Below are 56912 nucleotides of genomic sequence, written 5' to 3'. Positions count from 1 at the left end.
GATCACCAACGAGGTGGCCGAGGTCAACCGCGTGGTGCTGGACGTGACCAGCAAGCCGCCGGGCACCATCGAGTGGGAGTGAGCGCACCTCACGCGGCCGGAGGCGCCTCGTCCGCCGGTCGTGTGCTGGGCGGGCTCGCCGACGGGTAGGGCGGCGTCGGGGCGTACCCCGGCCATGGCCCGCCGGGCGCGGGCCCGGCGGTGGGCGGCGGGCCGGTCTGCGGCGCGGTGCCCGCCGCGTGCGGCCAGGCCGGCGCGCCGCTGGGCTCCTCGGGCATCAGGAACCACATGATCGGGTACGCGAACAGCGCGAGCCCGCCGGTGAGCAGGCCGGTGACCGCGAAGATCACCCGGACCAGGGTGGGGTCGACGGCGAAGTAGCGGCCGAGACCGCTGGCGACCCCGGCCACCATGCGGTCGGTGGTGGGTCGCCGGAGCTGCTTGTACGGAGCGCGGGGAGCGGTGGTGGGCGTCATGTCTCCACAGTCCGCGCCGCTGTCCCTCCCGGCCTCGGTGACCGCCCGGATCCTTACCCTGACCAGCCCCTGATCGGGGTCAGACAGTCAGGAATCTGACTCTTTTCCGTTCCGGTAACCCTGCCCGGGGAGAATTTGCTCCCGTGACCACCTTGCTGGAGCCGCTCCGCAGGATCGCGGCATACGCAGTTTGTGCTGACTCAAACGGCCGGTTCTTGCTGGTCCGCGCATCGGAGCGCTCCGGCACACCCGGCGTGTGGTCGCTGCCCGGCGGGGCGGTCGACCACGGCGAGGACCCGAACCACACGGTGGTCCGGGAGACCGCCACCGAGACGGGTCTCTCGGTCGCCGTCTCGGGTCTGGCCGACGTGCTCGCCGACATGCGGGCGCTGCCGGAGCGCGGCATCACCATCCACACCGACCGGCTCATCTACCGGGTGGCGGTGCGCGGTGGCACGCTGGCCGACCGGGTGGGCGAGCGCCCCACCGACCTGGCTCGCTGGTACACCCTCGACGAGGCGCGCGAGCTGCCGCTGCGCTCGTTCACCGCGCGTGCCCTCGGGCTGCCCGCCTCCTCGGCCGACGTGGTGCCCGACGAGGTGCCCGAGTTCCCCTCCTTCTACGCGGTGCCCGGCCCGGACGGGCTGCACCGGGCGCAGCGTTTCGCCGCGTACGCGGTGTGCACCGACCCGGCCGGCCGGGTGCTGCTCACCCGGGTCTCCGCTGGCTACCCGGGCGCCGGCTGCTGGCACCTGCCCGGCGGCGGCACGGACTACGGCGAGCAGCCCGGCGCGGCGCTGATCCGGGAGCTGGTCGAGGAGACCGGGCAGACCGGCCGCCTGGTCGAGCTGCTCGGGGTGGCCAGCCACCGCGACGCCGCCTCGCTCGGCCCGGAGGGCTACCCGATCGACTGGCACGGCGTACGCGCCTTCTACCGCGTGGTGGTCGACAAGCCCGACCCGTTGACCGTGGCCGACGTGGGTGGCTCCACCTGCGAGGCCCGCTGGTTCGCCCGCGAGGAGCTGGGCGCCCTCCCCACCCACCACCTCACCGAGGTAACCGCCGAAGCAGTCCAAGCCGCCCAACTCACCTAACCCCTCCCACCCCCACCCCTCCCTCCCCTCCCCAACCCCATCCCCAACCCCCCAACCCCCCAACCCCCCTCCCCGCGTTGATCATGAAGTTATTGTCAGGACGCGCCGAGATGGACGGCGATAACTTCATGATCGACGGGGACAACCGGGGGCGGGGAGCGGGATGGAAATGCGGCGGGTGGGGGTTTATGGGGTTTTGTGGGAATCGGGTCGGGTTTTGGTTGTTCGGGACAGGAACTTGGGGGTTTGGCGGCTGCCGGGGGGTGCGGTGGCGCACGCCGAGCATCCGGAGCACGCCGTGGTCCGCGAGGTCTCCCGGCAGGCCGGGCTGACCGTGGCGGTGGACCGGCTGCGGGCGGTGGTTGCCGACGTGACCACCTACCCGGAGGACGACGTCGCGCTGCACACCGACCGGTTGGCGTTCGACTTGAGTGTGCGTGGCGGTGCCCTGCGCGACGCCGTGGACGGCCCGACCGACCAGGCCCGCTGGCTCGCCCCGGCCGAGGTGGCCCGCCTGCCGCTGGCACCGTTCAGCGCCGAGCTGCTCGGCCTGCCGGTCACCCCGCTCCCGACCGGAGCGCACCGGCCCGGTGAGCCGTTCCCGCCGGTGCACCCGGGCCGCCGGTTGCGCTTCGGCGCGTACGGGCTGGTCACCGACCCGGCCGGGCGGATCCTGCTCACCCAGATCGCCGACGGTTATCCGGGGGCCGGCATGTGGCACCTGCCCGGTGGCGGCACCGATCACGGCGAGCAGCCGACCACCGGGCTGCTCCGTGAGCTGGTCGAGGAGGGCGGCCAGTTGGGCCGGGTGGTGGAGCTGCTCGGCGTGGACAATCTGCACAACCCCGCCGCGCTCGGCCCGGAGGGGCGCCCGCTGGACTGGCACGGCGTACGGGTGATCTATCGGGTGCTGGTGGACGTACCTACTGACGCGGTGGTCACCGAATCCGCCGGCGGCTCGACGGCGCGGGCCGGCTGGTTCACCCCGTCGCAGGCCGCCGACCTGCTGTTGACCGGGATCGCTGCCTCGGCAATCGGACAGCTGGGCCGATAGCCCTCCGCTCGGTGAGCCGAGATGGTGACCCTCCGGTACAGTCAAAGGCGGGAATGATGGAGGAAACGGGCGATGAAGCCCGGCATGGGAATAAGAGAGCGGTTCGCGCGGTTTAGGCCAGATATAAGTACCGCCGGCAGCTATCGCCAAGTCCTGTTCCCTTATGCGATGGTGTACTCCGCAAAACGGCTGCCGGGCCAAGCAAGGTCCGGCACGAGACAGCCGGACACCCGCCCACGGCGGTCAGCTGATCCGGTGATGGAGGAAACGTGCCGAGAGCCCCATGGCGCCGGCGTCGTACGACTGACAGTCCGCGCCCCGCTGGGCGTCGCTGGGCGGGCCGGTTGCGCCGCAGCAGCACGTTCGCCCGCCAGGTGCTGCTGGTCCGGGTGGGTCGCCGCGACGGCGACCTGCACACCGCCGACGTGGCCCTGCCCGAGCACCGGTACGCCGAGCGGCAGCGCCGCCGCTACGGCCTGGACCGGCTGGACCGGCTCGGCCGGCAGTCGCTCAACCTGGGTCGGGCGGAGATCGAGGCGGTCATGCCGGTCAGCCCGGCGCTGCCGCCGATGGCACACGCCGACGAGGTTTCGCCCGGGTCGATCCCGCTGCTCCCCGGCGAGCGCACGGTCGCCCGCCGGATGAAGTTCGGCCTGGTCAACGCGTGCACCCTGGCCAGCCTCATGCTCGGCATGCTGGCCATCTTCCAGGCCATGCAGGGCGAGGTGCGCATCGCCGCGCTCTGCCTGATCGCCTGCGTCGCCTTCGACGGCCTGGACGGCGCGCTGGCCCGCCGGCTCGGCGTGGCCAGCCCGTTCGGCGCGCAGATGGACTCGCTGGCCGACATGTGCTCGTTCGGCCTCGCCGCGCCGGTCGTGGTCTACGCCTCGCTCGCCGGCTCGGTCTCGACGGCTGCGGCGGCGGTCGCCTGCGCACTGGTCGCGGCGTGTGCCGCGATCCGGCTGGCCCGCTTCAACGTCTCGCCCAAGGACGGCCGCTTCTTCTGCGGGGTGCCGACCACCATGGCGGCCGCGGTGCTCGCCGTGACCGTCGCGATCGGCCTTCCGGTGCCCGGCCCCGTGCTGGTCGCCGGGGTGGCACTGCTCGCCTTCGCGATGGTCTCCAGCTTCCCGTACGCCAAGCTCGCCCGGCTGGTGAAGCTGCCGCCGTGGCTCTGGCTGGCCCCGATCATCGGCGCGCTGGTCGACATCCGGCTCACGTTCGCCCTGATTGTGGTGGGCTACCTGGTCAGTGGGCCGGTGCTCTGGCTGCGCCAGCGTCGTACCGCCTGATCCACGCAAGCGAAACGGGGCGCCGCGATCAGCGGCGCCCCGTTCTCTGTTGCGCGGGGTCAGTGCCAGCGGGCGATGACCGTGGAGCCGCCGACGACCTTGTCGCCCGGCCCGACCAGCGGCTCGGCAGCCTCGGCCGGCAGGTAGACGTCGGTCCGTGAGCCGAACCGGATCAGCCCGAAGCGCTCGCCCTTCGCCAGCAGCGCGCCGATCGGCGCGCGCTGCACGATCCGCCGGGCGATCAGCCCGGTCCGCTGCGCGACCACCACCGGGCCGCGGGAGGTGTCCAGCACGGTGTACGCGGCCACGTTGTGCTCGGCGTCCGGCTTCATGGCGTTGACGAAGCCGCCATCGGCGACGAAGTAGTCCACCACCTTGCCGGCGACCGGGGCTCGGTTGACGTGCACGTCCAGCACCGATAGGAAGACCGCGATCCGCAGCCACTCGCCGTCGCCGAAACGCTCGTCGTGCAGGCGCTGCACCGACAGGACCTGCCCGTCCGCGCTGGCGACCACGGCGTTCGGGTCCTCCGGCACGTCCCGCTCCGGGTCCCGGAAGAACGCGGCGACCGGTCCGGCGGCCAGCGCCGGCAGCAGCCAGAGCTTCGACGAGGGACGCGCCACCCGGGCCAGCGCGGCCAGGCCCAGCGTGATGCCCGCTGCGGCCACCCCGTTGGAGTCGATGTGCATGCCGCGGGTCAGCGGCACGCTCGACGGCCGGTACGCGGGCGCCAGCCGGTCGGCCGCGGCCGGGCTGGCCGGAGTGAACCGCAGCCGGTAGACCCGTACCGGCGGCGAGTTGCGCAGCACCAGGTCGGCGCCGACGCCGTACAGGGCGTCCTGCCGGGCCAACTCGGCGGCGGCACCGGTGGTCCGGCCGGGCGTGGCGGTGGTGGCCACGCTCAGCACCGCGCCGTCGGCCAGGTACTTGGCCATGTCCTCGATGCCGCTGCGGGTCTCCTCGGCGGTGCCGGTGAACGCCTCGCCAGCGATGACCACCCCGGCGGCCTCAGCCTCGGCCAGCGAGTCGACCACGCGCACCCGGTCGGCGACCCACCGACCCTGAGCGGTGACGTGCTCGCGGAGCGCGGTGGCGCTGGACGACTCGGCGGCCACCACGGTGAGCCGGTCGCCGGGGAGCAGCGCCTCGATCGCCGCGGCCAGCACCGCGGACTGCGGGCTCGCGCCGACCAGCAGGGCAGCCTTGGGATCGTTGATCCGGGCCAGCTCGGTGACGAGCGTACGGGCGGCTCGCTCGCCGATGCGGACCGGACCGGACCGACCGGTGGAACGCACGGCGGGGGACTGGGTCATGTCGGACGGGCTCCTGACGGGGTAGAGACGGGAATCGCGGCGGGACCGCCATGGCGGGACGGGCCGGCCGGCGGAGGCGAAATCTCCACCGGCCAGCATATGCGCCTACCCGCGCATGCCGCACCGCCCCAGCGGTCGAGAAGGCCGCGCCGGCAGGCGCAGGGTCAGGACTCCCGCCGCTGCCCCTCCCGCTCGTCCGCCGGGTGGTCGTCGACGCGCTCGACCGGATAGTCGACCAGGGTCGGCTCGTCGGCCTCCACGGCGGCCGGTCGGGCGAGGCTCCCGGTGGTCGGCCCGTCATTCTCGTCGGCGGGCTGACCGGAGATCGGCGCGGTCTCCGGCTCCGACGGCGAGTGGGCCAGCCAGGCCGGGTGGATCACGTCTGCGGTCGGAGCCTCCGGTACCCGTACCTCCGTGGTCGCCTCCGATGCCGGTCCCGGCCCGGGAGCGTCCCAGGTGGAGTGTTCGGCGTCCCAGGCCGCCAGACCCGCGCCGGACGTCGATGCGGCCCCGGAGACCGGTGCGATCGCCCCGGAAAGCGGTGCGGCGGCGCCGGAGACGGGTGCGGTCGCCCCGGAGACCGGCGCGATGGGCTCGGTGGCGACGGCCTGGTCGGTCGGCTCGGGCCGGGCCGGCCGGCCGGAGCGCAGCGCGCCGACCAGCCCGAAGACCCCGATCAGGATGAGCGCGCCGGCCAGGAACCAGCCGACCGGCGGCAGCGCGAGCCCGAGCAGTTGGGCGAGCAGCCACCAGGCCGACAGCGCCAGGAACACCAGCCCGAAGGCGAACGACACCAGGTCCGTACGGTGGGCCTTCACCGGGTCACCTCCAGGTTGCCGGCATTGACATGGATGTACAGGCGCAGCTTCCCGCCCCCGGGCCCGTCCGCGCCGAGGTCGGTGGTCTCCCGCAGGCTGCCGTCAAACCCGCCGGATCGGTTGCCGAAGACGATGGCGTCGCCCGCGTTGACGTCGGCCACCGTGGTGACGTCCACGTTCGGCGGAACGACCACGGTCCCCTTGCCGAAGTTGATCGCTACGGTCACCTGGCTCTCCCGATTGGAGAAGTCGATCGAGCGGAGGTCGAGCACGGCGTCGCCGAAGCTGTTCTCGTACCGGTTGGCGAGGTCGCGGTAGTCGGTGGGCGCCCAGGTGACCGCGCCGTCAACGCCCCGGATCCGGTCGTACGACTCGGCGATCGTGGCCGTTCCCAGCGCGGCGGCGGTCACCAGGCCGAGCGCGATCAGCCAGCGGGCCCGGCCGAACCAGGTGCCGACCAGCAGACCCAGCGCGATCGTGGCCAACGCGGCCGCGAAGTACGCCGACGCGCCGACATCGAAGACGTTCAGCAGGTCGAGCAGGGCGACCACGCCGAGGACCAGGAAGATCAGCGAGAAGGTCACCGCGCCGAGCGGTGAACGCTCCCGGGGTCGCTTCGGCGGCTTCGGTGGCTTTGGCGGCTTCGGCGGGGGGTACGCGGCCGGAGCCGGTGAGGCGTACGGGCCGTGTGGCGCGAACGGGGGGCGGTATCCGGCCGGTGGCGGCGGCGTGACCGGGTAGTCGGACGGGACACCGGCAGCAGGAGCACCGGTCACCGGTGCCGACGGCCAGTCGGCGCTGGGCATGGCGGTGCTGGGCAGGTCAGTGCTCGGCCAGCCCGGGGCGGCGGGGGCGGGCGCCGGCCAGCCGGCCTGCGGGCCAGCCATCCCGGCCGGTTGCCCGGACACCGGACCGACCCCGGAGACCGGATCCGCTCCGGACACCGGCTGTGCGCTGGCGAACTGCTGCGGAGCGGCGGCCGACTGTGCGCCGACGACCGGGGCGGGCGCGGTCGGCGACCCACCCGTGGTGGCGTACGCCGGATCGCCGCCGGCCAGCGGCGCGGTCGGCAGCGGGCCGGAGGGCGGCACGGTGCCGTACGTCGGCGCCGGCCAGGCGACTGGCGGGACCGGCCCGGGTGGCGTACCGATCGGCCCGGACGGCACCGGCCCGCCCGGCGTACCGGGCTGTGGCCCTCGGCTGTCCCGGTTGAGCAGCAGCGCGCCGCCGATCAGGATCGCCGCGCCGAGCAGCACCGCGCGGAAGGCGTCGGTGACGATGTAGCCGAAGCTGGCCGCCACCAGGATGCCCAGGATGATCACGGTCACCGGCGACATGCTGGACCGGCCACGCCCGAGCATGGACTCCACCGGGGACGCGGTGTCGCCCTCGTTCGGGATGATCAGCCAGGCGGCGACGTACACCAGGATGCCGATGCCGCCGAAGAACCCGAGCACCGCGAGCAGCACCCGCCAGAGCACCGGGTCGGTGTTGGTGGCTCGTCCGATCGCCGCGCAGACCCCGGCCAGGTACCGCCCGTCGCGCGGCCGGACCAGCCCGTACCGCGAGGTGAAGCCGGCGCCGCCCAGCGGCGGTGGCGGCGCGGCCGGACCGGGACCACCCGGCCCGGGTGGCGTACGCCCGGCCCCGCTCGCCCCGTAGCCGGTGCCGGCCGCGAAGCCGGCACCAGGCCCGTAGCCCGCGCCGCCCGGTCCGTAGCCCGTGCTGCCGGGCCCGTAGCCCGCGCCGGCCGGGTCGCCCGGTGCGTGCTCGGTGGCCGGGCCGGTGCCGAACCCGGTGGCGGCGCCGGTGGGCGGGCCGAACGTGCTGGGCTCGGTCCAGCCGGCGGGTGTCGCGGCTGGTGCGGGCGGCGATGCACCACCCGGCTGTGCCGACCCGGGACGGGGCGGCGGGGCAGCTTCCTCGGTCATGCCTCGATCCTGCTGCCAGGTCCGCCCGAACGACCTCAGGACCCGACCCTGACCCCACCCTGAGATCCTGGCAGCCGGAATGTCGGGGGCGTCCCCGTGGTCGCGGGACACCGCAGCGTGTGACGATCGGATCCACCGAACCCGACCAGCCCGAAACCGTGACCAGGGGAGCCTCCGATCAGCATCGTGACCCCGCCTCCGCGCCTGTACCGCGCCCCCGAGCACCGGATGGCCGCGGGCGTCGCCGCCGGCATCGCCGACCACCTCGGCATCTCGGTGCTGCGCGTGCGGGTGGCGTTCATGGTGCTGCTCGGGCTGAGCGGGCTCGGCCTGCTGCTCTATGCGGCCTTCTGGGCGGTGGTGCCGCTGCGGCCCGGTGACACCGCGGTGCCGCCCCGCCGGGACGTGGCCCAGCTCCTGCCGTTCGTGGGGATCGGGCTCGGGGTCCTGCTGATCCAGGTGATGGTCTTCGACTCGGTCGGCGCGGCGGGCACCGCCGGCTGGCTGGTGGCCATCATCGCGGTCGGTGCCGGTGTCATCTGGCACCAGTCCGCGCCCGAGCGGCGGCGGCGGTGGGGCGACACGCCGGTGCCCTGGCTCGGCGCGGTCGTCGAGGAGAGCGACCGGCGAGCCTTCGTGCTCCGGTTCATCGGCGGCGGCGTGCTGGTCGCGGTCGGCATCATCGGCGTCGCGGCGGTCTACTCGCCGGCGCAGAACTTCGACGCGGTGATCAACGGCGTGATCTTCGCGCTGGTGGGGCTGGCCGGGGTCGGCGTGGTCGCCGCGCCGGTGCTCTGGCGGACGTACAACCAGCTCCGTTCGGAGCGCGAGGGGCGCATCCGCGAGCAGGAGCGGGCCGAGCTGGCCGCGATGGTGCACGACCAGGTGCTGCACACGTTGGCCCTGATCCAGCGCAACGCCAGCGATGTCAAGACGGTCCAGCGGCTCGCCCGGGGGCAGGAGCGTTCGCTGCGCAACTGGCTCTACAAGCCCACCGCGTCGCCCAACGAGCGCTTCGCCGCGGCCCTGGAGCAGGCCGCAGCCGAGGTCGAGGACACCTTCGCGATCACGGTGGAGGCGGTGGTGGTCGGTGACCGGGAGACCGATGAGCGGGTCGGCGCGCTGGTCGCCGCTGCGCGGGAGGCGCTGGTGAACGCGGCCCGGCACGCCGGGGTGCAGACCGTGTCGCTCTACGCCGAGGTGGAGCCGGATCAGATCAGCGTCTTCGTCCGAGACCGGGGAAAGGGCTTCGACCCGGATACCGTGGAGGACCACCGGCACGGCGTACGCGGCTCGATCATCGGGCGGATGAAGCGGCACGACGGACGGGCCGAGATCCGGTCCGGACCGGGGGACGGGACCGAGGTCCGGTTGATCCTGCCGATCTCCCGGGATTCGTCCGCAGCGGAGAGGAACAGATGACCATGGCCGAGCAGTCGATGGAGCACCTCGACCCGGCGGACGCCCGCCCCGAGCGGCTGCGGGTGTTCCTGGTGGACGACCATGCCATGTTCCGCGCCGGGGTACGCGCCGAGCTGGGCGCCCACGTCGAGGTGGTGGGCGAGGCGAGCACGGTGGCCGAGGCGGTCACCCGGATCGCGGCCACCGGGCCGGACGTGGTGCTGCTCGACGTGCACATGCCCGACGGCGGCGGTCGTGCGGTGCTGGAGGCGATGCGGCGCAGCCACCCACAGGTCAAGTTCCTGGCACTGAGCGTCTCCGACGCGGCGGAGGACGTGATCGGGCTGATCCGTGCCGGTGCCCGGGGGTACGTCACCAAGACCATCTCCCCGGACGAGTTGGCCGCGGCGATCCGCCGGGTCGCCGACGGTGACGCGGTTTTCAGTCCTCGGCTGGCCGGGTTCGTGCTGGACGCCTTCGCGGCCCGGCCGGACGCACCGGTGGCCGACCCGGAGCTGGACCAGCTCACCAACCGGGAGCGGGAGGTGCTGCGGCTGCTCGCCCGGGGGTACGCGTACAAGGAGATCGCGAAGGAGCTGTTCATCTCCATCAAGACGGTGGAGACGCACGTGTCGAACGTGCTGCGCAAGCTTCAGATGTCCAACCGGTACGAGCTCTCCCGATGGGCGGCGGACCGCCGACTCGTGTGACCTATTCCTCCTCCCCGACAATTGGGTCACATGCGACGGATGCCGCCGCTCGGGGCTGACAAATGATCAACCGTCGTCACATAATGCCTCGGTCCCGTCTCCGCGTGCGGGTGCTGCGCATCCCGTGGAGGCAGTGACTCACGCGTGCCCGCGTTTGCGGGTCACCCCTGGGGAGAGGTGCACGAATCTTGATGTTCGGACAACGAGGACGACGCTGGGCGCAGATCGCGCTGGCGACCGTCGCCGGTGGCACGCTGGCGCTCGGCATCGCCGGCCCGGCCGCCGCGGCCCCGGCCACCGGTGTGGCCAAGGCGGTCGACGGCACCAAGGTGATCCTGAAGCTCGATGGCAAGGCCCGCGAAACGTCCGCGCTCGCGCTGCAGATCGACGGCAAGCTGGTGCCGGCGTTCTGCATCGACTACCACACCAGCGTGAAGCTGGACGGGAAGTACGAGGAGGGCACCTGGGACAAGTCCCAGGTGAAGAACCTCGGCAAGGTGCAGTGGGTGCTCACCCACGGCTACCCGAACGCCGACTCCACCGCGCTGCTCGCGGCTGCCGGCGCCACCGCTCCGGCGAAGATCGAGAAGAAGCGGCTGGACACGCTGCTCTACTTCGGCACGCAGACCGCCGTCTGGCACTTCAGCGACGGGATCAAGCTGGGCGACTGGGAGAAGGGCCTGCTCGCGCAGCAGCAGTACGACGTGATCAAGAAGGTCCGTGACTACCTGGTCAAGAACGCCACCGACCAGCCGGAGCCGCGGGCCGAGCTGTCCGTCGACCCGGCCAGCGCCACCGCGACGGTCGGCGGCAAGGCCGGCCCGTTCACGGTCAAGGGTCCGGCCGGTGACATCACCGTCGCGGCCACCGGCGGCGCGGCCGTCGACGCCGAGGGCAAGCCGGTCACCAAGACCACCAACGGTGGGCAGTTCTGGCTGACCGCCGAGGTTGCCGGCACGGTCAACGTGACGCTGACCGCGCAGGACTCGGTCTCCTTCGGCCGGGTGTTCCTGTTCACCGGCACCAAGAAGGCGCAGAAGCTGATCCTCGGCGGCAGCACCGGTGCCACCGTCACCGCCAAGGCCGAGGCCGGGTTCACCGCCGCCCCGACGCCGTCCGCGACCCCCTCGACGCCGGCCCCGACCCCGAGCGCGACTCCGTCGACTCCGTCGGCCACCCCGTCGGACTCGTCGCCGGCCAGCCCGGCCCCGTCCACCTCGCCGGCGAGCAACGGCGGCGGCCTGCCGCTGACCGGTTCGCCGATCGCGACGGCGGCGACCGCTGGCGTACTGCTGCTCGCCGCGGGTGCGGTGACGGTCCTGATGGTCCGTCGCCGGAAGGTGCGCTTCACCGCCTGATCCGCTTCGGTTTCACCATCGGCCCCGGCCCCGCCCCACGCGGTGCCGGGGCCGATGCCGTCTGGCCCCCAGGCCGGCGTGTCAGACCGTCGGGCCACCCATGGCTTTAGCCAACGACTCGCTGTTCCGCCATGCGCAAACGGGGCATTTCGGCTCGCGCGATGTCGTCGAAATCGCGCGCGTCACCCGGGTGATGATCAGAGAGCCGACCTCGATGCCCTCATCCACCCAGCCGGTGATGGTGGCCGCGCAGCCGAGGTCGACATCGTCCGGATGGGCAAAGACGGCGAGCCCTCGACGGACGTCGGGAAGCACGGGAGCGGACTGGGGAAAGCTCACAGAACCCGACCCAACGCGGACCGCCGTGGTCCGGCTGGGCCACGTCTTCCCTGCTCAGAGCCACCCCACCCGACCGCTTTATGATCATTTTTCAAGTATCGGCAACGTGGCGGGCAACTAACGTCTTGATAACGGCACCTTCACGGAAGCGGCCAGTGAGTGTCACAGTGGCAACACCTCACCCTCGGTGTGTGGCACTCCGTACGGCCCACGACCACGCCCTCCGCTATTTCGCGGCGGTCCGTGGCTGTGTCGCCTGCGTAGGGTTGCGCCTCGCCGGGTGGGGAGCCCGGCGGATCGGAACATCAGGGGTGTCTCCAACTTCCCTGTGGTCCCGGCGACCCGCGCCCCGGGGTGGTCGGGCGGTGTCACCCCCAGACGTGCGTGAAACCCACGACGGAACCAGGTCTTAGAAAGAGGAGGCCCCTCGGAATGAGAGTCTCGAAGCGGGCGACGAGCGCAATCGCGCTCAGCGCGGCTGCCGTGCTTGTCGCGAGCGGTTGCTCGAGCGGTGACGGTGACGGCGACGCCGCCACCAGCACGGACGGCTCGATCGTCATCCACGGCGTCCAGCCGGAGAACCCGCTGGTCCCGTCGAACACCACGGAGACCGGCGGCGGCAAGGTCATCGACTGGCTGTGGACCGGCCTGGTCGAGTACCCCAACGACGGTGGGGCCCCGCGCAACGCGCTGGCGGAGTCCATCGACACCAAGGACTCCAAGGTCTTCACGATCAAGATCAAGAAGGGTACCAAGTTCCACGACGGTACCGAGGTGAAGGCGAAGAACTTCGTCGACGCCTGGAACTGGGCCGCCTACTCGCCGAACGGCGCGCAGAACGGCACCTTCTTCTCGGACATCGCTGGCTTCGACCAGACCTACACCTCGGACCCGGACGGCGAGGGCCCGCAGAAGGCCCCGGCGCCGACGGCCGAGAAGATGTCCGGTCTGAAGGTCGTCGACGACCAGACCTTCGAGGTCACCCTCGCCGCGCCGACCGCGGTCTTCCCGACCAAGCTCGGCTACAGCGCCTTCATGCCGCTGCCGGACGTGTTCTTCACCCAGAAGCCCGAAGAGTTCGGCAAGAAGCCGGTCGGCAACGGCCCGGTGAAGTTCGTGTCGTGGGAGGACAACGTCCTCATCAAGCTGACGCGCTTCGACGACTACAGCCTGCGCGACAAGATGAAGCTCAAGGACGTCGACGTCAAGCTGTACCAGGACGAGTCGGCTGCCTACGCCGATCTGCTGGGCAACAACCTCGACTTCATGGAGGTTGTCCCCACCTCGGCGCTCGCCGGTGACAAGTGGAAGACCGACCTCGGCGAGCGGGGCCTGTCGACCGTGACGCCGTCGACCGCGCTGATCGCGTTCCCGACCTACGACAAGCGCTTCCAGAACCCGAAGCTGCGTCGTGCCGTGTCGCTGTCGATCAACCGGCAGGAGATCTCGGACAAGATCTTCTTCGGTACCCGCAAGCCGGCCGACAGTTGGGCGAACCCGCTGACCCCGGGCGCCAAGCCGGGCAACTGCACCGCCTGCAAGTTCGACGCCGCTGCGGCCAAGCAGCTGCTGGCCGAGGCCGGTGGCTTCACCGGTGAGATGGTCTTCTACTACAACGCCGACTCCAGCCACAAGGACTGGATGGACGCCGTTGCGCAGCAGGTCAAGACCAACCTCGGCATCGAGGCTCGCGCCGAGGGCGTGCCGACCTTCGCGGTCTTCCGCCAGAACATCAACGCCCACAAGATGACCGGCCCGTACCGTGCCGCCTGGCAGCAGGACTACCCGGACGTGGAGAACTGGGTCAACCCGCTCTACGTGACTGGTGGCTCCTCGAACGACGGTCTGTACAGCAACAAGGAGGTCGACGCCCTGGCGAAGCAGGCCAGCGCCGCTCCGAGCCTGGAGGCCTCGCACGAGGCGTTCTCCAAGGCGGTTGAGCTTGTCGACCAGGACGTCCCGAGCATCCCGATCTACTTCTACGGCCAGCAGTCCGGCCACTCGGAGAAGATCAAGAAGCTCGAGCTGAACAACGTCGGCGAACTCGACATCACCTCGGTCGAGCTCTGATCCGAACGGTCTGACCCCGGGTCGGGCTCGCCACATCCGGTGAGCCCGACCCGGGGCCGTTCCGCGAGTGGGTGTTACAACACTTCACTCGCCACGTTGTCACCACCGTGTCGGCCGTCCGACGCGCCCCCTGTCTGGAGGACCACCCCATGGGCCGTTATCTGTTGAGACGGCTGCTCCAACTCGTGCCGGTCTTCATCGGCACGACGTTCCTGATCTACGCCCTCGTCTGGGCCGTCCCGGGCGATCCGTTCGCCGGCAAGTGCGGTGAGCGCCGCTGCCCGGACCAGTACATCGCGTTCATGACCGAGAAGTACCACCTGGACCAGAACGTCTTCGTGCAGTACGCCAACTACATGAAGAACCTTCTCCAGGGCGACTTCGGTCAGACGTTCTCGCAGCGCGAGATCAGCGACATCATCATGACGTCGTACCCGAACACCCTGAAGCTGGCTCTGGTGGCGCTCACCATCGAGGCCGTGATCGGCCTCGGCGCCGGCGTGCTGACCGGTCTGCGCCGCAACGGCTTCCTGGACAACCTGGTCCTGGTCTCCACCCTCTTCCTCATCGCGTTGCCGGTCTTCGTCGTCGGCTTCGTGCTCCAGTGGCTGCTGGGCGTGCAGTGGGGCATCATCACGCCGACCGTCTCGTCCGAGATGCGGATCTCCGAGCTGATCGTGCCGGGCTTCGTGCTCGGTAGCGCGTCAGTGGCGTACATCGCCCGGGTGGCGCGAACGAGCATCGCGGAGAACCGCCGCGCCGACTACGTGCGTACCGCCATCGCCAAGGGCCTGCCGATGCGCCGGGTGGTGGGCGTGCACCTGCTGCGCAACTCGCTCATCCCGGTGGTCACCCTGCTCGGCACCGACCTCGGTGCCCTGATGGGCGGCGCGATCGTCACCGAGGGCATCTTCGGCATCAACGGAATCGGCCGCCAGGTCTTCCGCGCGATCGTCACCAAGGAAAGCGCTACCGTGGTAGGGATCGTCGTCGTCCTGGTGCTGGTCTATCTCGTGATGAACCTGGTGGTTGACCTGCTCTACGCCGCCCTGGACCCAAGGATCCGCTATGAGTGACCCGAGTACCGCATCGATCGTCAGCACCCCTCCCGCCCAGGCCGACGTCGTCGCCCCCACCGGGGCGGGGCTGCCGCAGAGCAACGAGAAGCCGCGTGGCCTGCTCGGTGACGCGTGGCGGGACCTGCGGCGCAAGCCGCTGTTCTGGATCTCGGCCACGCTGATCGTGATCTTCCTCCTGATGGCGGCCTTCCCGCAGCTGTTCGCCCCGGGCGACGCGGTCAACGGCACGCTGTCCCGGAGCCTCAACAAGCCGTCCGCCGAGGGCTGGTTCGGTTACGACGTGCAGGGCCGGGACGTCTACGCCCGGGTCATCTACGGTGCGCGCGCCTCCATCGTGGTCGCCGTGCTCTCCGTGATCGGCACCCTGCTGGTCGGCGGCGCCATGGGCATCATCTCCGGCTACCGCGGTGGCTGGGTGGACGGTCTGCTCAGCCGGATCGCCGATGTCTTCTTCGGCCTGCCCTTCGTGCTCGGCGCGATCGTCATCCTGACCACGTTCAACGGCTCGGGCTCCGGCAACAGCAAGGCCCAGATCATGGGCCTGGTGATCGCCTCCCTGATCGTGCTGAGCTGGCCGGTCGTGATGCGGCTGATGCGCTCCTCGGTGCTCGCCACCAAGGAGGCCGACTACATCGTCGCGGCCCGCGCGCTGGGTGCCGGCACCGGCCGGATCATCCTCAAGCACCTGCTGCCGAACTGCCTGGCCCCACTGCTGGTCTACGGCACGATCATGGTCGGTTCGTTCATCGGTGCCGAGGCCACCCTGTCGTTCCTGGGCGTCGGCCTGAAGTCGCCGGTGGTGTCCTGGGGCATCATGATCAGCGACGGGCAGCAGTTCATCCGGGTCGCGCCGGGGCTGGTGTTCTTCCCCGCCGCGTTCCTCGTCACCGCTGTGCTGAGCTTCGTGATGCTCGGTGAGGCGGTCCGCGAGGCCCTCGATCCGAAACTCCGCTAGGGGAGATCCAGTTGTCCGACATTCTCGTGTCCGAGCAGTCCGCGCCGGGAACCGGCGGGTCCGGACGTCCCTCTGGCCGGCTGCTCGAGGTCGACGACCTGCGGGTGGAGTTCCGTACCCGGGACGGCGTCGCCAAGGTCATCAACGGGGTCACGTACCACGTCGACGCGGGGGAGACCCTCGCCGTGCTCGGCGAGTCCGGCTCCGGTAAGAGCGTCACGGCGCAGACCATCATGGGCATCCTCGACACCCCGCCCGGGTTCGTCACCGGCGGGAAGGTCCGCTTCCACGGCAAGGACATGCTCCGCATGTCCGACGAGGAGCGGCGCCGCATTCGCGGTGAGGGCATCGCGATGATCTTCCAGGACGCGCTCTCCGCGCTGAACCCGGTCTTCACCGTCGGGTTCCAGATCGCCGAGCAGTTCCGGGTCCGGCGGGGCATGGGTCGCGCGGACGCCAAGAAGCGCGCGATCGAGATGCTCGACCAGGTCAAGATCCCGAACGCCAAGAGCCGGTTCAACAACTATCCGCACCAGTTCTCCGGCGGTATGCGGCAGCGCGCGATGATCGCGATGTCGCTGGCGCTCGACCCGGAGGTGCTGATCGCGGACGAGCCGACCACCGCGCTCGACGTGACCGTGCAGGCCCAGATCATGGACCTGCTCGCCGAGCTCCAGCGTGAGCGGCAGATGGGCATGATCCTGATCACCCACGACCTCGGCGTGGTCGCCGACGTCGCGGACCGGATCGCGGTCATGTACGCGGGCCGAATCGTCGAGGAAGCCGACGTGTACGACCTGTACGCCAAGCCGGCGCACCCGTACACGATGGGCCTGATCGACTCCATCCCGCGGATGGACGAGAAGGGGCAGCAGCTCCGGACGATCAAGGGCCTTCCGCCGAACCTGATGAACATCCCGCCGGGCTGCCCGTTCAACCCGCGCTGCCCCATGGCTCAGCCGGTGTGCCGGGAGAAGGTCCCGCCGCTGCTGCAGGTGGGTCACGCTCGGGCCAGCGCCTGCCACTTCGCCGAGGAGCTGGTGAACCGTGTCTGAGAACATCATCGAGGTCCATGACCTGGTCAAGCACTACCCCGTCACGCAGGGTGTGGTGTTCAAGAAGACCGTCGGTCAGGTCAAGGCGGTCGACGGGGTCTCGTTCGGTCTGCGTGCCGGTGAGACGCTCGGCGTGGTCGGTGAGTCCGGCTGCGGCAAGTCGACCCTCGCCCGGGTACTGATGAACCTGGAGAAGCCGACCGCCGGCAGCGTGGTCTACAAGGGCCAGGACATCTCCAAGCTCTCCGGTGGTGCGCTGCGGCGGCTCCGCCGGCAGATCCAGCTGGTGATGCAGGACCCGTACACCTCGCTGAACCCGCGGATGACGGTCGGTGACCTGATCGGTGAGCCGTTCGAGATCCACCCGGAGGTGGCGCCGAAGGGCAGCCGTCGGGGCAAGGTCAAGGAGCTGCTCGACCTGGTCGGGCTCAACCCGGAGCACATCAACCGGTACCCGCACCAGTTCTCTGGCGGTCAGCGCCAGCGCATCGGCATCGCCCGCGCGCTCGCCCTGCGGCCCGAGGTGATCGTCTGTGACGAGCCGGTGTCGGCGCTGGACGTGTCCATCCAGGCCCAGGTGATGAACCTGCTGGAGCAGCTGCAGTCCGAGTTCGGGCTCTCGTACATCTTCATCGCGCACGACCTGTCGGTGGTCCGCCACCTCTCGGACCGGGTCGCGGTGATGTACCTCGGCAAGGTCGTCGAGATCGGCACCGAGGACGAGATCTACGAGCGGCCGACCCACCCGTACACCCAGGCGCTGCTCTCCGCGGTGCCGGTGCCGGACCCGACGCAGCGGAACAACAAGACGATCATCCGGCTCACGGGTGACGTGCCGTCGCCGATCAGCCCGCCCTCGGGCTGCCGGTTCCGGACCCGCTGCTGGAAGGCGCAGGACGTCTGCGCCGAGCAGGTCCCGCTGCTGGAGATCCGGCAGACCTCGGACCACCCGAGCGCCTGCCACTTCGCGGAGCGGCGCGAGATCGTCGCCACTCACGAGGCGTGAGTCACCGGAACCGCCTGCCGACGTCACCACGACGACGGCAGGCGGTTTCGTTTGTCCGTGGCCCTGATCGGGCCGCTCCCGCGCTGGCGGGCCGGCGGGGGTGTCGGGCCGGTCCGGCGCCCGGTGGGCCGCCGGAGCGGCTCACAGCGGGCCGCGGCCCGCGCGGAGCAGCAGCAGCGCCAGTTGGGTGCCGTCGGCGCCGAGTGCGATCCGGAAGCGCTCCAGGATCTCCCGTTCCCGGGAGAGCACCAGGCGGGTGCCGCCGGAGGCCATCCGGGTCGCGCCGACCTCCTGGGACAGCGTGGCCCGCTCGTGCCACAGCGCGATCAACGCGTGGTCGATCTCGTCGATCCGTTCCCTGATCTGCACGATCCGCGCGGCGGCGGCCGGCTCCGCGGTGCCGGTCCGTGCCTCGGCCGGCCCGCCGCCCTCGGCGACCCCGGCGTCCTCGGCCGGCGGCGTCGTCGCCGCCACCGGCTCGCTCCCGTTCACCGGGGGCTGCTCCGCCCCCGGTCGGGCCGGGCCGCCGTTCTGCTCCGCCACGTCTGTCATCATCGGGTACCCCTCGCACTGTGGTGCCCGGTGCCCGGATCCCGGGACGAAAAAGCCCCGGACTCCAGGAGCCCGGGGCTTTTCGCAGGTCTGATCGATCAGGCGCGACCTACGGCTGCCGGACTCCCGGTGCCGTAGTAAAAGTAGTAGCGCTGAGCGAACACGCCGTCGAGTATGCCCATGCCGCCCGCCCGTGCGCAAGCGGTTCGATCGGACGGCACGGTGCGGCGACGGGGGAGACGGCGCGAGCCACGACACCGCGCGGTCGGGAAGTGTCTGCCCGGCGGCATAGACTTGCTGGGCGATGCATCCTCTCTTCGACATCCCCGCGTCCCCGCCTGCGCCGGAGTCCGCGCCGGCTCGCCCGGACCGGCCCCGGCCGTCCGCCGTCCGCCTCGATCCGCAGCAGCTGCTCGCCGGGCTGAACGGGCCGCAGCGCGACGCGGTCACTCATGCCGGCTCGCCGCTGTTGATCGTGGCGGGCGCCGGTTCCGGCAAGACCCGGGTGCTCACCCACCGGATCGCCTACCTGCTCGCCGCGCGGGACGTGCACCCCGGGGAGATCATCGCGATCACCTTCACCAACAAGGCCGCTGGCGAGATGAAGGAGCGGGTGGCCGCGCTGGTCGGCCCGCGGGCCCGGCTGATGTGGGTGTCGACGTTCCACTCCGCGTGTGTCCGGATCCTGCGCGCCGAGCACGAGCACGCCGGCCTCAAGTCCACGTTCTCGATCTACGACGCGGACGACTCCCGCCGGCTGATGCAGTTGGTCGCCCGCGAGCTGGACCTGGACCCGAAGCGCTACCCGGCGCGTGGGCTGGCCGCCCAGGTCTCCAACCTGAAGAACGAGCTGGTCGACCCGGAGCAGTTCGCGGCGGGGGCCAAGGGGCCCAACGAGCGGGCGCTGGCCGAGGCGTACACGCTCTACCAGCGGCGGCTGCGCGAGGCGCACGCACTGGACTTCGACGACCTGATCATGACCACCGTGCACCTGCTCCAGTCCCACCCGCACGTCGCGGAGAGCTACCGCCGCCGGTTCCGGCACGTCCTGGTCGACGAGTACCAGGACACCAACCACGCGCAGTACACGCTGATCAAGGAGTTGGTCTCCGGCACCGAGGGGCTGGACCCGGCCGAGCTGTGCGTGGTCGGCGACGCCGACCAGTCGATCTACGCGTTCCGGGGCGCGACGATCCGCAACATCCTGGAGTTCGAGCGGGACTTCAGCAACGCGCGGACGATCCTGCTGGAGCAGAACTACCGCTCGACCCAGACCATCCTCAACGCGGCCAACGCGGTGATCGACCGGAACACCTCCCGCAAGCCGAAGCGGCTGTGGAGCGAGGCCGGCGCCGGCGAGCGGATCGTCGGCTACGTGGCCGACACCGAGCACGCCGAGGCGGACTGGGCAGCCCGGGAGATCGACCGGCTGGTCGACGCCGACGAGACCCGTCCCGGTGACGTCGCCGTCTTCTACCGCACCAACGCCCAGTCCCGGGTCTTCGAGGAGGTGTTCATCCGGGTCGGCCTGCCCTACAAGGTGGTCGGCGGGGTGCGCTTCTACGAACGCAAGGAGGTCCGCGACGCGCTCGCGTACCTGCGGTCGGTGGTCAACGACGACGACACGGTGAGCCTGCGGCGGGTGCTGAACACCCCGCGCCGGGGGATCGGCGACCGTGCGGAGGCGTGCGTCGAGGCGCTCTCCAGCCGCGACCGGATCTCGTTCGGCGCCGCGCTGCGCCGGGCCCGGGAGGCGCCGGGCATCTCCAGCCGGGCGGCCAACGGCATTACCGACTTCGTGGCGCTGCTCGACGACGCCCGCACGCTGGCCGAGACCGGCACCCCGGAGGAGGTGCTGGAGGCGCTGCTGACCCGCTCGGGTTACCTCACCGAGTTGGAGGAGAGCCTCGACCCGCAGGACGCCGGCCGGGTGGACAACCTCCAGGAGCTGGTCAGCGTCGCCCGGGAGTACACCGAGCGGATCGAGGCGTTGGGCGAGGAGGGGGAGCGGGCCACTCTGGCGGGCTTCCTGGAGCAGGTCGCGCTGGTCGCCGACGCCGACCAGATCCCCTCCGACGACCCCGACCATCAGGGCGTGGTCACCCTGATGACGCTGCACACCGCCAAGGGCTTGGAGTTCCCGGTGGTCTTCCTGACCGGGCTGGAGGACGGCGTCTTCCCGCACCTGCGCTCGTTGGGCGACACCCGCGAGCTGGAGGAGGAGCGTCGGCTGGCGTACGTGGGCATCACCCGGGCACGGCAGCGGCTCTACCTCTCCCGGGCGGTGACCCGCTCGGCCTGGGGGCAGCCGGCCTACAACCCGCCGTCCCGGTTCCTGGAGGAGCTTCCACCGGAGCTGGTGCACTGGGAGCGCACCGAGGGTTCGTACACCTCGTGGGCTGGCGGGGGCGGCGGCGTCGGTGGTCGCGCGGACCGCGTGCCCGGCGGGCGGGGCACCTTCAGCGGGGGCACGCCCAAGGCCGCGCAGTTGGCGAAGCGGCTCGGCGTGGACGCCAGCCGCCTGACCACGGCCAGTGAGCTGCCGCAGGGGCCGAAGGTGGCGGCCGGCGACCGGGTCAACCACCAACGCTACGGGCTGGGACGGGTCGTCGCCGTCGAGGGGCACGGCCCCGGCGCCCGCGCGCAGATCGACTTCGGCGACCAGACGATGTGGCTGGTGCTGCGGCACGCCCCGATCGACAAGCTCTGACCTCGTCGCGCCGAGCCGGAGTCGCCCTCCCACGATTCGCGCTACATCCGGGAAAGAGTGGCCTCCGGAGGTGCTGAGGCCACTCTTTCCCGGATGCCGCGACCGAGCACGCCCGACGTCGAGAGATCACTGATATAGGGTCCGGCGGGAGGTGCGAGGATGAGTTTCCGGCTGGCGGCGTACGCCGTGTGCATCGAGGATGAGCGGGTACTGCTCGCCCGTTACGTACCACCGGCGGGCGACACTCACTGGACCCTCCCAGGCGGCAAGGTCGAGCACGCGGAGGATCCGTTCGATGCGGTGATCCGGGAGGTCGCCGAGGAGACCGGCTGCGACGCGGTGGTCGAACGTCTCCTGGGTGTGGACTCGAGAGTGATCCCCGTTGCCGAGGCGTGGTTGGGGATCGAGCACCAGAACGTCGGCATCTTCTACCGAGTTCGTATCACCGGTGGCGCTCTCCGGCCCGAGCCGAACGGCGAGACCGCCGAGTCGGTCTGGACTCCGATACTCGACGTAGCTCGCCTGCGCCGATCATCGCTGGTAGACATCGGCCTCGCACTGGCGCAGACCCTTCCGGTGACCGGCCACGTCGCCTCCGTCCCGGTCGCCGGTCTCATTCAGCACTGAGTCAGCAGCCCAGGTCGACGCCGCGTGCCCGCATGAACGGCGCCGGGTCGATCTGGTTCCACATGCCCTGGTGCACCTCGAAGTGCAGGTGCGGGCCGGTGGCGTCGCCGGTGGCGCCCTCGTAGCCGATCACCTGGTTGGCCTTGACCTTCTGACCGACGGTGACCGCGATCCGGCTCTGGTGGGCGTAGTGGGTCAGGTAACCGTTGCCGTGGTCGACGAAGACGGAGTTGCCATACCCGTCGGCGGCGTCGCCGGCCTGGACCACCGTGCCGGCGGCAGCGGCGTGGATCGGCGTGCCGGAGGGCAGCGCCAGGTCGATGCCGGCGTGCAGGGTGCCCCAGCGCTGCCCGTAGCAGGAGGTGACCGCAGCGCCCGGCATCGGGTCGACCCAGGCGGGCGTGGGCTTGGTGGTCTTCTTCGGCTTCGGCTTCGCGGTGGCCGTCTTCGTCGGTGTCGGGCTGGCGCTGGCCGTCGACGGGCTCGGTGTCGGGCTGGCCGACGGGGAGACCGGCGCGCTCGACTCACGGGCGGAGCGGTCCGCGCGGCTGGCGGCCTCGGCCCGGGACTGCGCGTCGGCGGAGACGGCGGTGGGCGCCGGACGGTCCGAGCCGGTGGTGGCGACGGCGACGCCGCCCAGGCCGAGGACGACCAGGGCGGCCGCGCCGAGCACGATGAGACGGCTCCGCCGGCCGGCGCGCTGCGGCTGCTCGGTGGCGGTGTCGGGGGTGTTCTCGTTCTGGACGGGGCTGTCTTCCTGCACGGCGGACCTTCACAGTCGAGGGGCACTTGACCTCGAAATACTGGTGTCGGGCCGAGTTGCCCCGGGTACGGGGACCGAGGCGCCGGCCGACGGGCCGAGTGTCACCTGCCCGGATATGGTCCGCTCTGCGTTGTTCCGTCCGTAAAAGTGATCATGCGGGTCGGTGTCACCGGTCACAGTCGGTGCTGTGACCCAGCAGACATCCAGCCGACCCGGGCAACGAAAAACCGCCCGGATCGACAGATCCGGGCGGTCAACGGTCAGTACGCAGCGTCAGGACGCGGCTACCTCGCTGTAGATTGCCTCGACTTGCAGCTTGATGTCCACTCCGCGCTCCTGGAGGAACGGCACCGGGTCGACCGGCTGGCCCTTGACATGGATCTCAAGGTGCAGGTGAGTGCCGTAGGAGTGGCCGGTGTAGCCCACCAGTCCGAGCTGGTCGCCTGCCTTGACCTGCTGGCCTTCCTTGACGCTCAGCGCGGAGGAGTGGCCGTAGATGGCCTCGCTGCCGTCGGCGTGCTGGACGATCACCGCCTGGCCGTACCCGCCATACCAGCCGGCCTTGGTGACCAGCCCGTCGTGGACCGACAGGTACGGCGTGCCCTCGGGGGCGACCAGGTCGACGCCGGTGTGCATCTTGCCCCAGCGCACACCGTAGGGGGAGTTGAAGTCGTAGCCCTGCAGGGGCAGCAGCCAGACGTCGGGCTCGGCGGCGTCCTTGCTCCGGCTGTCCCGGGAGGCGCGGTCGGCGTTGTCGGCACGGGCCGCGGCGTCCTGGCTGGTGGCCGAGGCCTGCTTCAGGTCGTCGAGGACCGACGAGCTGACGTCCTTGGCGTCCGGCATGGCGCCCGCGCCGAGCGCGACGATGCCGGCTCCGACGAACGCGGTGGTGACGACCGCGGCGTAACGGCTACGCGGGGGGGTGGGAACGCGGCGACGACCGCGATATCGATCGGGCTCAGACGACAGGCGCTGGCGCACGCACACCCTCCGTTGTCGGGGTTCCGAGGCGGCCTGTGGACGTTCGTGACGCTCAAGTGAACGTCCGCTGGCCGCGTCGTCACCCGTCCATGGACCTGATGACAACCGTGGACACGTTAGCCAACCACCAGGCGACCCACAAGCCGAAGCGCCGAATTGGCGTGTCGGTCTGTCCGTTTGCGTCCAAGATTGTCACGCATCGTGACGTCGAACGGCGCCCTCGTTACTGCCCGTTCGTCGCCGAGCGTGACCGGTCCGGCGGAGTCGTCCGGCTTGACGGCGGGGACCGTCGAATGCCATCGGTGTACCCGTCCGCACTCCCGGTGATCCCGCCCCGCGACGCCGGTTCGCCGAGCGGGTTTCCGGCCCAGATTTCCCGGGGCCGGTCAGCCGGGTTACCGTTCGTTCAGGTGAAGGCCGTGGAGCCGGTGAAAGGTGTGCGCTGATGAGCTCTCGTATTCGGGTCGTCGTCGCCAAGCCAGGCTTGGACGGCCACGATCGTGGCGCCAAGGTGGTCGCGCGTGCCCTGCGGGACGCTGGGATGGAGGTCGTTTACACCGGCCTGCACCAGACTCCCGAGCAGATCGTGGAGACCGCGATCCAGGAGGACGCCGACGCGGTCGGCCTCTCCGTACTCTCCGGCGCGCACATGACGCTCTTCCGTCGGGTGCTGGAGCTGCTCGGTGAGCGGGATGCCCGGGACATCGTCGTGTTCGGCGGCGGCATCATCCCGAACGGCGACATCCCCGAGCTGGAGAAGCTGGGCGTCGCCAAGATCTTCACGCCGGGCGCCACCACTGCGTCGATCGTCGAGTGGGTCCGGCAGAACGTCGCGCAGCCGGTCGCCTGAGGCGACGCCGGAACGGGTGGTCGGGCGGGTCCGGACACGGGGGAGGGGCCGGACGCACCCCTCACACGTCCGGCCCCTCTATGCACGATGCCCCGCCGCCACCCCTCGACCGACAGGGCATCGGCCGTCTCCCGTCATCGCGCTGAATCAGCGCTCCGACACCTGACTCAACGACGCCCCGACGGGCGGGTTACGCACCCCCGGCAACATCGCCCGGACGGTGGACGCCGCCCGTAACGTGGCCGGAACCGGCCTTGTCTGCTGCCCGGTTGTGCATTACCGCACACCGCGCACCCGCTCGGTTGCCGGCGGTGCCCACCTCGCTAGGCTGCGGCCAATGGCCTGTTTCAAGTGATGACAGGCGTCAAACTGTTTTCTGAACGCTGGTGGCGGCGCGACGGCGCGCCGCGGAGACGGGACGGGACGCGCAATCGTGGACCTGTACGAGTACCAGGGGCGGGACCTGTTCGAGCGGCACGGCTTGCCCGTGTTGGCTGGCGGCGTCGCCACTACCCCGGAAGAGGCCCGCGCGATCGCCGAACGCCTCGGCGGTCGGGTGGTCGTCAAGGCGCAGGTGAAGGTCGGCGGCCGAGGTAAGGCCGGTGGCGTCAAGCTTGCCGAGGGCCCGGATGAGGCGGTGGCCAGGGCCACCGACATCCTCGGCATGGACATCAAGGGTCACACCGTCCACAAGGTCATGATCACGGTGACCGCGGACGTGGCCGAGGAGTACTACTTCTCGTACCTGCTCGACCGGGCGAACCGCACCTTCCTCTGCATCGCCAGCGTGGCCGGCGGCATGGACATCGAGCAGGTCGCCGCCGACACCCCGGACAAGGTGGTCAAGGCCCCGATCGACGCCGTCAAGGGTGTGGACGAGGCGAAGGCCCGCGAGATCGTCACCGCCGCCGGCTTCCCGGCCGAGGTCGCCGACCAGGTGGTCGAGGTGGCTGTCGGCCTGTGGCAGGCGTTCGTCGCCGAGGACGCCACCCTGGTCGAGGTGAACCCGCTGGCCAAGAACGGCGACGGGCGGATGCTGCTGCTCGACGCCAAGATCACCTTGGACGAGAACGCCGCGTTCCGGCACCCGGACCACGAGGCCCTGGTCGACCAGGCCTCGGTGGACCCGCTGGAGCAGGCCGCCAAGGAGAAGGACCTCAACTACGTCAAGCTCGACGGCGAGGTCGGCATCATCGGCAACGGCGCGGGTCTGGTCATGTCGACCCTCGACGTGGTCGCGTACGCGGGTGAGCGGCACGGCAACGTCAAGCCGGCCAACTTCCTCGACATCGGCGGCGGCGCGAGCGCCGCCGTGATGGCCAACGGGCTGGAGATCGTGCTCTCCGACCCGGCCGTGAAGAGCGTCTTCGTCAACGTCTTCGGCGGCATCACCGCCTGCGACGAGGTCGCCAACGGCATCATCCAGGCGCTGGCCCTGCTGGAGCAGCGTGGCGAGCAGGTCACCAAGCCGCTCGTCGTCCGTCTCGACGGCAACAACGCCGAGGCCGGCCGGGCGATCCTGGACAGCGCGAACAACCCGCTCGTGCAGCGGGTGGACACCATGGACGGTGCGGCCGAGCGGGCCGCCGAGCTGGCAGCTGCGGGGGTCTGATCATGGCTATCTGGCTGACCAAGGACTCGAAGGTCATCGTCCAGGGGATGACCGGTTCCGAGGGTTCCAAGCACACCCGGCGGATGCTCGCCGCCGGCACCAACGTCGTCGGTGGCGTCAACCCGCGCAAGGCGGGCCAGAAGGTCGACTTCGACGGCACCGAGCTGCCGGTCTTCGCGTCCGTGGCGGACGCCATGGCCGAGACCGGTGCCGACGTCACGGTCATCTTCGTGCCGCCGCAGTTCACCAAGGCCGCCGTGGTCGAGGCGATCGACGCCGCGATCCCGCTGGCCGTGGTGATCACCGAGGGCGTGCCGGTGCATGACACCGCCGCGTTCTGGGCGTACAACGTGGCGCAGGGCGAGCAGACCCGGATCATCGGGCCGAACTGCCCGGGCATCGCCTCGCCCGGCGCCTCCAACGCCGGCATCATTCCGGCCGACATCACCGGCTCCGGCCGGATCGGCCTGGTCAGCAAGAGCGGCACGCTGACCTACCAGATGATGTACGAGCTGCGCGACATCGGCTTCTCCACCTGCGTCGGCATCGGTGGTGACCCGATCATCGGCACCACCCACATCGACGCTCTGAAGGCGTTCGAGGCCGACCCGGACACCGACGCCATCGTCATGATCGGTGAGATCGGCGGTGACGCCGAGGAGCGTGCCGCCGAGTTCATCAAGGCCAACGTCACCAAGCCGGTGGTCGGCTACATCGCCGGCTTCACCGCGCCTCCCGGCAAGACCATGGGCCACGCCGGTGCGATCATCTCCGGCTCGGCCGGCACCGCCGAGGGGAAGCAGGCGGCGCTGGAGGCGGTCGGGGTCAAGGTCGGCAAGACGCCGACCGAGACCGCCCGCTTGATGCGCGAGATCATGTCCGGCAGCTGAGCGGACCAGGCAGCACCGAAGGGGGTCGACCGGTTCCGGTCGGCCCCCTCGGCGTACGACCGGGAGGCCGCGCTCCGTATGCTGCCGGAATGCTGACGGTGGAGCGGCTCCGGGCCGACCACGCGGACGCCCTGCTGGCCTTCGAGCAGGAGAACCGCGCGTACTTCGCGCGCTCCGTGCCGGATCGCGGCGACGCGTACTTCGCCGGGTTCGCCGACCGGCACCGGGCGTTGCTGGCCGAGCAGGAGACCGGTGTGTGCCACTTCCACGTCGTCCTTGCCGAGCCGGGCGACCTGGTCGGCCGGGTCAACCTGGTGGACGTCGCGGACGGGACGGCCGAACTCGGCTACCGGGTCGGTGAGCGGGCCGCCGGGCAGGGCGTGGCGACCGCCGCGGTCGAGCAGGTGTGCCACCTGGCCGCCACCGGGTACGGGCTCGTCGCCCTCACCGCGATGGCCACCCTCGACAATCCGGCGTCCCGGACGGTGCTGGCGCGCACCGGATTCACCGTGGTGGGTGAGGTCCGCGTCGGCGGCCGCGCCGGCCTGCGGTACCAGCGTCGGCTGGTCGGCTGACCACCCGGCACGGGCTCAGTCGTTGTTCCAGAACGGGTAGTTGCCGCTGAGGCGCAGGATCGCGCCGCCGATGATGTTGATCACGCCGAACGCGATGGCGAGGTAGCCGAGGAGGGGCGACTGGCCGTACCGCCGGGCGTCGCGGATGGACAGGTAGCCGAAGATGATGCCGAGGATGCCGCAGCAGATCAGGCCGAGCACGATGCCCAGCACGCCCCAGAGCGTGGTCCGGTCCCGTCCCCTGGCCGGTGGCGGCGGGGGCGGCGGGTATGCGGTCGTCACGGCTTCCTCCGGGCGCTCGTGGGCGGCGGGCCGACCCGGAACGCGACCGGCGGGCCCGGCCCGGGTGGCGGCGACGGTCAGCCCCTCTGGGCCGAGGCTAGACCCGGCCGGACGGCCCGGACCGCGCTTCGGTCAACTCGCCGCCGCTCGGGGCGGGTTAACGGACTGCCACTGCCCGCACGACGTGCCAGAGTAGAGCCGATGTCCCCCGTCACCCCTGACCATCCCAGCCGGACCGCCGCTGTGCGCGCCGACGACCGGACGGCCGACCGTGCCGCGCCGGGCCGGCGGGTGCCCGCCCCCCGCGCCGACGGGTCGCCGCGCGGACGGGCACCGCTGCTCGTCGCCGCCGGGGTGGCCGCCGGCTGGGCCGCGCTCACCTCGTACCTGCCGGTCGCCATCGTGCTCGGCCTGGTCCAACTCGGCGCGGATTCCGCCACGCTAACCGGCACCCTGCGCACCACGCTGGCCGGCTGGCTGCTGGGGCACGGCGTGCCGCTGCAGACCGAGTCCGGCCCGTTCGGGCTCGCCCCGCTGGCGCTGACCGTGCTCGCGTTCTGGCGGCTGACCCGGGCGGGCGTGCACGTCAGCCGCGCGATCGGTGCCCGCGGCACCCGCTCACCGCGCCGGGCGCTGCTCGCCGCGGGCGCGGTCGGCATGGCGTACGCGCTGTTCGGCGCGCTCGCAGCGGTGCTGGTCAGCTCCGGCGGGCCGGACGTGTCCCTGGTGCGGGCGGCAGCCACGTTCGCGGTGGTCGGCACGCTCGCCGCGCTGGTCGGCGCGACCCGGATCACCGCCGTGACCCGGCTGCTCGTCACCCGGATGCCGGGTCCGCTGCGCGACGGCGTACGCACCGGTCTGGTGGCCGGGATCCTCCTGCTCGGCGCGGGCGCCGGCGCGGCCGGCCTGGCGGTGGCCACCGGCGGCGGGGACGCGGCGGACATGATCGGGGCGTACCGCACCGGGGTGGCCGGGCAGGCCGGGATCACCCTGGTCAGCCTCGCCTACGCGCCGAACGCGGCGGTCTGGTCGACCAGTTACCTGCTCGGGCCGGGCTTCGCGGTCGGCGTCGACACCGCGGTCCGCACCAGTGAGGTGTCGGTCGGCGCGCTGCCGGCCGTACCGCTGCTCGCCGGCCTGCCACGCGGCCCGGTGGACGGCTTCGGCGCCCTGCTGCTCGCGGTGCCGGTGCTGGCCGGGATGGTTGCCGGCTGGCTGCTCGCCCGCCGGGTGGCCCGGCTGGCCGGGCCGGAGCGGGCGCCGCAGCGCTGGGCTGAGCTGCTGGCGCCGGCGGCGCTGGCCGGGCCGGTGGCCGGCGTGCTGCTCGGTGTGGCCGCCGCGGTCTCCGGCGGGCCGCTCGGTGCCGGCCGGCTGGCGCAGGTCGGGCCGGTGGGCTGGCAGGTCGGCGCGGTGGCGGCCGGTGTCATCGCGGTCGGCGCGCTGCTCGGCGCCGCCGCGACCCGGGCCCTCACCCGGGCCCCCGCGCAGAAACCCCGCACCAACGCCGCGACCCCGCCCTCGACCGGGCCCTGACCCCGCCGGGCCGCCCGGCGCGGGCGGTGGCCATGGCGGAGACGGCGCGGGGCGCCCCGGACGAATCCGGAGCGCCCCGTCAGGACCGGACCGCTCAGGGCTCGGTCGGCAGGTTGACGTTCGCCACGATGCTCAAGATGATCAGCAGGATGCCCAACCCGGCACCGACCGCACCGCAGATCAGGCCGGCCTTGGCCTGCCCGCCGTTGCTGGCCTGGCCCTGGGCGACCTTCTGCTGGGCCAGGTAACCGGTCACCACGCCCGCGATGCCGACCGGGATGCCCAGGTAGAGGCAGCAGATCAGCGGGATCGACGCGATGCCGAGGATCATCGACACCAGGCCGAGGGTGTTGTTCTGCCCCTGCTGCTGCGGGTAGCCGGCGTTCGGGTACGTCGGTGCACCGTAGGGCGGCGGCTGCTGCTGGCCGTACGGGTCCTGGTACGGCGGCTGCTGGCCGTACGGCTGCCCCGAGGTGGGCTGCTGGCCGTAGGGCTGCCCGGGGGTGGGCTGCTGGCCGTAGGGCTGCTGGCCGTACGGGTTCTGCGGTGCGCCGTACGGGTCCTGCGGCTGCTGGCCGTACGGCTGGCCGGAGGTGGGCTGCTGACCGTACGGGGCGGCCGGCGGCGGAGCGTACGGGTCGTGCGGCGGTTGGGGGGCGGTCGGGTCCTGATTGGGCTGCTGGCCGTACGGGTCCTGACCGGGGTTACCGGGCTGCATTCGAGAAGCTCCTTGGGCTGGGTTTGTCAGTAGCTGCTGTTGTTCCTACTCACGAGTTGCCGCTGCCGCCACTCATGAGCGCGCCCAGACCGCCCAACGCACAGCACACCAGGAAGATGGCATACCACGTGATGCCGGCGATCAGGGCCCACTTCGACCACTTCCGTGACTCCGTGGCAGCGGCCTGCGCTCCGGCGTAGTCGCCCTGCTGGAGAAGCGGGTTGACCTTGGACGCGTTGATGATCGCCGGAATTGCCAGCGGCCAGAAGAGGAAGATGGCGACGATCGACATTGTCATGTTGTTGTTGATTGGCGGCTGCTGCTGGGGGTGGTAACCGGGCTGCATGGGGGTGCTCCTCATTCAAACGACGCGGCTGGCGTGCCGGATCACTGACGGGGTGCGGCCGGCACGGTGTTCAGCCCGAGCGACCGGCAGCGTACCGAATCGATGCCCGTGGGACTGTCAACGATCAGCGCCGCCCAGCCGATGGGCGTCCTGACCTGCCCGATAGGGTTGCCTGGTGACCGAGCCCGCGTCCGTCGCCCGCATCGTCGTCCTCGTTTCCGGCTCCGGGAGCAACCTGCAGGCGCTGCTGGACGCCGCCGTCGACCCCGCGTACGGCGCGCAGGTGGTCGCGGTCGGCGCGGACCGCGACGCAATCGCGGGCCTGGACCGGGCCGCAGCCGCCGGGGTTCCGACGTTCGTCGAGCGGGTCCGTGACCACGAGACCCGGGAGGACTGGGACCGGGCGCTCACCGCGCACGTCGCGAAGCACCAACCCGACCTGGTCATCTCCGCCGGGTTTCTCAAGCTGGTCGGCCCGCACTTCCTCGCCGCCTTCGGCGACCGCTACCTGAACACCCACAACACCCTGCTGCCGGCGTTCCCCGGCATCCACGGCCCGCGCGACGCCCTCGCCTACGGCGTGAAGCTCACCGGGGCCACGCTGTTCTTCGTCGACGCCGGTATGGACACCGGGCCGATCGTGGCGCAGGTCGCGGTGCCAGTGCTGGACTCCGACGACGTGGAGACGCTCACCGAGCGCATCAAGGAAGCCGAGCGGCGCCAGCTCGTCGAGCAGGTCGGCCGCCTGGTCCGCGAAGGCTGGACCATCACCGGAAGGAAGGTCACGGTTCCGTGAGTTCCACTCAGGACGGGCGCCGCCCGATCAGGCGGGCGCTGGTCAGCGTCTACGACAAGACCGGGCTGGTCGAGCTGGCCCAGGCCCTGCACGCGGCCGGCGTGGAGATCGTGTCCACCGGCAGCACGGCGGCCACCATCGCCGCCGCCGGGGTGCCGGTGACGCCGGTGGAGACGGTGACCGGCTTCCCCGAGGTGCTCGACGGCCGGGTGAAGACCCTGCACCCGAAGGTGCACGCGGGTCTCCTCGCCGATCTGCGCAAGGACACGCACGTCGCGCAGCTCGACGAGCTGGGAGTGGCCGCGTTCGACCTGCTGGTCTCCAACCTCTACCCGTTCCAGGCGACCGTGGCCTCCGGCGCCGGTGTCGACGAGTGCGTCGAGCAGATCGACATCGGCGGCCCGGCCATGGTGCGGGCCGCCGCCAAGAACCACGCCTCGGTCGCCGTGCTCACCGACCCGGCCGGGTACCCGGCGTTGCGCGCCGCGCTCGGTGAGGGCGGGTTCACCCTGGCCCAGCGCCGCGCACTGGCCGCCCGGGCGTTCGCCGACATCGCCGAGTACGACGTGGCGGTGGCCCAGTGGTGCGCTCAGGAGCTGGCCCCGGCCGACGACTGGTGGCCGGCGTTCGCCGGGCTGGCGCTGCGCAAGTCCGCGGTGCTGCGCTACGGGGAGAACCCGCACCAGCCGGCCGCGCTCTACACCGACCCGGACGCCCCGGCGGGGCTGGCCCAGGCCGAGCAGTTGCACGGCAAGGAGATGTCCTACAACAACTACGTCGACGCGGACGCCGCCTGGCGGGCGGCGAACGACTTCGCCGACCAGCCGGCCGTGGCGATCATCAAGCACGCCAACCCGTGCGGTATCGCGGTGGGCGCGGACGTGGCCGAGGCGCACCGCAAGGCGCACGCCTGCGACCCGGTGTCGGCGTACGGCGGGGTGATCGCGGTCAACCGGCCGGTCTCGGTCGAGCTGGCCCGGCAGGTGGCCGACATCTTCACCGAGGTGGTGGTCGCCCCGGGCTTCGACGAGGGTGCGGTCGAGGTGTTGCAGGGCAAGAAGAACATCCGGCTGCTGCGCGCGCCGGCCTGGAGCCCGGCGAAGGTCGAGTGGCGGCCGGTGACGGGTGGCGTGCTGTCCCAGGTCGCCGACCGGGTGGATGCCCCCGGCGACGATCCGGCGAGCTGGCGGCTGGCGACCGGCGAGGCGGCGGACGAGGAGTTGCTGCGCGACCTCGCGTTCGCCTGGCGGGCGGTCCGCGCGGTGAAGAGCAACGCGATCCTGCTCGCCAAGGGCGGCGCCACCGTCGGGGTTGGCATGGGGCAGGTCAACCGGGTCGACTCGGCGCTCCTGGCGGTCAGCCGCGCAGGTGCCGACCGGGCCCGGGAATCGGTCGCCGCGTCGGACGCGTTCTTCCCGTTCGCCGACGGCCCGAAGATCCTCATCGAGGCCGGTGTCCGCGCCATCGTGCAGCCCGGCGGCTCGATCCGCGACGAAGAGGTCATCGCCGCCGCCAAGGAAGCCAACGTCACGATGTACCTGACCGGCACCCGCCACTTCTTCCACTAACCCCGGCCTAACCCCGGCCTACCCCCGCGTCGATCATGGAATTGTGGTGCCTCGCGAAAGCCGCGGTAGGCCACAACACGGCCACCACGACTCCATGATCGACGGCGCGGGGAACGGGGTCAGGTGGTGGGGATCGGTGGGCGGAGTTCGGCGAAGTGGCAGGCGGAGGGGTGCGCGTCGGCGGCGCGGGGCACCAACTGCGGGTCCTCGGTGGCGCAGATGTCCTGCGCCTTCCAGCAGCGCGTCCGGAAGTGGCAGCCCGACGGCGGGTCGGCCGGGCTGGGCACGTCACCGACGAGTCGGATCATGTTGCGCTGCTCGCGGGCCTCCGGGTCCGGCACCGGCACCGCGGAGAGCAGCGCCTGGGTGTACGGGTGGGTCGCCCGCTCGTAGATCTCGTCCTCGGTGCCGATCTCGACGATCCTGCCGAGGTACATCACGGCGACCCGGTCGGAGATGTGCCGCACCACGGACAGGTCGTGGGCGATGAAGATGTACGAGAGCCCGAACTCGTCCTGAAGTTGCTCCAGCAGGTTGATCACCTGCGCCTGGATGGAGACGTCCAGCGCCGAGACGGGCTCGTCGCAGACGATGATCTCCGGCCGCAGGGCGAGCGCGCGGGCGATGCCGATGCGCTGGCGCTGACCGCCGGAGAACTGGTGCGGGTACCGGTTGATGTGCTCCGGGTTGAGCCCGACCACGTCCAGCAGCTCCTGGACCCGCCGCTCCCGACTGCCCTTCGGCGCCGCGTCGCGGTGGATCTCGAACGGTTCGCCGATGATGTCGCCGACCGTCATCCGCGGGTTCAGCGAGGTGTACGGGTCCTGCATGACCATCTGCATGTTTCGGCGCAGCCGGCGCAGCTCTGACCCGGAGGACTTGAAGAGGTCCTTGCCCTCCAGGGTGGCCCGGCCGGAGGTGGGCGTCTCCAGCCGCATCAGCAGCCGGGCGAGGGTGGACTTGCCGCAGCCGGACTCGCCGACGATGCCGAGCGTCTCACCCCGGCGCAGCTCGAAGCTCACGCCGTCGACCGCCTTGACCGCGCCGACCTGCCGCTGGAACAGCACACCCTGACTGATCGGGAAGTGCTTCACCAGGTTGTCGACGGAGAGGATGGTCTCGCCCCGGACCTTGGTGGAGCTAGCGGGCGCTGTCATCAAGGACCTCCTGCGCGAAGTGGCAAGCGCTGGTCCGGCCGTCGCCGAGGACCAGATCGTGCGGCACCGCGTCCACGCAGACCTGCTGGACGTACGGGCACCGGGGGTGGAACGGGCATCCGGAGGGGATCCGCATGAGGTTCGGCGGCAGCCCCTTGATCGTCGACAGTTCCTGACCGCGGACGTCCATGCGCGGGATCGACTCCAGCAAACCCTTGGTGTACGGGTGGGCCGGCGCCCGGTACAGCGAGCGGACGTCGGCGTGCTCGACGATCCGGCCGGCGTACATGACCGCGATCCGGTCCGCGACGCCGGCGACCACGCCCAGGTCGTGGGTGATCAGGACCATCGCCATGTTGAGGTCCCGGCGCAGGTCAGCCAGCAGGTCCATGATCTGGGCCTGCACGGTGACGTCGAGCGCCGTGGTGGGCTCGTCGGCGATCAGCACCTTCGGGTCCAGCGCCAGCGCCATGGCGATCATGACGCGTTGCCGCATGCCCCCGGAGAACTGGTGCGGGTAGTCGCCGATCCGCTTCGCGGCGCCCGGGATCTTGACCAGGTCCATCAGCTCGATGGCCCGGCGGCGGGCGTCGCCCCGGGACATGCCGGCGCGTTGGCGCAGCGTCTCGCCGATCTGCCAACCGACCGGGAAGACCGGGTTCAGCGCGGAGAGCGCGTCCTGGAAGATCATCGCGATCTCCTTGCCGCGGACCTGCCGGCGCTGCTCCTCGGAGCGGGTGAGCAGATCCTGACCCCGGTAGAGGATCTGGCCGGAGCGGATGAACGCGGGCGGGGTGTCCAGGATGCCCATGATCGCCTGGGCGGTGACCGACTTGCCGGAGCCCGATTCGCCGAGCACGGCCAACGTCTCCCCGGCGTCCAGGTGGTACGACACACCGTTGATCACCCGGGCCACGCCCTCGTTGGTCCGGAACTCGACGTGCAGGTCCCGCAGCTCCAACAGGTGGCCACCCTCGGGGGTGGCGGAGGCGGGGGTGGGTTGGACGGTGGAGTGGGTCATGAGGTTCTCACCGCAGCTTCGGGTCGAAGGCGTCACGGATCGCGTCGCCGAGCATGATGAACGCCAGCACGGTCAGCGCGAGGAAGGCCGACGGGACGATCAGCGGCGTGGCCGCCTCGCGCATGTGGATGCGGCCGGTGTCGATGTCCTGGCCCCACGAGATGGTCGGCGCCTTCAGGCCGATGCCCAGGAAGGAGAGCGTCGCCTCGGCGGCGATGAACGAGCCGAGTGCGATGGTCAGCACGACGATGGCCGGGGCCAGCGAGTTCGGCAGGATGTGCCGCCACATGATCCGGCCGTTGCCGGCGCCGAGCATCCGGGCGGCCGCCACGTAGTCCTGCTCCTTGGCGGTGATCACCGAGGAGCGCACCACCCGGGCCGCCGTGGTCCAGCCGAGGATGGCCAGCACGAAGATCACCGCGGCGATCCGGGCGGTCTCGCTGTCGCTGGCGACTCGCTTGAGCAGCACGATCGCGGCCAGCAGCAGCGGGATGCCGAGCACCACGTCGATCACCCGGGAGAGCACCGCGTCGACCCAGCGGCCGAAGTACCCGGCCAGCATGCCGACCACCAGCGCGATCACCCCGGTGCCGAGCGCGGCGAGCGCGCCGACCAGCAGTGAGGCCCGGGTGCCGTAGACCGCCCGGGAGTACGTGTCGCAGCCCTGGAAGTCGTACCCGAAGATGGCTCCGCCGGACGGTCCGGCGTGCTGCCGGGAGAGCAGGCAGTCCCTCGGGTCGTTGGCGGTGAACACGCCGGGGGCCAGGGCCATCAGCGTGAGGACGACGACCAGCGTCAGCGAGATCCAGAAGATCGGGTTGCGGCGTAGGTCGCGCCAGGCGTCCCCGGCCAGGCTGCGCGGTTTGTTCGGCGCGCCGATCTGGCCCGGTGTGCCGGGCTCGCCCGAGGGCCCACGGCGAGCGGCCTGGTTCTCGGTGGCCGCCACAGTTTCGAAGTCACTCATAGCGGATCCTCGGGTCGAGTACGGCGTACAGGACGTCCACCACCAGGTTCGAGACCAGGTAGACCACGACCAGCACGCTGACGATGCCCACCACCAGGGGGCCGTCCTCGGTGCGGATGCCGCGGAAGAGGTTGAAGCCCACGCCGGGGATGTTGAAGACGCCCTCGGTGATGATCGCGCCGCTCATCAGGTTGCCCAGTTCCACACCGAGGAAGGTGATCACCGGGATGAGCGAGTTGCGCAGCACGTGCACGGTGACGATGCGGCGCTTGACCAGGCCCTTGGACCGGGCGGTCCGTACGTAGTCGGCGCGCAGGTTCTCCGCCACCGAGGTACGGGTCAGCCGCAGCGCGGTGGCCAGCGACAGTGAGCCGAGCACGATGCCGGGCAGCAGCAGCGCGTAGAAGGTCGGCTCCGAGCCGGCGGTGGGCGGGAAGAGCTGCCACTTGACGCCCAGGAAGTACTGCGCCAGTGGCGCCAGCACGATGGTGGGGATGCCCAGCACCAGCAGGGTCAGCACGAGCGTCGAGTTGTCGAAGATGCTGGCCCGGCGGATGCCGGCGACGACGCCGGCGGTGACCCCGACGATGATCGCCACGGCGAGCGCGATGAGCGCGAGTTTCAGGGTGACCGGCCAGGCTGCCTGCAGGATGTCGCCGATCTGGCGGCCGGTCAGTGACTGGCCGAGGTCCCCCTGGAGCAGGCTCTTGACGTAGTCGAAGTAGCGGTAGAAGAAGCCGCCGACACCGGTGGCGTCCAGGTGGTACTTCTCGGTGAGGTAGGCCCGCTGAGCCTCCGTCACCGGTCGTTCGCCCGCGAGGGCCTGGATCGGGTCGCCCTGGCCGGCGAACATCAGCGCGTAGACGATCAGGGTGGTCCCGAAGAACGCCAGGACCATCTGCAGTAGGCGCCGCACGATGTAGCGGAACATGCTTAGCAGTCTCTCCGGAAATGTGCGGAAGGGTCGCAGGACGGCATCTCTGGTCGTACCCGAAATATCTGATACGTCTGCCGTCCGGCCCGGGGGAGGCCGGCGCCACCGGTGCCGGGGTCCGCGACTGCGTCCCGGCGGGGGTAACGCGGTCCGGGCCACCCGGGCGTCTTCGCCCGGGTGGCCCGCACCATGGTCAGCTCAGCTGGCCGCTTCGATCTTGACGAGGTTGACCCGCTGGAACAGGTCCATCTCGACGTTCTTGACCTTGGACGAGTGGCCGTACACGTTCTCGCCGAAGCGGAGCGGGATCACCGGCATGTCCTTGGCCAGGATGTCCTCCGCCTGCTGGTACTTGGCGATCGCCTCGTCCTGCGTCTTGGCGGCGGAACCCTCCTTGACCAGCTTGTCGAACTCCGGGTTGCTGTAGCCGTAGTAGTTCGACGAGCCGTTGGTGCTGTACAGCGGGCCGAGGTAGTCCTCCATGCTCGGGTAGTCCATGACCCAACCCAAGCGGAACATACCCACCGGCTGCTTCTTCTCGACCTTGGTCAGCAGGTCGGCGAACTTCGGCTCGGCCGAGCCGACGACCTCGACGCCCAGGTTGGCCTTCAGCTGGTTGGCCGTGGCGTCGACCCAGTCCTTGTGACCGCCGTCGCCGTTGTAGGAGATGACGATCTTCGACGGGCCGCCGGCGGCCTGGTAGAGCTTCTTGGCCTCGGTCGGGTTGAACTCCGCCGCCGAGCCCGCGGTGTTCTCCCGGTAGCCCGGCAGCACCGGCGAGACGAACGAGCGGGCCGGCTCCTGTGAACCCTTGAAGACCGACTTGGTGATCTCGTCCCGGTCGATGGCCATCGAGATGGCCTTACGCACGTCCGGGTTGCTGAAGTCCTTGTCGAACGTCGGGAACGCCAGGAACTGGAACGACGACATCGGGCTGACCTGGTACCGGTCGCCCAGGTCGGTCGGGGCGTTGCTCAGGCTCTCGGTCGGGATCGTGGGCAGCACGTCCAGGTTGTCGCCCAGGACGTCCGCGTAGGCCGCGGAGAGCTGCTGGTAGACCCGGAACTCGACGCCCTTGACCTTGGGCTTCTCACCCGGGTACGCGTCGTACCGCTCGACGTCGATCTTGGAGTCGTGCTGCCAGGTGCCCTTCATCTTGAACGGGCCCTGACCGATCGGCGCCTGCTCGTACGAGTCCTTGAGCACGCCCGGAGCGGAGAAAGCGGCGTCCGGCAGCGGGTAGAACGCGTTGTAGCCGAGCATCGTCTTGAAGTCGATGTACGGCTCGGACAGCGTCACGGTGAAGGTGAGGTCGTCGACCTTCTTCAGCCCGGACATCGTCTGTGCCTTCGGCTTCTCGCCCTGGAGGTCCGCGTAGCCGGCGATCTTCTCGAAGAAGTAGCTGCCGCCCTGGCCGTTGGGCGCGTACGCGCCGTAGTTCCAGGCGTTGACGTAGTCCTCGGCCGTGACCTTCTCACCGTTGTGGAAGGTGAAGCCGTCCTTGAGCTTGATCGTCCAGACCTTGTTGTCCGACGACGTCACCGACTCGGCCGCGACCTCGTACGGCTTGTTCTGCGCGTCGTAGTCCACGAGCGGGCTGAACAGGCCGGCGAGCACCTGCGAGCCCGAGGTCTCGGTGGTGTTCGTCGGAACCAGGTGCTGCGGCTCGCCGATCTGGATGCTGACGGCCGCGTTGGGGTCGCTGCTGCTGGATCCGCCATCTCCGCCGCTGCCGCAGGCCGCGAGGCCCAGCGTCACCGCGAGCGGGAGGGCGGCCCAGGCAGCGAGTCTACGAACTCGCATTGAGCCTCCTCATCTCCTCACGCTGCGCAGTCAGGCCCGACGCTGGGTTACGCTGCGCAACAAGCCGTAACGGTAGGTCGGCCGTCGGCCTTCGACAACGACCCGGTTGCGAGTGGATAACGGTCCGGGGGTCCCTCCCTTGCCGGCTGGCGACGGAGCTGCTAATAAAAATCCGATTCAAGGGCTCTGACGAGCGAACTCTTCGGTCGGTTCGGGCACTCCTCGCGGTGCCACGACCGGACTCGCCGGCTCTCGACCGAACGCGCGGTCCCTGCCCCGCTCGGCCGACCTGCCCGATTCGGCGGTGACCTGATCCACAAATCGTCACTGAGAGTGACGATCAACACGTCACATATCGTTACCGTGAAGAGAGTCGAGCTGGGCGCTCGGCAGCCGCCCGACCGAGGTCGTCCGAACGGCGGGCGGCGGCCGTGAGACGATCGGATCGTGACGGCGACGCTTCTGGACGGCAAGGCAACCGCGGCGGAGATCAAGGACGAGCTGCGGATACGGGTGAAGGCGCTCGCGGAACGCGGCATCACCCCCGGGCTGGGCACCGTCCTGGTCGGGGCGGACCCGGGCAGCCAGGCGTACGTCAACGGCAAGCACCGGGACTGCGCCGAGGTGGGCATCGCCTCGATCCGCCGGGAGCTGCCAGCGGACGCCACCCAGCAGCAGGTCGACGACGTGTTGGCCGAGCTGAACGCCGACCCGGCGTGCCACGGCTACATCGTCCAACTGCCGCTGCCCGCCCACCTGGACACGCAGCGGGTGCTGGAACTGATCGACCCGGACAAGGACGCCGACGGCCTGCACCCGGTCAACCTGGGCCGGCTCGTCCTCGGCTACGACGGCCCGCTGCCCTGCACCCCGCGCGGCATCGTGGAGCTGCTCCGCCGGCACGACGTGGCGCTGCGCGGCGCCACCGTCGCGGTGGTCGGCCGGGGCAACACCGTCGGCCGCCCGCTCGGCCTGCTGCTCACCCGGCGCAGCGAGAACGCCACCGTGACCCTGTGCCACACCGGCACGCTCGACCTCGCCTCGCACACCCGGGCCGCCGACATCGTCATCGTCGCGGCTGGCGTACCGGGCCTGCTCACCGCCGACATGATCAGCCCTGGCGCGGTGGTCGTCGACGTCGGCATCACCCGGGTGATCGGCTCGGACGGTAAGGGCCGCTACACCGGCGACGTGGACCCGGAGGTGGCCGAGACGGCCGGCGCGTTGGTCCCGATGCCCGGCGGCGTCGGCCCGATGACCCGGGCCATGTTGCTCAGCAACGTCGTCGAGCGGGCCGAGCGCGGCTGACCGCCCCGCATGCCGCCCGGGCCTCGGGCGGTCGCGCGGCAGGTCGGCCTGGTGAATCGGGCGGCCGTGACGTTCACCCCATCCCGGCGATGGCCGCCGCCCCTGGCCCGATCGGTGCCACGATGACTGATACGGTCCGGAAAACCGACTGGTATCAGGGAGTGGGACGACCATGGGTAAGAAGGTCACTGTCGTCGGGGCTGGCTTCTACGGCTCCACCACCGCACAGCGCCTGGCCGAGTACGACGTCTTCGACACCGTCGTGATCACCGACATCGTGGAGGGCAAGCCCGCGGGTCTCGCGCTCGACCTCAACCAGTCACGGGCCATCGAGGGCTTCGAGACCAAGGTGGTGGGCGCGACCACCGGCCCGAACGGCGAGGGCTACGAGGCCATCGAGGGCTCCGACGTCGTCGTGATCACCGCTGGCCTGCCGCGCAAGCCGGGCATGAGCCGGATGGACCTGCTGGAGACCAACGCCAAGATCGTGCGGCAGGTGTCCGAGAACGTGGCCAAGTACGCCCCGAACGCCGTCGTCATCGTGGTCTCCAACCCGCTGGACGAGATGACCGCGCTGGCCCAGCTGGCCACCCAGTTCCCGAAGAACCGGGTGCTCGGCCAGGCCGGGATGCTGGACAGCGCCCGGTTCACCAACTTCGTCGCCGAGGCGCTGAACGCGCCGGTCGCGTCGGTGAAGACGCTCACCCTGGGCTCGCACGGCGACACCATGGTGCCGGTGCCCTCGAAGAGCACGGTCAACGGCAAGCCGCTGCGTGACGCGATGCCGGCGGCGCAGATCGAGGAGCTGGTCGTCAAGACCCGCAACGGTGGCGCCGAGGTGGTCGCGCTGCTCAAGACCGGTTCGGCGTACTACGCCCCGTCCGCCGCCGCGGCCCGGATGGCCAAGGCCGTCGCCGAGGACTCCGGCGACGTCATGCCGGTCTGCGCGTGGGTCGACGGCGAGTACGGCATCGCCGGTGTCTACCTGGGCGTCGAGGCCGAGATCGGCCGCGAGGGCGTCCGCCGGGTTGTCGAGACCGACCTGGACGCCGACGAGCGCGCCAGCCTCCTGGCTGCCGCCGAGGCCGTCCGCGCCAAGCAGGGCGACGTCGCCAGCATGTGACCCACCGACCACACCCGAAGGGCCCGCCGGCACCCGCCGACGGGCCCTTCCCCGTACCCCCGGGACCTCCACCCTTGTTGATCAAGAAGTTTGCGTCACCGGGAACGCGATTCCTGACGCAAACCTCTTGATCAACACGGCGAAGGGTGGGGGTGGGGTGGGGTTAGGCGGGGGTGAAGGGAGTGCCTAGGTGGGGGGTGGCCAGGAGGGTGGGGGAGAGGGTGCGCAGGAGGGTGGTGCGGGAGACGCGGGCGGCGTCCGGGTCCTCCTCGTGGGCGTACGCCAGGTCGGGGTCGACCAGTTGCACGGCGTGCACCAGCAGGTCGCCGGTGACCAGCAGGCGTTCCCCGGACGTCTCCAGCAGCACCGACTGGTGGCCGGGGGTGTGCCCGGGGGTGGGTAGCAGGCGTACCGCAGGGGTGAGCTTGGTCTCGCCGTCGACCACCCGGAGCTGACCGCTGGCGCGCAACGGCGCGATCAGGCCGGCCGGCAGCCCCGGATTCAGCGTCGCGGCCGCGTCCAGCTCGGCGCGCTGCAGCAGGTAGCTCGCGTTCGGGAAGTACGGCCGAGCCGGCGTGCCGGTGACCGCCCAGCCGATGTGGTCGGTGTGCAGGTGGGTGAGCACGACCGTGTCGACGTCAGCCGGGTCGATGCCGGCGGCGGCGAGTTCGGCGGGCAGCCGGCCGGGCACCGGCGCCCAGCTCGCGGCGGGCGCGTCGGCCGGGCCGATCCCGGCGTCCACCAGGGTGACCGGCCCGTCGCCGGAGCGGATCGCGAAGCTGCGGAACTGCAGCCACCACTGCCCGTCGGCGGTCACCGAGCCGGGGTCGCGCCGGTCGGCCTCCTGCCAGTGTGCCGCCGTGGCGTGCGGAAACGCCTCCGTCCGAGGCTGGAAGAAGGCACCCTCCCCGTCGGTGAGGGCGGTGACCGTGATAGACCCGAGGGTGCGGCTCAGTGGCATCGGGCGATGATGCCAGGCAATCTCTGCGCCGTGCAGCCCGGTTTCCGCCGGCCGGTCGAGGCCGGCTGGGGGCCGCCGGCTCGTTTCCAGTACGCTCGTACTGCTTGAGCACGTGTCCCCCGAGAGGAGCGCCGGCCGATGGCGAAGATCAAGGTAAACAACCCGGTCGTGGAGCTCGACGGCGACGAGATGACCCGGATCATCTGGAAGCAGATCCGGGAGCAGCTGATCCTGCCCTACCTCGACGTCGACCTGCACTACTACGACCTGTCGATCCAGCACCGCGACGAGACCGACGACCAGGTCACCGTTGACGCCGCCAACGCCATCAAGGAGCACGGCGTCGGCGTCAAGTGCGCGACCATCACCCCGGACGAGGCCCGGGTGGAGGAGTTCGGCCTGAAGAAGATGTGGCGGTCGCCCAACGGCACCATCCGCAACATCCTCGGCGGTGTCGTCTTCCGCGAGCCGATCATCATGTCCAACGTGCCGCGGCTGGTCCCCGGCTGGACCAAGCCGATCATCATCGGCCGGCACGCCCACGGTGACCAGTACAAGGCCACCGACTTCGTTGTCCCCGGCCCGGGCACGGTGACCATCACCTACACCCCGGCAGACGGCGGCGCGCCGATGGAGATGGAGGTCGCCAACTTCCCCGGCGGCGGCATCGCCATGGGCATGTACAACTACGACGAGTCGATCCGGGACTTCGCCCGGGCCTCGTTCCGGTACGGCCTGGACCGCAACTACCCGGTCTACCTGTCCACCAAGAACACCATCCTCAAGGCGTACGACGGCCGGTTCAAGGACATCTTCGCCGATGTGTTCGAGAACGAGTTCAAGGCCGAGTTCGCGGCCGCTGGCATCACCTACGAGCACCGGCTCATCGACGACATGGTCGCCGCCGCGCTCAAGTGGGAGGGTGGCTACGTCTGGGCCTGCAAGAACTACGACGGTGACGTGCAGTCCGACACCGTCGCGCAGGGCTTCGGCTCGCTGGGTCTGATGACCTCGGTCCTGCTCTCCCCGGACGGCCGCACCGTCGAGGCCGAGGCCGCGCACGGCACGGTCACCCGGCACTACCGGCAGTGGCAGAAGGGCGAGAAGACCTCGACCAACCCGATCGCGTCGATCTACGCCTGGACCCGGGGACTGGCCCACCGGGGCAAGCTGGACAACACGCCGGCGGTCACCGAGTTCGCCAACACCCTGGAGCAGGTCATCGTCGACACCGTCGAGGGCGGCCAGATGACCAAGGACCTCTCGCTGCTCATCTCGCGGGACGCCCCGTGGCTGACCACCGACGAGTTCATGAACGCGCTCGACGAGAACCTGGCGCGCAAGCTCGCCTGATCCAGGCGTACCGCATCATCGGAGCCCGTCGGCACCCGCCGGCGGGCTCCGGCGTGTCCGGGGTCGACACGCCGTCGGCGTCACTGCGGCCGGCGCGCCTCGTTGACCAGAGTGGACGAGATGCCAGTCGCGTCCAGGAAGGTTGACCGCGGTCGACCGCAGCATGCGTGCCGATCAGCCAGCCTTCCCGGCTGTGTCGAGCACAGCCAGCCGTCCCTTCCCTGCGGGGGGCCCTGTCCCGGGCCCCCCGCGCCCTGTCTCCCGCCCGTCTCAGGCGGCGCGCAGGAGGTCGGCGGCGCGCTCGGGGGAGATGTCGTTGATGAAGACACCCATCCCGGACTCGGAGCCCGCCAAATACTTCAGCTTGTCCTTGGCCCGCCGGATGCTGAACAGCTGCAGGTGCAGGTGGCCCAGCTCGCGGTCGATCCGCACCGGCGCCTGGTGCCACGCCGAGATGTAGGGCATCGGCATGTCGAACAGGCCGTCGAAGCGGCGCAGCAGGTCCAGGTAGAGCGGCCCGAAGGCGTCCCGCTCGCTGTCGCTGAGCGCCGGGATGTCCGCCACCACGCGGTGCGGCGCCACGTGCACCTCGAACGGCCAGCGGGCCGCCGCCGGGACGAACGCCGTCCAGTGCTCGTTCTCGGCCACCACCCGGTCGCCGGCGGCGCGCTCGGCGGCCAGCACGTCCGCGTAGAGGTTGCCTCCGCCGGCCCGCTCGGCGTGCCGGCGTGCCGCGCCCAGCAGTGCCCGGGTGCGCGGCGTCACGAAGGGGTACGCGTAGATCTGCCCGTGCGGGTGATGCAGCGTGACGCCGATCTCGACGCCCCGGTTCTCGAAGCAGAACACCTGCTCCACGCCGGGCAGGGCACCGAGCACCTCGGTCCGGTCGGCGAGCGCGTCCAGCACAGTACGGACCCGGCGCGGGGGGAGGCTGGCGAAGGAGGCGTTGTGGTCGGAGGTGAAGCAGACCACCTCGCACCGGCCGAGGCCCGGCCGGACCGGCGTGAACGGCGTGATCTCCCCAGGCTCGTCAGCCACCCGGCCGCTCAACGACGGAAACCGGTTCTCGAACACCACCACGTCGTAGTCGGGGGCCGGGATCTCGGTCAGCCGGTCACCCAGCGACGGGTCGAGTGGGCACTCGTTGGCCGGCGGAAGGAATGTGCGGGTCTGTCGGTGCACGGCGACCGCCACCCACTCGTCGGTCAGCGGGTCGTAGCGCAGCTGGGACGCGGGGGGCGGCGGCGGCAGGTCCCGGCGATCCGGCTGGTCGCGGACGGCGTCGTCGCGCTCGTCGAAGTAGATCAGCTCCCGGCCGTCGGCCAGGTCGATCGCGGTGCGCTTCACGGCGCCGTCCCCTCACTTGTCGGCGTGCCCGTCGCGCGGCCCGCCCCTGTCGCCTTCACCATGATCAATTCGCCCACCTGCTCGCCGAGTACCCGGCGCGCGGGCGGAGGCAACCGGTCGTCGCTGACCAGTACGTGTGCTGCGGCCAGCTCGACGATCGAGGAGATGCCGACCGTGCCCCACTTGGTGTGGTCGGCGAGCACCACCAGCCGGTCCGCCGCCGCCACCAGCGCCCGGTCGGTTTCCGCCTCCATCAGGTTGGGGGTGGTGAAGCCGGCCCGCTCGGTGATGCCGTGCACGCCGAGGAAGAGCAGATCCAGGTGCAGCCTCCGGACGGCGCTGACCGCGAGCGGGCCGACCAGCGCGTCCGACGGTGTGCGTACGCCACCGGTGAGCACCACCGTCTGATCCGGTCGACCGCCGGCGTGCAGGATCTCGGCCACCGGCAGCGAGTTGGTCACCACGGTCAGGCCGGGCACGTCCACCAGCCTCCGGGCCAGCTCCGCAGTGGTGGTGCCCGCTGAGAGCGCGACCGCCGCGCCCGGCCGGACCAACTGCGCCGCCCGATCCGCGATGGCGGCCTTCTCCGGCAGTTGTCGGACCGACTTGGCGTGGAAGCCCGGCTCGTCGGTGGAGCTCGGGCCGGCCGCCGTGGCGCCGCCGTGCACCTTGGCCAGCAGGCCGCGCTCGTGCAGCGACTCCAGGTCGCGCCGGATGGTCATGTCGGAGACGCCGAACTCGGCGGCCAGCTCGGTCACCCGGACACCGCCGGTCGACCGGACCCGCTCCAGGATGGCCGCCTGCCGCTGCTGAGCGAGCATCCGCCGTGCCTCCCCGGGGTCCACGTACTCTCACGCGGTCGAACGTGTTCCAACAAAGATGAACACTAGCGCGTAGCCGTCAGCGGTGGAAGGAACGGGGGTACGGCGACGCCTCAGACGGACGGGATCTTCAGCTCCACCCAGCCGGTCTCGGTCAGGTGGTGCAGCACGGCCTGCACCGCTTCCGGCACGCTCAGGTCGGTGGTGTCCAGCACCAGGTCGGCGTCGGTCGGCACCTCGTACGGGTCGTCGATGCCGGTCATACCGGTGAGCAGCCCGGCCCGGGCACGCGCGTACAGGCCCTTGCGGTCCCGCTGCTCGCACACCTCCAGCGGGGTGGCGACGTGCACCAGCACGAAGCCCGCCCCGGCGGCCAGGGCCATCTCCCGAGCCGTGGCGCGGGCCGCCGCGTACGGCGCGATCGGGCAGCAGATGCCCACCCCGCGATGCCGGGCGATCTCCGCCGACACCCAGCCGATCCGCCGGACGTTGAGATCCCGGTCGGCCTTGCTGAAGCCCAGCCCGGCGGAGAGCTCCCGGCGCACCACGTCCCCGTCGAGCAGGGTCACCGTGCGGTCGCCGCTCTCCCGCAACGCGTCCGCCAGCCCTCGGGCGATGGTCGACTTGCCGGAGCCGGAGAGACCGGTCAGGAAGACCACCAGGCCTCGGTGCCGGCGCGGCGGCCGGGCCCGCGCCAGCTCCTTCGCCACGGCCGGCGGCGTGTGCCACTCCGGCAGCGGGAAGCCCCGGTCCAGTAGGTCGTCGATCTCGTCCTGGGTCAGTGCGAGACGGCGGTTGCGCTGCGGGATGTCCTCCCGCCAGCGCCACTGCCCGTCCCGGTTGTCGTACGCCAGCTCGCGCGGCACCAGCACCCGCAGCCCGGCTCCGGAGAGCATCTCCCCAGTGGAGAGCAGGTGGGTGACCCCGTACGCGGCGGAGACCCGGGCGCGCAGCAGCGCGTCGCTGATCTCGTCCCGCCGGTGCGACAGCGGCACCGCCACCAGGGTGGCCGGCGGCATCCGGTCCCGGGCGGCGAAGATGCTGCGCACCAGCGCCTCCGGCGGGAACCCACCGGCGCCACCCTCGCCGACCGGGATCATCACCAGCAGGTGCGCGGCCAGGGTGCGGGCGGCGTGGGCGATCTGGGCGAGCTGGGGCCGGTGCAGTGGCCGGTCGGCGATCACCCCGAGCACCCGGCCCGGGGGCAGCAGCGCCCGGACCTCCTCCGGGCTGCGGCGTAGCCGTTGGAACGGGCCGTGGCCACCGTCACCCAGCCGCCGGACCCGGCCGCCCACCCCGGCCACGCCCTCGCGTACCGGCCAGACGTCCGCCACGTCCAGGGCGGCCGCCGGCGCACCCTCGCCGTCGGTCAGCAGCAACGCCCGGCGGGCCGGGTCGCGCGGATCGAAGCTCTCGGCCAGTGCGGCCGGCACCTGGAGGGTCACCGCGACCTGCCACGGCGTGCCGTCGGCCAGCCGACTGCGCCGGCTGACCGAAACCAGGTCGGCGCGGGTCATGAAGCCGGTCAAGGGGGCGTACGCGCCGGTCAGCAGCAGTTCCAGATCCGCGAGCTCACCGGGACGCGGCGTGTACGCCGGCGCGTCCCGGAGCACCTCGTCGGGCAGCACCCAGCCGTTGCTCATCCACACCCCCCACTCGCTGACCGGCACACAGTTTCGCAGCCGACCGCCGATCGGTCGAGGGCGCCACTCCACGACCAGGGCGGGCGGATCAGCGGCGGATCCGGCGGCCCACCGCCGACCGCAGCCGGTTCCAGGGCTTTCGCTGGTCGCGGATCCGGGGTCGCGAGCCGTCGGCCCGGCAGATGAACACCAGCGGCAGGTGCGCGTCCTCGGTCCAGCCGGCGTTGGTGATCCGTGCCTTGAGGAGCCAGCTACCCCGGGTCCGGCCGCCGTTGAGGGCGCCGAAGTCGATCGTGGTGGTGGCCCGGTGCACCAGGTGGGTGGTGTCCGCGTCGGTCGGGCTGGCGACCCGTTCGGTTCGGAACTGCACCGGCAGGAAGATCTCGTCGCCGGTCTCCCTGCGGCGGGCGACCACGTCCAGCCGGGCCTTGCGGACCTGGGCGGTGGAGTCGAGCACCTCGGGGGCGACCTCGTCCACCGGCAGCACCAGCACGTCCCGCCCGTCGTCGGCGCGGAAGCCGATCGGCCGGTCCGCGGAGCGCAGTTCGGCGGCGACGGTCACCGTGACGGCGCGGTCGGCCCGCTTGTGTTCGTCAATCGTGCCGTGCGCCGCGATGCCCGCCTCCCAGGAGGCCAGCCGGCGCAGGTCGGCGAACCGGCCCCGCTCCGCCAGGAACGCCACGGCCCGTTGCAGCGGCGGCAGGCCCGCGGCCACGCCGGGAGCGAACCGATCCTGGATGACCTTCTGGGTCTCCAGGGCGACCTGCTCCAGCCAGCTCTCGGGGGCGCTCAGCAGTCGCTTGCCGCGCAACCGGTTGAGCATCTCGTTGCGCAGCCACCGCCGGTGCAGCCGGTCCCGCAGCGGGCCCGGCTCGGTGTTGGCATCCACGATGTCCAGCGCGTCGCGCAGGTTGGCGAAGTAGCTCGACGGGTCCAGCAAGGCCGCGGTGACGTTGCGCGCGTCGCCCCGCTGGGCGTGGTGGTAGCAGGTGTAGTCGGACAGCACGCAGGTGCGCCCGGACAGGAAGTAGGCCCGCACCACCACCAGGTGGTCCTCCAGCCGACGCTTGCCGCCCTCCGGGAACCGCACCCCGTGCTCGTTGAGGAACGACCGGCGGAACAGCTTGTGGCAGGTCAGGCTGTCGATCAGCGGCGAGTTCTCCAGGGTGGCGTCGAAGTTGTTCTTCCGGAACAGCTCCCGCGGCACCGGCCGCCCGTGCCCGGCCATCTTCCCGACCACGATGTCCGCGTCGTACTTCTTCGCGCACTCGTGGAGCCGCTCCAGCGCCTGGTCGGCGAACCAGTCATCGTCGTCGGCGAAGAAGACGTACTCGCCGCGGGCCCGCTCGATGCCCAGGTTGCGCGGCCGCGACGGCCAGCCCGAGTTCTCGATGTGCAGCACCTGGATGTGCGGGTGCGCGGCGGCCAGCTCGTCCAACCGCTCGCCCGTGCCGTCGGTCGAGCCGTCGTCGACGACGATCACCTCGAACTCGTCGGCGGGCATCGACTGGCGCAGCAGCGAGGCGATCAGCTTCTCGATGTGACGACGGCAGTTGTACGCCGGCACCACGACACTCACCTTGGGGACGTCCACTCCGACCATCACGATCCCTCCCGTGTCGGCGGCCGAATACCCCCGGAACACCGCCAGGTGAACGGAGGGTGAATGGTGTCACCTTCAATGCGCGATTCCAGCGGCGGGGTCCGGTGGAGCGCGGGACCGGCGCAAACGTCGCCGGCCAGCGGACCTTAGGGGTCAACCGTTGCCAGGATCAGGGGAGCGCCCGGGGCGAGCCGGTGCCCGCTGTGGGCACCGACTCCCTACGCTGGGCAGCGTGACACTGATCGCGACCCAGTCGCTCACCAAGACGTACGGAGGTCGGGTCACCGCGCTCGCTGACCTCACCGTCGCCGTCGAGCCCGGGATCATCGGCCTGGTGGGCGCGAACGGCGCCGGCAAATCCACCCTGATCAAGATCCTGCTCGGCCTGATTGCTCCCACCACCGGTCAGGTGTCGGTGCTCGGCATCGACCCGACCACCGACCCGGCGGAGGTCCGGGCCCGGGTCGGCTACATGCCCGAGCACGACTGCCTCCCGCCGGACCTGTCCGCCGCTGAGCTGGTCACCCACCTCGGCCGGATGAGCGGCCTTCCGCGCACCGCGGCCCGGGAGCGGGCTTCGGAGGCGTTGCGGCACGTCGGGCTCTACGAGGAGCGTTACCGCCCGGTCGGCGGCTACTCCACCGGCATGAAGCAGCGGGTCAAGCTGGCCCAGGCGCTGGTGCACGACCCCGACCTGCTGCTGCTCGACGAGCCGACCAACGGCCTGGACCCGGCCGGCCGGGACGCCATGCTGGCGCTGGTGCACCGGATCGGCACCGAGTTCGGCATCTCGGTGCTGGTCTGCTCGCACCTGCTGGGCGAGGTGGAGCGGATCTGCGACACGCTGATCGCAATCGACGGCGGTCGGCTGCTGCGCGCCGACCACATCTCCGCGATGACCTCGGCCACCGACGTGCTCGCCGTGGAGGTCAGCGAGGGCACCGAGGAGTTGGCCGCCCGGCTTGCCGAGCTCAAACTGCCGGTGGCGCGCGACGGCCGGCTGCTGCTCGTACCGCTGGCGGACGACAGCACCTACGACCTGATCCTCAGCGCGGTCGCCGAGCTGGACCTGCCGCTGCATCGACTGGACCAGCGCCGGCATCGGGTGGCCGAACTCTTCGCCACGAGGGAGCTCACCCATGCCTGAGCCGTCTTCCGCCGCCGTGCGCTCCGTGCCGAGCGGCGTCATCCACGACATTGGCTACCAGCGCTACCGCGGCTCGCGGCTGGGCCGCCGGCACGTCTTCGGCGCGCTCTACCTGCACGGGCTGCGCACCGCGTTCGGGTTCGGGCGCAGCGCCAAGGCCAAGATCTTCCCCTGGCTGGTGGTCGGCATCGTCACCCTGGTCGCGGTGGCGCTGGCCGCGGTACGCAGCCAGATCGGCGAGCCGGTCGCCACGTACGCCCAGTTCGCCGACTCGATGAGCTGGCTGGTCCTGTTCTTCGTGGCGGTGGCAGCACCGGAGCTGGTCTCCCGGGACCTGCGCAGCGGCGTGCTCCCGCTCTACTTCTCCCGGCCGCTGCCACGTGGTGACTACGCGCTGGCCAAGCTGCTGGCGCTGGTCACCGCGCTCTGGCTGCTGCTCGGTGGGCCGCAGCTGGTGATGTTCCTGGGTGCCGCGTTCACCACCAAGGAGGGCATGCGAGGGGTCTGGAACGAGCTGCTCGACCTGCTGCCCGGGCTGCTCTACGCCGGGCTGTGGGCGGTGGTCTTCGCGTCGGTCGGGCTGCTGGTCGCGTCGCTGACCGGCAAGCGCGCCTTCGCCGCCGGCGGCGTGGTAGCGGTCTTCCTGATGACCACCCCGATCGTGGGCACGTTGAGCATCCTGCCGTCACGGACGGCCAACGAGCTGGCCGGGCTGGCCTCGCCCTCCACCCTGGTGCAGGGCGTCGGCATCTGGTCGCTGGGCGACCTGCTGGTGGAGGGCGATCAGGGCGGCCCGTCGATCGGCAGGTTCGGCCCGGTCTACGCCTTGGCCGCGGTGCTGCTGGTCGCTGGCGCGACCGCCCTCCTGCTGGCCCGCTACCGGAAGGTCGCCTCCTGATGAGCACGCTGAGCCTGGCCGGGGTGTCCCGGTGGTACGGCAATGTGGTCGCCGTCAACGACATCAGCATGACCCTCGGGCCGGGAGTGACCGGGCTGCTCGGCCCGAACGGCGCTGGCAAGACCACGCTGTTGCACATGATGGCCGGGTTCCTCTCCCCGTCGCGGGGCACGGTGACGCTCGACGACGAGCCGACCTGGCGCAACCCCGGCGTCTACCGGCGGCTGGGGCTGGTCAGCGAGCGGGAGGCGGTGCAGGGCTACCTCAGCGCGTACGAGTTCGTGCTGGCCAGCGCGAAGCTGCACCGGCTGGCCGACCCGGCGGCGGCGGCCCGACGGGCCATCGACCTGGTGGAGCTGGAGTCGGCGCAGGACCGGCGGATCGGCACCTACTCCAAGGGCATGCGGCAGCGGGCCCGGGTGGCCGCCGCGCTGGTGCACGACCCGCAGGTGCTGCTGCTCGACGAGCCGTTCAACGGGATGGACCCGCGCCAGCGGCTGCACATGATGCAGCTGCTGCACACCCTGGGCGACGCCGGCCGGACCATCCTGTTCAGCTCGCACATCCTGGAGGAGGTCGAGCAGGTCTCCGGGACGGTCCAGGTGATGGTGGCCGGCCGCCTGGCGGCCTCCGGCGACTTCCGGACCATCCGCCGGTTGATGACCAACCGGCCGCACGTCTTCGCGGTGCGCTCCACCGACGACCGGGCGCTGGCCGTGGCGCTGATCGCCGAACCGTCGGTGAGCGGGGTCGAGCTGGACCGCACCGGCCTGACCGTGCGCGCCGGCGACTACGGCGCCTTCACCCGGGCGCTGCCCCGGATCGCGCTGAACCGGGGCATCCGGGTGCGCCAGCTGGTGCCGTCCGACGAGTCCCTGGAGAGCGTCTTCTCCTACCTGGTGGAGGCCTGAGAACATGTCGACCGTTACCTGGATCACCGCGCGCGGCCTGTTCGGCCGGCGCCGGTTCCTGCTGCTGCTCCCGCTGCCGTTGGTGCTGCTCGGGCTGGCCGTGCTCTGCCGCTCGCTGGGGGTGGACCCGGGCGAGTGGGGGCCGCCGGTGCTGGTCGGCCTCGGGCTGGCCGTGGTGCTGCCGGTGGTGGCGCTGATCATCGGCACCGGCGTGCTGGGCGCCGAGATCGACGACGGCACGGTGGTGCACATCCTGACCAAGCCGTTGCCGCGCTGGCAGATCGTGCTGCCCAAGCTCGCGGTGGCCGCCGGGGTCACTGCGGCCACCGTCGCGGTGCCGCTCTACATCGCGGGCGTGCTGGCCGCTTCGGTACGCCTCGGTCTGGCGCTGGCCGCCGCGGCGACGCTCGGCGCGCTGGCGTACACGGCGCTGTTCCTCGCGCTCAGCCTGGTGACCCGGCGGCCGGTGCTGCTCGGCCTGGTCTACGTGCTCATCTGGGAGGGGCTGCTGGGCAATTTCGTCAGCGGCACCAAGGTGCTCTCCATCCAGCAGTACGTGATCGCCCTCGCCGACCGGATCGCCCCCACCGGGCTGCTCGAGACCAGCGTGTCGGTGCCGGTGGCGGCGGTGATGACCGCGTTGGTCAGCGTCGGCTTCACCGTGCTGGCCATCGACCGCCTGCGCTCGTTCAGCGTGGCCGGCGAGACGAGCTGAGGCCGGTGCGAGCCGCTGTTCCGGCCAGCCACCCCCGGTCGGTAGGGCTGGCCGGATGTACCGGCGGGGGTGCCACGGGCCAGGCTGGTGGGCGTGAACGTCGAAGCGGAGCGGACGTCGTTGGCTGAGCCGTACTCCCGAAGCAGCCGGCCGTGGCTGACCAGCCTGGCGGTCGCCGGGCTGGTCTGCGCCACGGTCGCGACGGCCGCCCAGGGCAGCGGACGGTTCCACTGGTGGGCCGGGTTCATCCTGATCCCGGGCGCGCTGATCGCCGCCAGCGGCGGGCCGCTGCTGGCCCGGGGCGGCGGCCGGGCCTTCGCCGGGTACGTCATCGCCTGCGTCGGCACGCTGGTGTTCGCGGTGGGCGCGCTGCTGATGTTCGGCGTGATGGGCCGGGGCTGGCCGGCGCTGGTGGTGCTGCCCTGCCTGGCTGTCGCCGGCACCTACCTGTGGCGGGCAGCCCACCCGCTGGCCCGCGGCCTGCACCGGGCCGTGGCCCTGCTCGCGCTCACCGGCGCGCTGGTCGGGCTTACCCTGCAACTGATCCGGGTGGATCTGATCGACCTGAAGACCGGCTGGTGGGGCGGGTTCATGATGCTGGCCGGGGCGATCGTGCTGGGCAACGCGGTCGAGTTGACCCGGCACCGGATGCAGTACCGGCTCCAGGCGATCACCCTGCTGGTCGGGCCGGCGGTGGTCGCGATCCTGGTCGGCCTGCGTTTCCTGCGCGGCTGGTGACCGCTTCCGCACAGGTCAGAAGGCGCAGGCGATGACGAGTTCCGGGGTGCGGTCGGGGAGCAGGTCCAGCTTGCCGATCCGACCGGCCGCGCGCAGGTCGTCGGCGACCAGGGTGAGCTGTTCCAGCAGCGCCGCCGGCCCGAGCGCCTCCGCCAGCGGCACCTCCGCCTTCATCGACAGCTTCCGCTCCGACTTGGCCCGCCGCACCTGGCTCAGCGCGTCGCCGGCCAGCCGTAGCAGCGCCGGGTCGCCCGTCCCCTCTGTCGTCCGGGCCACCTCGTGCGTGGTGGGCCACGGCGCCCGGTGCACCGAGCCGTACCGCCACCAGGACCAGACCTCCTCGGTGACGTACGGCAGCACCGGGGCGAACAGCCGCAACTGCACCGACAGTGCGGAGGCCAGCGCCGCCCGCGCCGAGTCGGCCGCCGCTCCGGTGCCGTACGCGCGCTCCTTGACCAGCTCGATGTAGTCGTCGCAGAACCGCCAGAAGAACGCCTCGGTGACCTGCAACGCCGCCGTGTGGTCGTACGAGTCGAAGGCGGCGCCCGCCGCGGTGACGACGGTGGCCAGTTCGGCGAGCATGGCCCGGTCCAGCGGGGCGGTCGCCGGGGTGCGCAGCGCGTCCGCCGCGCCCAGCCCGAGCGCGAACTTCGACGCGTTGAGCAGCTTGGTGGCCAGCCGCCGACCGACCTTGATCTGCGCCGGGTCGAAGGCCAGGTCCATGCCGGGCTTGCCACTGGCCGCCCAGTAGCGCACCGCGTCCGAGCCGTGCTGCTCCAGCAGCGCCAGTGGGGTGACCACGTTCCCCTTGGACTTGGCCATCTTCTTGCGGTCCGGGTCGAGGATCCAGCCGGAGAGCACGGTGTCCCGCCAGGGCAGCACGCCGTGCTCGAAGTGCGAACGGACCACGCTGTCGAAGAGCCAGGTCCGGATGATCTCCTGCCCCTGTGGGCGGAGGTCCATCGGGAAGACCTGGGCGAACAGGTCCGGGTCGGTCTCCCAACCGCCGACGATCTGCGGGGTCAGCGATGAGGTGGCCCAGGTGTCCAGCACGTCCGGGTCGCCGACGAAGCCGCCCGGCTGGCCGCGCTGCGACTCGTCGTAGCCGGGCGCCGGATCGCTGGATGGATCGACCGGCAGCGCGGACTCGTCCGGCGTGAGAGGGTGGGACCAGTCCGGCTCGCCAGCGTTGTCGAGCCGGTACCACACCGGCACCGGCACCCCGAAGAAGCGCTGCCGACTGACCAGCCAGTCACCGGTCAGGCCGGCCACCCAGTTGTCGTAGCGGTGCTTCATGTGCGCCGGCACCCAGTGCAGCTGCTCGCCCCGGGCCAGCAACGTCGCCCGCAGCTCAGCATCCCGGCCGCCGTTGCGCAGGTACCACTGCCGGGTCGAGACGATCTCCAGCGGCCGGTCGCCGCGTTCGTAGAACTTGACCGGGTGGGTGATCGGGCGCGGCTCGCCGATCAGGTCACCCGCGTCGGCCAGCATCCCGACGATCGTCCGGCGGGCGCTGTTGACGGTCTGCCCGGCCAGTGCCGCGTACGGCTGTGCCGGCACCCCGGCCGGCGGCTCGGGTAGCAGCCGGCCGTCCCGGCCGATCACGACCCGGGTGGCCAGCCGCAGCTCACGCCACCAGGTCACGTCGGTCAGGTCGCCGAACGTGCAGACCATCGCGATGCCGGTGCCCTTGGCGGGGTCGGCGAGCGGGTGGGCGTGCACCGGCACCTCGACGTCGAACAGCGGGCTGCGCACCGTGCCGCCCACCAGGTCGGCGTACCGCTCGTCGTCGGGGTGGCAGACCAGTGCCACACAGGCCGGCAGCAGCTCGGGCCGGGTGGTGTCGATGAGCACCTCGCGCCCGGCCGGCCCGGTGAACCGCAGCCGGTGGTAGGCGCCGGGGCGCTCCCGGTCCTCCAACTCGGCCTGGGCGACCGCGGTGGCGAAGCCCACGTCCCACAGGGTCGGCGCCTCCGACTGGTACGCCTCGCCGCGGAGCAGGTTGCGCACGAACGCCCGCTGGCTGGTCGCCCGGGCGACCCGGCCGATCGTGGTGTACGTCAGGGACCAGTCCACCGAGAGCCCGAGCCGTCGCCAGAGCGCCTCGAAGACCTGCTCGTCGGCGACCGTCAACCGCTCGCACAGCTCGATGAAGTTGCGTCGCGAGATCGGCGTGGGGTCACGGCGTGCCGCCTCGTCGACCGGCGTCGCCGGTGGCCGCCACACCGGGTCGTACGGCAGTGCCGGGTTGCAGCGCACCCCGTACACGTTCTGCACCCGGCGCTCGGTGGGCAGGCCGTTGTCGTCCCAGCCCATCGGGTAGAAGACGGCCTTGCCGCGCATCCGCTGGTACCGCGCCGTGGTGTCGGTGTGCGTGTACGAGAAGACGTGTCCCATGTGCAGCTCGCCCGATACGGTCGGCGGCGGGGTGTCGATCGAGTACACGTCCACCCTGCGACCATTCCGGCTCGGCGCGTCTGACGCCGCGTCGCGACCCGGAACAGTCGACCTGGAGCGGTCGAACGCGTACGTGCCCTCCTCCTGCCAGCGGCGCGCCCAGGTCTCCTCGAGCCCGTCCAAACTCGGACGCTCGGGCAGACCGGCGCGGGCCGTCCTCGCCGTATCGGTCATCCTGCGATCGTAGGCACCGCGCGGGTGCCGGGCCACGTAGTTGCGGCCGGGACACGACGGCTGCCTGCGCCGACAGGCCGGCCGGGTCGGTGCGCACCGTCGACGGCGGGTCGATGCGCACCGTCGACCGCGGGTCGGTGCGCGCCTAGATCATTGAGTCGCGCCACTGACGGTGCAGGGCGGCGTACCGGCCGTCGGCCTCGGCCAGCACGGCGGGCGGGCCGTCCTCGACGATCCGCCCGCCGTCGAGGACGAGCACCCGGTCGACGGTCTCCACGGTGGAGAGCCGGTGCGCGATCACCAGGGCGGTCCGGTCCCGCAGGATGGTGCCGAGTGCCCGCTGCACCAGCCGTTCGGTCGGCACGTCCAGCGAGGAGGTCGCCTCGTCCAGGATCAGCACGGTCGGGTCGGCCAGGAACGCCCGGGCGAACGCGACGAGTTGCCGCTGCCCGGCGGAGAGCCGGCCGCCGCGCCGGTGCACCTGCGTGGCGTACCCCTCTGGTAGCGCGGTGATGAACTCGTGCGCGCCGATCGCCCGGGCGGCGGCCTGCACCGCGGCGTCGTCGGCGCCGGGCCGGCCGAACCGGATGTTCTCCGCCACGGTGCCGCTGAACAGGTGGTTCTCCTGGGTCACCAGCACCACCGCGCGGCGCAGGTCGGCGTCGCTCACCGCACGCAGGTCGATGCCGTCCATCCGGACCGCACCGCTGTCCGGGTCGTGAAACCGGGCGACCAGCTTGGCGATGGTCGACTTTCCCGCGCCGGTCGGCCCGATCAACGCGACGGTCTGCCCGGCGGGCACGGTCAGCTCCAGCCCGGCGAGGATCGGGGTGTCGGCGCGATAGCCGAAGGAGACCTCCCGGAAGGCCAGCTCCCCTCGGTCGGCGCCGGTCGGCAGCGGCACCGGCCGGGCCGGCTCGGCGACCGCCGGTCGCTCGTCCAGCACGCCGGCCAGCTTCTCCAGCGCTGCGGTAGCCGACTGGAGCGAGTTGTAGAACTGGCTCAGCTCCTGCATCGGCTCGAAGAAGCGGCGCAGGTAGAGCAGGAACGCGGCGAGCACCCCGACCTCGGTATGCCCGC

At 71.2% G+C, this 56912-nt stretch carries 52 protein-coding genes (2 of these 52 only partly in view); 29 read left to right on the top strand and 23 right to left on the bottom strand.

Features of this window, described 5'->3' with window-relative positions; genetic code table 11:
* Window positions 1-82, top strand: partial view of a glutamine-hydrolyzing GMP synthase gene (guaA, locus tag ABZV00_RS19670; protein WP_328420314.1) — the 3' portion only. Its footprint begins 1475 nt before the window's first position; 82 of the gene's 1557 nt are visible here — the last part of the coding sequence; its start codon lies beyond the left edge, outside the window; the stop codon is at window positions 80-82.
* Between the two features lie 7 nt (window positions 83-89).
* Here guaA and ABZV00_RS19665 read toward each other — a convergent pair whose 3' ends face one another.
* Window positions 90-476 (bottom strand): PspC domain-containing protein, encoded by a 387-nt coding sequence (locus ABZV00_RS19665; RefSeq protein WP_355608120.1) that lies wholly within the window; start codon window positions 474-476, stop codon window positions 90-92.
* 143 nt (window positions 477-619) lie between these two features.
* Between ABZV00_RS19665 and ABZV00_RS19660 the strand changes: the two genes are divergently transcribed.
* From ABZV00_RS19660 to ABZV00_RS19650, 3 genes are all read left to right on the top strand, one after another.
* The gene (locus tag ABZV00_RS19660) at window positions 620-1570 is read left to right on the top strand and encodes an NUDIX domain-containing protein (protein WP_355608117.1); all 951 of its coding nucleotides are present in this window, start codon (window positions 620-622) and stop codon (window positions 1568-1570) included.
* Window positions 1571-1733: 163 nt separating this feature from the next.
* Window positions 1734-2624: an NUDIX domain-containing protein gene (locus tag ABZV00_RS19655; protein WP_355608114.1), complete on the top strand. Its 891-nt coding sequence runs from the start codon at window positions 1734-1736 to the stop codon at window positions 2622-2624.
* Between the two features lie 344 nt (window positions 2625-2968).
* A complete protein-coding gene (locus ABZV00_RS19650) occupies window positions 2969-3916 on the top strand; it encodes a CDP-alcohol phosphatidyltransferase family protein (protein WP_328420306.1) in 948 nt (315 codons plus the stop codon).
* A gap of 59 nt (window positions 3917-3975) precedes the next feature.
* Here the strand turns inward: ABZV00_RS19650 and ABZV00_RS19645 are convergent, their stop codons facing one another.
* From ABZV00_RS19645 to ABZV00_RS19635, 3 genes are all read right to left on the bottom strand, one after another.
* Window positions 3976-5229 (bottom strand): phosphatidylserine decarboxylase, encoded by a 1254-nt coding sequence (locus ABZV00_RS19645; RefSeq protein ID WP_328420304.1) that lies wholly within the window; start codon window positions 5227-5229, stop codon window positions 3976-3978.
* Window positions 5230-5393: 164 nt separating this feature from the next.
* The gene (locus tag ABZV00_RS19640; RefSeq protein ID WP_355608219.1) at window positions 5394-6047 is read right to left on the bottom strand and encodes a hypothetical protein; all 654 of its coding nucleotides are present in this window, start codon (window positions 6045-6047) and stop codon (window positions 5394-5396) included.
* Window positions 6044-7978, bottom strand: a complete 1935-nt coding sequence (locus tag ABZV00_RS19635) for a PspC domain-containing protein (RefSeq protein WP_355608110.1) — start codon at window positions 7976-7978, stop codon at window positions 6044-6046. Before ABZV00_RS19635 ends, ABZV00_RS19640 begins: the two co-directional genes overlap by 4 nt.
* 183 nt (window positions 7979-8161) lie before the next feature.
* Between ABZV00_RS19635 and ABZV00_RS19630 the strand changes: the two genes are divergently transcribed.
* The 3 genes from ABZV00_RS19630 to ABZV00_RS19620 all read left to right on the top strand — a co-directional run bounded on the left by ABZV00_RS19630 (window position 8162) and on the right by ABZV00_RS19620 (window position 11447).
* Window positions 8162-9400 (top strand): PspC domain-containing protein, encoded by a 1239-nt coding sequence (locus ABZV00_RS19630; RefSeq protein ID WP_355608216.1) that lies wholly within the window; start codon window positions 8162-8164, stop codon window positions 9398-9400.
* Between the two features lie 2 nt (window positions 9401-9402).
* Entirely contained in the window at window positions 9403-10089 is a 687-nt protein-coding gene (locus tag ABZV00_RS19625; RefSeq protein ID WP_172899192.1) for a response regulator transcription factor, read from the top strand.
* A gap of 191 nt (window positions 10090-10280) precedes the next feature.
* Window positions 10281-11447, top strand: a complete 1167-nt coding sequence (locus ABZV00_RS19620; protein WP_355608107.1) for a Cys-Gln thioester bond-forming surface protein — start codon at window positions 10281-10283, stop codon at window positions 11445-11447.
* A gap of 81 nt (window positions 11448-11528) precedes the next feature.
* Here the strand turns inward: ABZV00_RS19620 and ABZV00_RS19615 are convergent, their stop codons facing one another.
* Window positions 11529-11786, bottom strand: coding sequence for a PIG-L family deacetylase (locus ABZV00_RS19615; protein ID WP_355608104.1), 258 nt, complete (start codon window positions 11784-11786; stop codon window positions 11529-11531).
* 432 nt (window positions 11787-12218) lie between these two features.
* On the opposite strand from ABZV00_RS19615, the gene ABZV00_RS19610 reads away from it, so the two are divergent.
* From ABZV00_RS19610 to ABZV00_RS19590, 5 genes are all read left to right on the top strand, one after another.
* A complete protein-coding gene (locus tag ABZV00_RS19610; protein ID WP_328420296.1) occupies window positions 12219-13856 on the top strand; it encodes an ABC transporter substrate-binding protein in 1638 nt (545 codons plus the stop codon).
* Window positions 13857-14005: 149 nt separating this feature from the next.
* Entirely contained in the window at window positions 14006-14932 is a 927-nt protein-coding gene (locus ABZV00_RS19605; protein WP_328420294.1) for an ABC transporter permease, read from the top strand.
* Window positions 14925-15890, top strand: coding sequence for an ABC transporter permease (locus ABZV00_RS19600; protein WP_355608100.1), 966 nt, complete (start codon window positions 14925-14927; stop codon window positions 15888-15890). Before ABZV00_RS19605 ends, ABZV00_RS19600 begins: the two co-directional genes overlap by 8 nt.
* 26 nt (window positions 15891-15916) lie before the next feature.
* Window positions 15917-16945, top strand: coding sequence for an ABC transporter ATP-binding protein (locus ABZV00_RS19595; RefSeq protein ID WP_355608213.1), 1029 nt, complete (start codon window positions 15917-15919; stop codon window positions 16943-16945).
* The gene (locus ABZV00_RS19590; protein ID WP_355608097.1) at window positions 16938-17951 is read left to right on the top strand and encodes a dipeptide ABC transporter ATP-binding protein; all 1014 of its coding nucleotides are present in this window, start codon (window positions 16938-16940) and stop codon (window positions 17949-17951) included. Before ABZV00_RS19595 ends, ABZV00_RS19590 begins: the two co-directional genes overlap by 8 nt.
* A 141-nt stretch (window positions 17952-18092) precedes the next feature.
* Here the strand turns inward: ABZV00_RS19590 and ABZV00_RS19585 are convergent, their stop codons facing one another.
* A complete protein-coding gene (locus tag ABZV00_RS19585) occupies window positions 18093-18506 on the bottom strand; it encodes a chorismate mutase (protein ID WP_355608094.1) in 414 nt (137 codons plus the stop codon).
* Window positions 18507-18807: 301 nt separating this feature from the next.
* Between ABZV00_RS19585 and pcrA the strand changes: the two genes are divergently transcribed.
* Window positions 18808-21213: a DNA helicase PcrA gene (gene pcrA / locus ABZV00_RS19580; protein WP_355608091.1), complete on the top strand. Its 2406-nt coding sequence runs from the start codon at window positions 18808-18810 to the stop codon at window positions 21211-21213.
* Between the two features lie 159 nt (window positions 21214-21372).
* Window positions 21373-21840 (top strand): NUDIX domain-containing protein, encoded by a 468-nt coding sequence (locus tag ABZV00_RS19575; protein ID WP_355608088.1) that lies wholly within the window; start codon window positions 21373-21375, stop codon window positions 21838-21840.
* Window position 21841: 1 nt separating this feature from the next.
* Here the strand turns inward: ABZV00_RS19575 and ABZV00_RS19570 are convergent, their stop codons facing one another.
* Together ABZV00_RS19570 and ABZV00_RS19565 are read right to left on the bottom strand one after the other, a co-directional pair.
* Window positions 21842-22603: a M23 family metallopeptidase gene (locus ABZV00_RS19570; RefSeq protein WP_355608085.1), complete on the bottom strand. Its 762-nt coding sequence runs from the start codon at window positions 22601-22603 to the stop codon at window positions 21842-21844.
* 273 nt (window positions 22604-22876) lie between these two features.
* Window positions 22877-23584: a M23 family metallopeptidase gene (locus ABZV00_RS19565; protein ID WP_328420280.1), complete on the bottom strand. Its 708-nt coding sequence runs from the start codon at window positions 23582-23584 to the stop codon at window positions 22877-22879.
* A gap of 445 nt (window positions 23585-24029) precedes the next feature.
* Here ABZV00_RS19565 and ABZV00_RS19560 point away from each other — a divergent pair, with 445 nt between their 5' ends.
* The 4 genes from ABZV00_RS19560 (at window position 24030) to ABZV00_RS19545 (ending at window position 27511) form a co-directional block, all read left to right on the top strand.
* Window positions 24030-24434 carry a cobalamin B12-binding domain-containing protein gene (locus ABZV00_RS19560; protein WP_252420090.1) on the top strand — a complete coding sequence of 135 codons (405 nt, stop codon included), beginning with the start codon at window positions 24030-24032 and terminating at the stop codon, window positions 24432-24434.
* 433 nt (window positions 24435-24867) lie between these two features.
* Window positions 24868-26046: an ADP-forming succinate--CoA ligase subunit beta gene (sucC, locus tag ABZV00_RS19555; RefSeq protein ID WP_355608080.1), complete on the top strand. Its 1179-nt coding sequence runs from the start codon at window positions 24868-24870 to the stop codon at window positions 26044-26046.
* Window positions 26047-26048: 2 nt separating this feature from the next.
* Window positions 26049-26936 carry a succinate--CoA ligase subunit alpha gene (gene sucD / locus ABZV00_RS19550; protein ID WP_328420273.1) on the top strand — a complete coding sequence of 296 codons (888 nt, stop codon included), beginning with the start codon at window positions 26049-26051 and terminating at the stop codon, window positions 26934-26936.
* An 89-nt stretch (window positions 26937-27025) separates the two neighbouring features.
* Entirely contained in the window at window positions 27026-27511 is a 486-nt protein-coding gene (locus ABZV00_RS19545) for a GNAT family N-acetyltransferase (RefSeq protein ID WP_355608077.1), read from the top strand.
* Between the two features lie 15 nt (window positions 27512-27526).
* On the opposite strand, the gene ABZV00_RS19540 is transcribed toward ABZV00_RS19545, so the two are convergent.
* The gene (locus ABZV00_RS19540; protein ID WP_328420269.1) at window positions 27527-27793 is read right to left on the bottom strand and encodes a DUF4190 domain-containing protein; all 267 of its coding nucleotides are present in this window, start codon (window positions 27791-27793) and stop codon (window positions 27527-27529) included.
* A 201-nt stretch (window positions 27794-27994) separates the two neighbouring features.
* Here ABZV00_RS19540 and ABZV00_RS19535 point away from each other — a divergent pair, with 201 nt between their 5' ends.
* Window positions 27995-29326 carry a DUF6350 family protein gene (locus ABZV00_RS19535; protein WP_355608074.1) on the top strand — a complete coding sequence of 444 codons (1332 nt, stop codon included), beginning with the start codon at window positions 27995-27997 and terminating at the stop codon, window positions 29324-29326.
* 94 nt (window positions 29327-29420) lie between these two features.
* Here the strand turns inward: ABZV00_RS19535 and ABZV00_RS19530 are convergent, their stop codons facing one another.
* Both ABZV00_RS19530 and ABZV00_RS19525 read right to left on the bottom strand, forming a co-directional pair.
* Window positions 29421-30044 (bottom strand): DUF4190 domain-containing protein, encoded by a 624-nt coding sequence (locus tag ABZV00_RS19530; RefSeq protein WP_355608071.1) that lies wholly within the window; start codon window positions 30042-30044, stop codon window positions 29421-29423.
* A 49-nt stretch (window positions 30045-30093) separates the two neighbouring features.
* Window positions 30094-30390 carry a CD225/dispanin family protein gene (locus ABZV00_RS19525; protein ID WP_355608069.1) on the bottom strand — a complete coding sequence of 99 codons (297 nt, stop codon included), beginning with the start codon at window positions 30388-30390 and terminating at the stop codon, window positions 30094-30096.
* A 175-nt stretch (window positions 30391-30565) separates the two neighbouring features.
* On the opposite strand from ABZV00_RS19525, the gene purN reads away from it, so the two are divergent.
* Both purN and purH read left to right on the top strand, forming a co-directional pair.
* Window positions 30566-31186, top strand: a complete 621-nt coding sequence (gene purN / locus ABZV00_RS19520; protein ID WP_355608066.1) for a phosphoribosylglycinamide formyltransferase — start codon at window positions 30566-30568, stop codon at window positions 31184-31186.
* Entirely contained in the window at window positions 31183-32754 is a 1572-nt protein-coding gene (gene purH / locus ABZV00_RS19515; protein ID WP_355608064.1) for a bifunctional phosphoribosylaminoimidazolecarboxamide formyltransferase/IMP cyclohydrolase, read from the top strand. The genes purN and purH overlap by 4 nt, the downstream gene beginning before the upstream one ends.
* A 119-nt stretch (window positions 32755-32873) precedes the next feature.
* On the opposite strand, the gene ABZV00_RS19510 is transcribed toward purH, so the two are convergent.
* The 5 genes from ABZV00_RS19510 to ABZV00_RS19490 all read right to left on the bottom strand — a co-directional run bounded on the left by ABZV00_RS19510 (window position 32874) and on the right by ABZV00_RS19490 (window position 38633).
* The gene (locus ABZV00_RS19510) at window positions 32874-33911 is read right to left on the bottom strand and encodes a dipeptide ABC transporter ATP-binding protein (RefSeq protein WP_328420257.1); all 1038 of its coding nucleotides are present in this window, start codon (window positions 33909-33911) and stop codon (window positions 32874-32876) included.
* Entirely contained in the window at window positions 33895-34932 is a 1038-nt protein-coding gene (locus ABZV00_RS19505; protein ID WP_355608061.1) for an ABC transporter ATP-binding protein, read from the bottom strand. Before ABZV00_RS19505 ends, ABZV00_RS19510 begins: the two co-directional genes overlap by 17 nt.
* A 7-nt stretch (window positions 34933-34939) precedes the next feature.
* On the bottom strand, window positions 34940-35896 hold the full coding sequence (locus ABZV00_RS19500) for an ABC transporter permease (RefSeq protein WP_355608058.1): 957 nt from the start codon (window positions 35894-35896) through the stop codon (window positions 34940-34942).
* A complete protein-coding gene (locus ABZV00_RS19495) occupies window positions 35889-36827 on the bottom strand; it encodes an ABC transporter permease (protein ID WP_328420251.1) in 939 nt (312 codons plus the stop codon). The genes ABZV00_RS19500 and ABZV00_RS19495 overlap by 8 nt, the downstream gene beginning before the upstream one ends.
* Before the next feature lie 201 nt (window positions 36828-37028).
* A complete protein-coding gene (locus tag ABZV00_RS19490; protein WP_355608055.1) occupies window positions 37029-38633 on the bottom strand; it encodes an ABC transporter substrate-binding protein in 1605 nt (534 codons plus the stop codon).
* A gap of 447 nt (window positions 38634-39080) precedes the next feature.
* Here ABZV00_RS19490 and ABZV00_RS19485 point away from each other — a divergent pair, with 447 nt between their 5' ends.
* Both ABZV00_RS19485 and ABZV00_RS19480 read left to right on the top strand, forming a co-directional pair.
* Entirely contained in the window at window positions 39081-39941 is an 861-nt protein-coding gene (locus ABZV00_RS19485; RefSeq protein ID WP_328420247.1) for a bifunctional methylenetetrahydrofolate dehydrogenase/methenyltetrahydrofolate cyclohydrolase, read from the top strand.
* Between the two features lie 172 nt (window positions 39942-40113).
* Window positions 40114-41064 (top strand): malate dehydrogenase, encoded by a 951-nt coding sequence (locus ABZV00_RS19480; protein ID WP_355608052.1) that lies wholly within the window; start codon window positions 40114-40116, stop codon window positions 41062-41064.
* A gap of 163 nt (window positions 41065-41227) precedes the next feature.
* Here ABZV00_RS19480 and ABZV00_RS19475 read toward each other — a convergent pair whose 3' ends face one another.
* On the bottom strand, window positions 41228-42025 hold the full coding sequence (locus ABZV00_RS19475) for an MBL fold metallo-hydrolase (protein WP_355608049.1): 798 nt from the start codon (window positions 42023-42025) through the stop codon (window positions 41228-41230).
* 138 nt (window positions 42026-42163) lie between these two features.
* Here ABZV00_RS19475 and ABZV00_RS19470 point away from each other — a divergent pair, with 138 nt between their 5' ends.
* Window positions 42164-43378, top strand: coding sequence for an NADP-dependent isocitrate dehydrogenase (locus tag ABZV00_RS19470; RefSeq protein WP_355608046.1), 1215 nt, complete (start codon window positions 42164-42166; stop codon window positions 43376-43378).
* Between the two features lie 270 nt (window positions 43379-43648).
* On the opposite strand, the gene galT is transcribed toward ABZV00_RS19470, so the two are convergent.
* The 4 genes from galT to ABZV00_RS19450 all read right to left on the bottom strand — a co-directional run bounded on the left by galT (window position 43649) and on the right by ABZV00_RS19450 (window position 48792).
* Window positions 43649-44725 (bottom strand): galactose-1-phosphate uridylyltransferase, encoded by a 1077-nt coding sequence (gene galT, locus ABZV00_RS19465; protein ID WP_355608043.1) that lies wholly within the window; start codon window positions 44723-44725, stop codon window positions 43649-43651.
* Window positions 44722-45546, bottom strand: coding sequence for a DeoR/GlpR family DNA-binding transcription regulator (locus ABZV00_RS19460; RefSeq protein WP_355608041.1), 825 nt, complete (start codon window positions 45544-45546; stop codon window positions 44722-44724). Before ABZV00_RS19460 ends, galT begins: the two co-directional genes overlap by 4 nt.
* A 113-nt stretch (window positions 45547-45659) precedes the next feature.
* On the bottom strand, window positions 45660-47189 hold the full coding sequence (gene cysC / locus ABZV00_RS19455) for an adenylyl-sulfate kinase (protein ID WP_355608038.1): 1530 nt from the start codon (window positions 47187-47189) through the stop codon (window positions 45660-45662).
* 88 nt (window positions 47190-47277) lie between these two features.
* Window positions 47278-48792, bottom strand: a complete 1515-nt coding sequence (locus tag ABZV00_RS19450) for a glycosyltransferase (RefSeq protein ID WP_355608211.1) — start codon at window positions 48790-48792, stop codon at window positions 47278-47280.
* 232 nt (window positions 48793-49024) lie between these two features.
* Between ABZV00_RS19450 and ABZV00_RS19445 the strand changes: the two genes are divergently transcribed.
* The 5 genes from ABZV00_RS19445 to ABZV00_RS19425 all read left to right on the top strand — a co-directional run bounded on the left by ABZV00_RS19445 (window position 49025) and on the right by ABZV00_RS19425 (window position 53201).
* The gene (locus tag ABZV00_RS19445) at window positions 49025-49939 is read left to right on the top strand and encodes an ABC transporter ATP-binding protein (protein ID WP_355608035.1); all 915 of its coding nucleotides are present in this window, start codon (window positions 49025-49027) and stop codon (window positions 49937-49939) included.
* A complete protein-coding gene (locus ABZV00_RS19440; protein WP_355608032.1) occupies window positions 49932-50837 on the top strand; it encodes an ABC transporter permease subunit in 906 nt (301 codons plus the stop codon). Before ABZV00_RS19445 ends, ABZV00_RS19440 begins: the two co-directional genes overlap by 8 nt.
* Window positions 50837-51748, top strand: a complete 912-nt coding sequence (locus ABZV00_RS19435) for an ABC transporter ATP-binding protein (protein ID WP_355608029.1) — start codon at window positions 50837-50839, stop codon at window positions 51746-51748. Before ABZV00_RS19440 ends, ABZV00_RS19435 begins: the two co-directional genes overlap by 1 nt.
* Before the next feature lie 4 nt (window positions 51749-51752).
* Window positions 51753-52463, top strand: coding sequence for an ABC transporter permease subunit (locus tag ABZV00_RS19430; RefSeq protein WP_328420228.1), 711 nt, complete (start codon window positions 51753-51755; stop codon window positions 52461-52463).
* Between the two features lie 93 nt (window positions 52464-52556).
* Window positions 52557-53201 carry a hypothetical protein gene (locus tag ABZV00_RS19425; protein ID WP_328420226.1) on the top strand — a complete coding sequence of 215 codons (645 nt, stop codon included), beginning with the start codon at window positions 52557-52559 and terminating at the stop codon, window positions 53199-53201.
* Window positions 53202-53216: 15 nt separating this feature from the next.
* Here the strand turns inward: ABZV00_RS19425 and valS are convergent, their stop codons facing one another.
* Window positions 53217-55832, bottom strand: coding sequence for a valine--tRNA ligase (gene valS, locus ABZV00_RS19420; protein ID WP_355608025.1), 2616 nt, complete (start codon window positions 55830-55832; stop codon window positions 53217-53219).
* Between the two features lie 145 nt (window positions 55833-55977).
* On the bottom strand, window positions 55978-56912 hold the end of the coding sequence (locus ABZV00_RS19415; protein ID WP_355608023.1) for an ABC transporter ATP-binding protein. Its footprint extends 946 nt past the window's final position; the window shows 935 of its 1881 coding nt (coding positions 947-1881); its start codon lies beyond the right edge, outside the window — the gene reads right to left on this strand; its stop codon occupies window positions 55978-55980.

It is taken from the genome of Micromonospora sp. NPDC005173, assembly GCF_040608515.1.
Lineage (GTDB): Bacteria > Actinomycetota > Actinomycetes > Mycobacteriales > Micromonosporaceae > Micromonospora.
The sequence above is the reverse complement of the archived record's forward strand: the minus strand, read 5'-3'. Positions and strand labels throughout refer to the sequence as shown.

Coding starts and splice junctions, on each gene's coding strand:
- ABZV00_RS19620 (WP_355608107.1), top strand. CDS start 10,281: ATGTTCGGACAACGAGGACGACGCTGGGCGCAGATCGCGCTGGCGACC.
- valS (WP_355608025.1), bottom strand. CDS start 55,832: ATGACCGATACGGCGAGGACGGCCCGCGCCGGTCTGCCCGAGCGTCCG.
- ABZV00_RS19530 (WP_355608071.1), bottom strand. CDS start 30,044: ATGCAGCCCGGTAACCCCGGTCAGGACCCGTACGGCCAGCAGCCCAAT.
- ABZV00_RS19605 (WP_328420294.1), top strand. CDS start 14,006: ATGGGCCGTTATCTGTTGAGACGGCTGCTCCAACTCGTGCCGGTCTTC.
- ABZV00_RS19470 (WP_355608046.1), top strand. CDS start 42,164: ATGGCGAAGATCAAGGTAAACAACCCGGTCGTGGAGCTCGACGGCGAC.
- ABZV00_RS19440 (WP_355608032.1), top strand. CDS start 49,932: ATGCCTGAGCCGTCTTCCGCCGCCGTGCGCTCCGTGCCGAGCGGCGTC.
- ABZV00_RS19480 (WP_355608052.1), top strand. CDS start 40,114: ATGGGTAAGAAGGTCACTGTCGTCGGGGCTGGCTTCTACGGCTCCACC.
- ABZV00_RS19435 (WP_355608029.1), top strand. CDS start 50,837: ATGAGCACGCTGAGCCTGGCCGGGGTGTCCCGGTGGTACGGCAATGTG.
- ABZV00_RS19475 (WP_355608049.1), bottom strand. CDS start 42,025: ATGCCACTGAGCCGCACCCTCGGGTCTATCACGGTCACCGCCCTCACC.
- ABZV00_RS19635 (WP_355608110.1), bottom strand. CDS start 7,978: ATGACCGAGGAAGCTGCCCCGCCGCCCCGTCCCGGGTCGGCACAGCCG.
- pcrA (WP_355608091.1), top strand. CDS start 18,808: ATGCATCCTCTCTTCGACATCCCCGCGTCCCCGCCTGCGCCGGAGTCC.
- ABZV00_RS19575 (WP_355608088.1), top strand. CDS start 21,373: ATGAGTTTCCGGCTGGCGGCGTACGCCGTGTGCATCGAGGATGAGCGG.
- ABZV00_RS19665 (WP_355608120.1), bottom strand. CDS start 476: ATGACGCCCACCACCGCTCCCCGCGCTCCGTACAAGCAGCTCCGGCGA.
- ABZV00_RS19450 (WP_355608211.1), bottom strand. CDS start 48,792: ATGGTCGGAGTGGACGTCCCCAAGGTGAGTGTCGTGGTGCCGGCGTAC.
- cysC (WP_355608038.1), bottom strand. CDS start 47,189: ATGAGCAACGGCTGGGTGCTGCCCGACGAGGTGCTCCGGGACGCGCCG.
- ABZV00_RS19500 (WP_355608058.1), bottom strand. CDS start 35,896: ATGAGTGACTTCGAAACTGTGGCGGCCACCGAGAACCAGGCCGCTCGC.
- ABZV00_RS19625 (WP_172899192.1), top strand. CDS start 9,403: ATGGCCGAGCAGTCGATGGAGCACCTCGACCCGGCGGACGCCCGCCCC.
- ABZV00_RS19505 (WP_355608061.1), bottom strand. CDS start 34,932: ATGACCCACTCCACCGTCCAACCCACCCCCGCCTCCGCCACCCCCGAG.
- sucD (WP_328420273.1), top strand. CDS start 26,049: ATGGCTATCTGGCTGACCAAGGACTCGAAGGTCATCGTCCAGGGGATG.
- ABZV00_RS19495 (WP_328420251.1), bottom strand. CDS start 36,827: ATGTTCCGCTACATCGTGCGGCGCCTACTGCAGATGGTCCTGGCGTTC.
- ABZV00_RS19545 (WP_355608077.1), top strand. CDS start 27,026: ATGCTGACGGTGGAGCGGCTCCGGGCCGACCACGCGGACGCCCTGCTG.
- ABZV00_RS19490 (WP_355608055.1), bottom strand. CDS start 38,633: ATGCGAGTTCGTAGACTCGCTGCCTGGGCCGCCCTCCCGCTCGCGGTG.
- ABZV00_RS19510 (WP_328420257.1), bottom strand. CDS start 33,911: ATGACAGCGCCCGCTAGCTCCACCAAGGTCCGGGGCGAGACCATCCTC.
- ABZV00_RS19460 (WP_355608041.1), bottom strand. CDS start 45,546: ATGCTCGCTCAGCAGCGGCAGGCGGCCATCCTGGAGCGGGTCCGGTCG.
- ABZV00_RS19600 (WP_355608100.1), top strand. CDS start 14,925: ATGAGTGACCCGAGTACCGCATCGATCGTCAGCACCCCTCCCGCCCAG.
- ABZV00_RS19560 (WP_252420090.1), top strand. CDS start 24,030: ATGAGCTCTCGTATTCGGGTCGTCGTCGCCAAGCCAGGCTTGGACGGC.
- ABZV00_RS19585 (WP_355608094.1), bottom strand. CDS start 18,506: ATGATGACAGACGTGGCGGAGCAGAACGGCGGCCCGGCCCGACCGGGG.
- ABZV00_RS19430 (WP_328420228.1), top strand. CDS start 51,753: ATGTCGACCGTTACCTGGATCACCGCGCGCGGCCTGTTCGGCCGGCGC.
- ABZV00_RS19525 (WP_355608069.1), bottom strand. CDS start 30,390: ATGCAGCCCGGTTACCACCCCCAGCAGCAGCCGCCAATCAACAACAAC.
- ABZV00_RS19535 (WP_355608074.1), top strand. CDS start 27,995: ATGTCCCCCGTCACCCCTGACCATCCCAGCCGGACCGCCGCTGTGCGC.
- ABZV00_RS19610 (WP_328420296.1), top strand. CDS start 12,219: ATGAGAGTCTCGAAGCGGGCGACGAGCGCAATCGCGCTCAGCGCGGCT.
- ABZV00_RS19645 (WP_328420304.1), bottom strand. CDS start 5,229: ATGACCCAGTCCCCCGCCGTGCGTTCCACCGGTCGGTCCGGTCCGGTC.
- ABZV00_RS19655 (WP_355608114.1), top strand. CDS start 1,734: ATGGAAATGCGGCGGGTGGGGGTTTATGGGGTTTTGTGGGAATCGGGT.